Source organism: Nocardia amikacinitolerans NBRC 108937, from assembly GCF_001612615.1.
Classification (GTDB): domain Bacteria; phylum Actinomycetota; class Actinomycetes; order Mycobacteriales; family Mycobacteriaceae; genus Nocardia; species Nocardia amikacinitolerans.
Genome location: NZ_BDAU01000052.1, coordinates 1 through 56,770 on the forward strand (window position 1 = coordinate 1; position 56,770 = coordinate 56,770).

A 56,770-nucleotide genomic window follows, 5' to 3' on the forward strand; every position below is an offset into this window, starting at 1 on the left:
CCACCGAGAGCCACCATTTCTCTCCCGTCAGATCCGAAGCGCCACGGATATGCCGCCGGAGATTGCGGCGACCGGCCCGGTCAGGGGCAAGCGCACTCTGGCCGAGCAGGCGGCAAACGGTACCCCGGTGCTCGGGACCACGGCACAGCGGCCGACAGCCGGACCACATGCCGCGGTGCCGGTGCCGGTGCCGGTGCCGCAAGCAAACCGGAGCACCCGAATGTGGCGGTCGCGCCGGGGCGATCGACGCAGCCCGGCCGCCGCCATCGCCATGCACGCCATCGGCGGCCGCCTGATCATCGCCGGGCTTGCCGCCGTGACACGATCAGCCCACCGTCGCCGCTGCGCTCCGCCAGCACAACGCCGCGCGGAAACCTCCGGCCGACAACTCACCCGTATCAACGCCCCCAGCAGCATTGTGCAGGCCGCAACCACGCCGCCCCGATGCAACGCAGCCGATCGACCGAAGCCTCCCCGCAAGCCGAAAGCGCCCGAATGTGGCGGTCGCGCCGGGGCGATCGACGCAGCCCGGCTGCAGGCGCCGACGTGGCCGCCGTGATCACCGCCAGGCTTGCCACCGTGGCACGATCAGCCCGCCGTCGCCGCAGCGCCCCCAGCACAACGCCGCGCGGAAACCTCCGGCCGACAACTCACCCGCATCAACACCCCCAGCAGCATTGTGCAGGCCGCTTCCACACCGCCTCGATGCAACAACGCCGCCTCAATGCAACGCAGCCAGCTCGACCGACGCCGCTCCGCAAACCGAAGCACCCGAATGTGGCGGACCCACCGGGACGATCGACGCAGCCCGGCCACCAGCATCACAATGCACGCCGTCGGCGGCCGCCGTGATCACCGCCAGACTTGCCGCCGTCGCATGATCAGCCCGCCGTTACCGCAGCACCCCGCCAGCACAACGCCGCCAGAACCTCAGGCCGACGACTCCCCCCGCATCAACGCCCCCAGCGACTCGCGGTCGGTGACGTCCATCTTGATGCAGGCGCGGTAGAGGTGGCCCTCGACGGTGCGGACCGACACGGTGAGGCGGTCGGCGATCTGGCGGTTGGACAGGCCCGCGGCGACGAGGTTCGCGATTTCGCGTTCGCGGGCGGTGAGGGGTAGGGGTTGGGCTGCCTTGCGCAGGGCGGGGGTGGCGGCGCCGCCGCAGGCCGCGGCGAGGCGGTTGGCGGCGGCCGCGGATTCGAGGAGGCGGCGGCGGTCGCCCGCGCGCTCGTGCGCGGACGCGGCTTGGGCGGCGGCGTCGGCGGCCGAGAGCACCGCGCCGATGGCCTCGAATTCGCTTGCGGCGGCGTCGAGTCCGGGTCCGTCGTGGGCGGCGAGCGCCACCGCGTGTTTGGCTTGGATCTGCACGAGGCGGCCGTCCACCCGAGCCGCGAGGTCCGCGAGCCGACCGGCCACGGAATGGTCGCCGAAGCGGGCCGCGGTGTGCAGCGCCATCGCCTCGATCGCGTGCTGGTGCGAGCGGGCGGCCGAGTCGGCGGCGCCGATCGCCAAGCGGACGGCCGGAGTGACGGTGCCCTCGGCGCCCGCGACGCAAGCCTTGGCGATCTCCAGCTGCGGCTCGTAGACCGCGCTGTGCCGACCGCCGCGCCGCGCCGCCTCGGCCACCGACTCGGCGGCGTCCTGCGCGCGGCCCAAGGCCGAATACGCTTCCGCCAGACGGATTCTCGCGGGGAACAACCACGCCGCCGCGCCTTCGGTGGTCAACGCGGCGAGTGCCTGCTCCAAGTGCTCGATGCCGTCGATGAAACGCCCCTGCGCCACGTCGACGGTGCCTTGCAGGATCTTCGACAAGCCCCACGCCAGATACTGTCCCGGCGCGGAGTATCCGAAATACGGTGTGGCACAGCGCCTCGCGGCCTCGAACTCACCGCTGTAGATGAGCGCGAGCACCTCGCCGTGGGTGGATATGAACCGGTTGAGCCCGTCGATCTCGCGCTCCACCTCGTGCCCGCGCGCGGCGTACTGCCTGGCCGCCTCGGCCTTGCCCATCAGCGCCAGTGCCAGCCCGCCGCCGAAGGAAGCCCACCAGACCGCCCACGGCGGAGCGCCTTTCGTGGTCATCACCGCTTCCGCCTCGGCGAACGCGTCCTCGATGCGGTTCTCGTTCACCGCGCACGCCGAGGCGAGTCCGCCAAGCGTGGCGATGATCTTCGGATGACGCACCCTGGCCCGGATATCGGCGAGCACCTCGTCGGCGCGATCGGCATCGCCCATGGCCCACAACAGGTTCGACACCCGGGTGCTGCCCCAGCGGGCCAGTTGCACCTCGTTGAGCTGATCGGCGTCGAAGCTGGCCAGCGTGCGCTCGGCTTCGATCCGGTGCCCCTGCCACAGCAGCGCTCTGGCCAGCAGATCGGCCGACTCGACGCCGCCGCGCCGCTCCACCGCTGCCCTGGCGAACCGCTCGCCGAGCGGCAGGTTGGCCAAGTTGATGGCATCGGCGGCGGCCGCCTCGAAGAGTTCCAGATCGGCGGATTTGTCGCTGTCCAAGGCTAATTCGGCCAATCGGATGCGGTCGGCGGCGGAGTTGATGCGCCGCTCCTTGAGCGAGGAGTACAGCTTGCCGCGCAGCCGCCTGGCCGACGCGATACCCAACCTGCGCCGGATGACCTCACCGAACAGCGGATGGTTGTAGCGCACGATGAGCTGGTGCGAGTTCTCCACAACTCGGATCACACCGCGGCTTTCGGCGGCCTCCACCGCGTCCTCACCGGCCAGTTCCGCGAGCACGTCGAGATCGATCGGCTCGCAGAAGGTGAGCAGTTCCAGCACGCGCAGCACCTGCTCCGGCAGCTGCTCGACCCGATCCTCCAGCAGCGCGGCCAATTCCGAGGTCACGGCGGCGCGCCCACGCAGCTGCCAGACGCCGTTCACCTGGCGCAGGGTGCCCGCCTCCAGCGCTCCCTCCACCAAATGCCGCAGAAACAGGGCGTTTCCGCCGGAGGACTCCCACATCAGATTGGCGGTGAAACCCTCGAGCTGACCGCCGAGCATCGACTCGACGAGAGCCACGCTCTGCGGCTGGGTGAACGGGTTGAGGTCGACGCGAAGCAGGTGCCCGTCCTTCCACAGCGAGGTCACCGCGTCGGGTACCTGGACCCCGCTGCGCACGGTGGCGACGATGTGGGCGGCCTTGTCGATGGCCAACTGCAACAGCAAGGTTGCGGACAGTTGGTCCAGAAGATGAGCGTCGTCGACACCGATGATGGTGTGCCCGTCGGCGAGCAGCGCCTCACGCGCGGCGGACATGAACGTCACCGGATCGTGTGCCGTGTAGACACCGACCATGTGCGCGAACACGCCCAGCGGGATACTGCGGGCCGACTCCGTGCCCGCTACCCACCGAATATTTCCGCCGACCGCCGCGGTCGCCTGTCTCGCCAGCGTCGTCTTACCCACTCCGGCATCGCCGGTCAGGACAGCACCCACGTACGTCGAACCGGTGAGTGCGGACCGGATCGCTTCGAACTCGGTCTCGCGCTCGATCATCGGCCAGTTCCGAGCCATGCCTCAACTGTAGTTCTTCACAGTTCATGATCGAAGATGAAACTGCGAATGGCGGACGTGCTCAGCGCGTCGCGAAACGGAAAACGCTGTGGTTCAGCCGAGGACGTCGTGCCGAACGATCGTCTGGTCACGTCCGGGACCGACGCCGATGCAGGAGATCCGCGCGCCGGAGAGCTCCTCTAGCCGCCGCACGTACGCCTGCGCGTTGGCGGGCAGATCCTCGAAGGTTCGCGCCCCCGAGATGTCCTCCCACCAACCGGGCACTTCCTCGTAAATCGGCTTGGCGTGGTGGAACTCGGTCTGGGTGGTCGGCATCTGGTCGACGCGCTTACCATCGATTTCGTACGCGACGCAGATCGGTACCCGGTCCAAGCTGGACAGTACATCCAGCTTGGTGAGGAAGTAGTCGGTGATGCCGTTGACGCGGGTCGCGTACCGGGCGATCACTGCGTCGAACCAGCCGCAGCGCCGCGCGCGGCCGGTCGTGACGCCGACCTCACCACCCTGCTTGGCGAGGAATTCGCCGTACTGGTCGAACAGTTCGGTCGGGAAGGGGCCCGAACCGACGCGGGTCGTGTAGCACTTGAGGATGCCGAGCACCGTGTTGATTTTGTTCGGTCCGATGCCGGAACCGACGGCCGCGCCGCCCGAAGTCGGGTTGGACGACGTGACATACGGGTAGGTGCCGTGATCGACGTCGAGCAGGGTGCCCTGAGATCCCTCGAGTAGCACGGTTTCTCCGCGCTCGAGGGCCTCGTTCAGCTGCAACCGGGTATCGGCGATGCGGTGCTTGAAGCTTTCCGCCATGGAAAGCACTTCGTTCACCACCTGCTGCGGATCGAGCGCGCGGCGGTTGTAGATTTTCACCAGCACCTGGTTCTTGAACTCCAGGGCGGCCTCGACCTTCTGGGTGAGGATCTTCTCGTCGAGCACGTCCGCGACGCGCACGCCGACGCGCGCCACCTTGTCCTGGTAGCAGGGGCCGATGCCGCGGCCGGTGGTGCCGATCTTCTTGTTGCCGAGGAAGCGTTCGGTGACCTTATCGATGGCCACGTGGTACGGCATGATCAGGTGCGCGTCGGCCGAGAGCAGCAGGCCGGAGGTGTCGACGCCGCGGTCCTCCAGTCCGGCCAGTTCGGCGAGCAGCACACCGGGATCCACCACGACACCGTTGCCGATGACGTTGCGCACACCGGGAGTCAGGATGCCGGAGGGGATGAGGTGCAGCGCGAACTTGTCGCCGTTGGGCAGCACCACGGTATGGCCCGCGTTGTTGCCGCCTTGGTATCGGACCACCCATTGCAGTCTGCCGCCGAGCAGGTCGGTCGCTTTGCCCTTACCCTCGTCGCCCCACTGGGCGCCGATGAGGACGATTGCCGGCATGGTGGTGTCTCCTACGGTTCGACGCGCAACACACCCGTGTTGCAGCTACCTGCCGTACTGAGGCGGTGGCCGGAAGCACAGTTTACCGAATGGCCTAGGGCACCCCGGCGGGAAGGCACCCCGCGCCGGTCACAATGCCGACTCGGCCCGGGCGCGGCGGGTTGAACACGGCTATGGTTGCTGCGGGCGGACCGGGGCAGCGTGCCCGCCCGAAAGGTGCGAGGGAGCCGGTGGGGTGTGCCGGCAGGATTCGAGGAGGGTGTACGGCCGTTTGAGTACCCATGTTCTCCGCTGCGATGGCGCGCCGGTCCCGATCGCCCTCGCCGCACTACCCACTACTCAGACTGCCGCAATCCCGGACACCGCGGTGATCGATGAACTGCTTCCCGTGCTCGCCGCCGACAGCCTGCCGCGTCTGATCGTGCTCGGCGAGGACGCCGCGCTGGCCGCGGTGCTGACCCATCTGATGCGGACCGAGCGGCTGCACGTCGAGATCGGTTACGTGCCGATCGACAAGACCTACGGCTCGCGCGCCTACCAGACCGGCACCGGCAACGCCGCGGCCAAACGCGCGATCGAGGGCAAGGCGCGCGAGACTCCGCTGATCCGCGACGACACCGGAAAAGTGCTGGTCGGACGGGCAACCATCACAGGTCCCGAAGGCGGCAAGCTGGAGGGCGAGGCCTACGTGGACGACACCCAGCTGTTCTCCGGCAAGGTCACCGCGATGCACATCTCCCCCACCCTGCACATGCCCGGCGTCCGGGCGACCGTGCGGAAGGGTCTGCGTAAGCGCCGGTGGGTCGAGGGCAGGGCCGCGCAACTGGGGACTCCTGGCGCAGTGGTGACCCGCGACGGCATTCTCACCGAGCGCACTGTGCCGCGCTCGACCTTCTACCGGCACAACGAAACCTGGCTACTGGTGCGATGAATTACTCCTTCCCGCAGCGCCGAACGGGTCTCGGCGCGGTTCGGCCGAGTCCGGTCTTCCTGCTTGTCGTCGCGATCACCGTCGCGGGCGGCGTGCTGGCCTGGGCCTCCGACTACGGTTCGACGCGGGCCGAGGTCGGCGTCTTCGTGCTCGTTGTCGCGGGCTGGATCGTGACGCTGTGTCTGCACGAGTTCGCGCACGCGTACATGGCTTGGCGCGCAGGCGATCACGAAGTGGAGCTGCGCGGGTATCTCACGCTGAATCCGCTGAAGTACTCGCATCCGCTGCTGTCGATCGTGTTGCCGGTGGTGTTCATCGCGCTCGGCGGTTTCGGTCTGCCAGGCGGCGCGGTGTACGTGCACACGCACAGCGTCAGCCCGCGGATGCAGCGGCTGATCAGCGGCGCGGGTCCGGCGGTCAACGCGGCGTTCGCGGTGCTGCTGCTCGTCGTCGTGGAGGTGTTCGGCAGCCAGACCTCGCATCCCGCGTTCTGGTACGGGCTGGCGTTCCTCGCCTTCCTCCAGGTCACCGCGGCGGTGTTGAACCTGTTGCCGATTCCGGGGCTCGACGGGTACGGAATTCTCGAACCGTCGCTGAGTTACCAGACCCGGCGTTCACTTGACCAGCTCAAGCCGCTGGGCATGCTGCTGCTCTTCGCGCTGATCCTGACGCCCGCGGTCAACGGACCGTTCTTCGACGCCATCTACGCCATCTGCGAGGTGTTCGGCGTCGAGTCGTCCTGGATCGCGAGAGGCGCTGGGCTGGTGCGTTTCTGGCTCTGAGAACGATGGTCGCCCGGCCTTCGCCGAGACCGGGCGACCTGCTCCGCCCGACGCCGATATCGTCCCTACCCGCCCCGGCCACCACACCATATCGGCCGGTGAGACGCGTCGTCGTGCGAAGTGTCCGACCGTGACACCCCTCGTCGTCGCGGTCATGAAAGAAGGTTATGGAGCGGGGTGCGCAATGACGCGAGTAGTGCACTACCCGAAGATCATCGCGTCGGCGTCGCGATGGCGTCGGAAGGGTTCGCGGACCGCGTCGGTGACCGAAATCCGCTGAGTAGCCGGGTCAATCCTCCGGGCGCACATAGGGATTCGGCACCGTCGGCGGCAAAAGCGCGATCGCCGAGATGCGCTTCATGCCGCAGACCTGCATCAGATCGACCACGATCGAACGCACCTGCGCGAACACCACGTGCGCCGAGAGTCCCGCGCCCGCAACGAGTTCCGGACGCGCACCCTTGGCGACGGTACGCAGCACCCTGGCCGCCTCCGCCTGATCGGGCTGCTCACCCGGATCGGCGAGCATCATCTTGCGCACCACCTCGACGGCCTGGGCGAGCCGCTCCACCTCGTCGACGAGCCGCGGGTCCAGGATCTCGTCGTCGCGCACCAAAGTGAGCGAACGGCGCAGCAGCACTCTGGTATTGCGGACCGCGTTGTCGAGCGGGTCGGCGGTGGCGCGGATGCGCTCGAGGCGGGCGCGCGAGTTCCAGTACAGCGGGGAGATGCGGCTGATCTCCCGGCCGCCCTCCAAAGTGGAGCGCAGCGAATCGATCTGCGACTGCGTCGCGCGGGCGGCAGACAGCGCCTCGCGGATCTTCTCCTGATCCTGTTCGATCAGGCCGTCGGCGCACGCGGACAGCGATTTGCTCATCACCGCAAGGATTTCCCCCGCGTGCTCGCGGGCGCGGCGCACCGGATGCAGCGGGATCGCGGCCACGATCACCACGCCGACCAAGCCGCCGACCAGCGCGTCGATCATGCGGTCGAAGCTGCCGCCCGCCGAAGGGGGCATCAGGGTGGCGACCAGCACGGCCGAGCCAGCCGCCTGCATCGTGATGATGGAACCGCCGTCGAGGAACACCGCAAGCGCCATGGCAACGCCGACCACGAGCGCGATCTGCCAGACGCCGGTGCCCGCGTTGGAGATGAACAGGTCGCCGATGCCGATGCCGACCGCGACGCCGACGACCAGCTCGATGGCGCGCTTGAGCCGTGCGCCGAACGAGATGCCGATCGAGACGACCGCGGCCGTCGGCGCGAAGAACGGCTGCGGATGGCCGATGACGTTGTGCGCGACGAACCAGGCCAGCGCCGCACCCAGCGCGCACTGCACGATCGGCAGCGCCGAGAGCCGCAGGCGCGCCCACGCGCCGCGAAGTCGCTCCGCGCCGCCTGCCTTGGCGACGCGGATGCGCGCTTGGGGATCGATCAATGACGACTCAGTCGAGGCCGAGCTCGGCCGCGGCGCGCGGGTCGCAGTCCTCCAGCAGGTCCAGGCAGCGTGCGTATTCCTCGGTCTCGCCGATCGCCTTGGCGGCCCTGGCCAGCGCGCCGACGCTGCGCAGGAAGCCGCGGTTGGGCTCGTGGCTCCACGGCACCGGGCCGAAGCCCTTCCAGCCGTTGCGGCGCAGCAGGTCGAGACCGCGGTGGTAGCCGGTGCGGGCGAAGGCGTAGGCGGCGACGATGTCGTGGTTCACCACTTCGTCGGCCGTCGCCGCGCCGCCCCGTTCCAGCGCGGCCTCGGCGAGATGCGCCCAGGCGATCGACGCCGCCGGGTGCGCGGCCGCGACCTGCACCGGATCGGCGTTGTCGAGCAGCGCGTCCTCCGCCTCAGTGTTTTCGGGTAGCAGTACCGGTTGCGGGCCGAGCAGATCACCGAACGAGGTCATGCGGTCAATTGTGCACTCCGGCGGGGGCGGGGCGCCCGCGGGCCGGTCGCCGCGGCTGGGACGCTTCCGCGAGCGTTGCCGCCATGCGCGGGCTTTTGACGGCCTTCGTCCGGCTGCGCCTATTAGGCTTGCGTCGACTTCACAGATCCGCAGGAGCGAGGGGTAGTAGGTGTCCGACCCGAACGACGAGAAGAACCCGGCACGCGACGCCGGTTCCGCCGATCAGGCGGGAGCGCGGGACCCGCGCGACCAGCGTCCCGTCGTGCCGGAACACCCCCGGGGCACCGATCCTACCCAGCCCGTGCCCGCCGCCTCGCGGGACGCGGAATCGACCTCGGCCACCCCCGATTCGGCGGGCGACGCTCTAGACACAGCGAATGCGGGTCAGTCGCGGATCATCACCGGTGGAGGTTTCGGCGCGGCCTGGGATCAGGACGAGACTCCCGCCCCCCAAGCGAGCGGAACGATTTCCGGGACAGCGAACGCCGGCCGGCCCGGACCAGCGGACGCCGCGACGACCGAGATTCCGCAGAGCGCGAACGCCCTCGGCGGAGGAGCACAGGACGCGGCGGCTGCGTCACAAGGCGTGGCCCACGGTCGTCCTGGCACCGGCGGCGAACGGTCTGGCTTGCTCGACGCGGCGACCACCGAGATTCCGCGCCGCGACTCGGCCTCGTCCGAGCCGGGACGATCGACCGGTTCGGGAGCGTCAACAGCTGCCGGAGCTGGGGCTTCCGCCGGAGAGCAGGGTGTGCCCGCTTCCGCACCCGGCGCAACCAGCGCCGCTTCGGCAAGCACGCCCGCAGAAGCCAACGCACAACGCGGCGCTGCCACTGACGCGACCGAGGCCGCTACCGCGCGATCGAACGCTCCCGCAGCGGGCGGACCCGCTCAGCCCAGCGCAACAGGTGCTGCCGGGCGCGGCGCAGTCGGCGGAGCCGTGACGGCACAGTCGGGCCATGCTGGCGCGGGTACTCCTGCCAGTCGGCCGAATGCCGGCGCGCAGCGAGGTGAGTCCGGCGGCCGACCGAACGCGGCCCAAGGCCAACGCGATACCGCCGCTCAGCAGGCCGCCCCGGCTCAGGCCGGCGGCCAGCAGAGTCCGGGCGCGGTGGGCTCCGGCCAAGTCGCGGGCAGCGGTGCCTCGCCCGCGCAGCAGGGCGGGCCCGCCGGACAGCAGGGCCGTAGCGCGACCCGTCCGGACGACGCGGCAGCCGCCGGAGGCGGCCAGCCCGGGCAGGGCTCGCGTCCGCACGGTACTGCCGCCGCCGGTCAGCAAGGCGGCTTCGGCGGCCGGAGTGACGCAGTCGATCATCAGGGCGCGCCCGTCACCCAGCGCGGAGTTACCTCGGCGCAGCAAGGTGCCGCCAGCCAGCAGGGCGCACCGTCGTTGCAGGAAGGCGCGACTGCCGTGCAGCAGGGCGTGCCCGCCGGACAGCAAGGTCCGGGCGCAGGCGGCCTGGGTCAAGCGGCGGCTGCTGCCGCTGGTTCGGGCGCGGCCGGGTCCGGCGCGAGGTCGGAACCGCAGGGCGGCGCGCCGCAGGGCGCGGCAGGTCGAGGCGCGACCTCCGCGCAAGGCGGTGATGCTCAGCGAGAGACGATCGCTGGTCAAGGCGGGGTTTCCGCGCAAGGTGGGGCTCGGCAGGGAACCGCTGCCGGACAAGGCGCGCCCGCGCAGGGCGCTTCCATTCAGCAGTCGGCGGCGGCCGGACAGGGAGCGTCGGCGCAAAGCGCGGCCACTCAGCAGTCGGCGGCGACCGGACAGGGAGCGTCGGCGCAAAGCGCGGCCACTCAGCAGTCGGCGGCGACCGGACCGACGCAAGGCGCGACCACTCAGGGGACGGCGGCTGCCGGGCAAGGTGCGTCCGCGCAAGGCGCTTCCACTCAGCAGACGGCAGCCGGACAGGGCGCGTCGGCGCAAGGCTTTTCTCCCCAGCAGACGGCGGCAGCCGGAGAGGGCACGCGCGCACAAAGCGCTGCCCCTCGGCAGACGGCAGCAGCCGGACAAGGCGCGCCCGCTGAAGGCACCTCCCCCCAGCAGACGGCGGCAGCCCGACAGGGAGCGCTGGCGCAAGGTGCTACCACTCAGCAGACGGCCGCCGGACAGGCTGCGTGGGGACAAGGCGCTTCCGCCGAGCCGCCGGCGGCAGCCGGACAAGGCGCGCCCGCGCAGAGCGGTTCCACTCACCAGGCGGCGGCCGGACAGGGCGCGTCGGCGCAAGGCGCTTCCACCCAGCAGACGGCGGCAGCCCGACAGGGCGCGCCAGCGCAGGGTGCCACCACTCAGCAGACGGCGGCCGGACAGGGCGCGTCGGCGCAAGGGGCTTCCGCCGATCAGGCGACGGCAGCCGGAGAGGGCACGCGCGCGCAACGCGCTTCCACTCAGCAGACGGCAGCAGCCGGGCAAGGCGCGCCCGCGCAAGGCACCTCCGTCCAGACGGCGGCGGCCGGACAAGGCGCATCCGCGCAAGGCACCCCCACCCAGCAGACGGCGGCCGGACAAGGCGCGCCCGCGCAGGGTGCTCCCGCGCAACCCGGTGCGGCCGATGCCAAGACCACGGAGATTCCGCGGGATCGGGGGGCGGCGCAGGCCGCGGCGGATCAGCGGCAGGAGGTCGCGGGTGGGCAACCGTCGAGTGCCGACTACGAGACCATGGTCATGCGGCGGGTCGATCTCGTCGGGCAGGACGACGAGGATGAGCCGGAGTCGGGTGGAGCCGACGCCCAGACCGTGGTGATGCGGCGGGAGCCGCAGGTCGAGCAGGACGATATCGCCGGGGCGGATGCCGCGACCATGGCGATGCCGATCGTTCCGCACGCGGGCGACGACGACGCGAAGACGATGGCGCTGCCGATTCAGCGGCCCGCGGGCACCGATCGGGTGCAGGGACAGCGGCCACCGCTGTCCAAGCCGCCGACCACTCCGCGTCCAGCGCCGGGGCCGAAACAGGCTGGTCAGCAGGGTCCTTCGGGTCCGCTGGCGAGCGGGCCCGCGGCGGGCGACGACGTCGAGGACACTCGGCCGTCGCCGCAACGACCGACGGCTCAGCCGCGTCAGGCCGCGTCCGCGCCGTCACCCGCCGATATCAACGCGACTCGGCCCGCGCAGTCGCTGGCGGACGGCCCGGGTCAGCGCGGGCCGCAGCAGGGCGAGCCGCAGCAAGGTCAGCCGCAGGCGCAACCCCCATCGCAGGCGCCGAAGGCACCGGGACAGCCGCAGCCCGCGGCTCACCCGCAGGACCGTGCCCAATCTCCGGCCAAGGACTCGACTCAGCCGCAAGCACATCCGCAGCCTTCTTCCCACCCGCAGGCTCAGCTGGCGAAGGGCTTGGCACAGCCGCAGGCGCAGGGTAAGGCCCCGGGTCAGCCACAAGCCCAGCCGCAGGGCACAGGCCAACCGCAGGCCCATCCGCAGGGTCCGGGTCGGCCGCACGCCTCGGGCCACCCGCAGGCCCAGCCCTCGGGCACGGGCTCGGTTCAGCCACATGCACCGGGCAAGGCCCCGGCCCAGCCACAAGCACAACCGCAGGGCCCAGGCCAGCCACAGGCTCCGGGCCACCCGCAGGCGGCCACAGCCCAGCCACAAGCGCAACCGCAGGCCCACGGCCTCACCAAGGGCCCCGCCCAGCCACAAGCACCGGGCAGCCCCACGCATGCCCCGCTCAACAAGGGCCAGGCCCAACCACAGGCCAACGCCCCGGCCCAACCGCGCCCGATGGCCCAACCCCAGCGCGTCTCCCCGACCCCCACCCCGTCCACCGACGAAACCCCCGCACCCCGCTCCAAGCGCTTGCTGCTCGCGGCGGGCGCGGCAGTAGCGGTGCTGGTACTCGCGGTGGTCGGTCTGTTCGCGCTCACGGGCAGCGAAACCGAGGAGGACAAGGTCCGCAACGCCATCGGCGACTACACGAGCGCGCTGCGCGACGGCGATCTCGCGTCGCTGCGCGGCAGCACCTGCGGACCGCTGCACGACTTCTACAAGAACATCCCCGACGACCAGTTCGCCGGCGTGCATCAACTCTCCAAGGAGCGCAAGAACATCCCGGTGGTGGACAGCATCGACGCGATCAGGATCACCGACGACACCGCCATCGCTCAGGCCACGGTCTACACCGAGGCCGATCCGAGCAAGCGTTCCGCGCGTACCTTCGATTTGGAGCGAACCGACACGGGTTGGAAGGTCTGTGATCCGCCCGCGGGTACTCCGTAGGCGTCAAACCGGGTAAGCGGTGCCAGTGATCACACTTACCTGGTCAACGGACCGATACGGCCAGTAGCATGGCCCGGATCATGGGCAGGGAGCAGACGATGGTGGAGCCGCGAGCCGTGGACACGGTGGCGCTGGCGGGACGACGATTCCAGGTTCGCGACCACTACGAGGTCGGCCGGGAAAAGGTGCGTGAGTTCGCGCGCGCGGTGCAGAACTACCACGACGCGCACCACGCGGAACCGTACGCGCGCAAGATCGGCTACGACAGTATCGTCGCCCCGCCCACCTTCGCCTCCGTTGTCGGCACCGCGGGCACCAAGGCCCTGCTCGACGAGGTGCTCACCGACTACGAGCTGACCCAGATCCTGCAAACCGACCAGACTTTCGAGATCCACCGGCCGATCCTGGCCGGTGACACCATTCGCACCCAGATCCTGATCGAGTCGGTGCGGCAGTTCGGCGACAACGACTTCGTCACCGCGAGGTTCGAACTGGTGAACCAGGACGACGAGATCACCCAGATCGGCTCGACCACGATCGTGGCCCGCCGCGGCGCCGAGGTGGACCCGAACCTGGTCGAGGCGGTCGACAAGATCTTCATGCACTCGCGTCCCGAGCACCGGACGGGCGAGCCCTCCGACAACAGCGCGCTCATCCCGATCGAGTCCGAGGCGAACGAGCACCCACCGGTGGCTCCGCCGCGGCCCGTGCACACCGTTCAGGACTTCGATCGGCTGTCCGTCGGCGACCAGCTGCCCGCCGGGACCGCCACGCTGACCCGCGGCGACCTGGCCAACTACGCGGGCGTCGCGGGCGATCCGAACCCGATCCACTTCAGCGAGCGAGCCGCGGAGCTGGTCGGTCTGCCGACCGTCGTCGCGCACGGCATGCTGACCATGGGCTTGGCCGCCGAGTACCTGACCTCCTGGCTCGGCGATCCCACGGCCTTCGAGAAGTTCAGCGTCCGCTTCTCCGGTTTCGTTCCGGTGCGCCCCGACGCGGCGAGCACCATCGAGTTCACCGGCAAGATCAAGTCGCTCGATCCTGAGCGGCGCGCGGGCACCATCGTGCTCGGCGGCACCTCGGACGGCCGCAAGCTGTTCGGCCGCGCCGTCGCCGAGGTCCGCTTCTCCTGAGCTACTCCTCGATGGCGGCGTGCATCAGGTAGACGTTGTAGTCGCTCCAGGTCGTGATGTTGAAGTACAGGTCGGAGCCGGTCGACCACGGGTGGAGGAAACCGCCGTACAGCTCGGGATAGTCGAGCACGGTGACCGTCGGCGCCGCAGCGGACCACCCGCCCTGCGGTGAATCCGCTTCGCGCACAACGATGGCGGCGCGCGAGGTGTCGAGGTAACTCATCTGCCAGACGTCGCGGGACGCGTCGTAGCGTACGGAGAGTTCGCCTGCGGGCGCGTCGACGATCGGTGTCGCACCGCCCGATCCGCCGACCGGCGTCCACTGCCCGTCCCGCCAGTACTGGTAGGCGGTGGTGTTGAGGATCTGGTCCTTCGCGACCCTGGCCAGGCCGACGGCGCCGAGCCGGGTGTTGGGCGTGCCGAACACGTAGACGTGGGCGCCGTGCGGAACCATCGCGCTCACTTGGAAATTCGCCAGCCCGAAGATGTTGTCCCAGCGTGCGTGCGGGTCTTTGGTCCAGGTCTGGCCGTGATCGTCGGAGTAGGCGATGCCGCCGTAGTTGGTGTAGAAGGTGCCGGGCAGGCTGTGCCAGGTGCGAATCGACATGTAGCTCAGGTACTGCCGGTCGCCGAGCGCGAAACCGGAGGTCGGGATGGTGGTGATCTCGACGTTGTCGAGCTTGCGGCTGGACAGCACCTCGGCGGCGTGACAGCGGTCGTCGGTGACCATCCGGTCGTAGACCATGCCGTCGGAGAGTTCGCGATCGGTGCTGAAGGCGAGCACGTTGCTGCGCCAGTCGCCGCCCATGCCGCCGGGTGGATGGAAGCCGCGACCGACCGTGTCGCCGAACGCGACCGCGATCTCGCCCGGCGCGCTCTCCCACATGATGCCGAGATCGGTGCCGTCCACCTGCCAACGCTTGTCGGTGCGGTTCACCGAGTTGGCGCCGGTCTGCTTGGCCACCTCGCGCACGGCGGTGATGCGCGGCGCCGGACGCGCCGGCGACTGCGCCGCGGGTTCGACAGGCGGATCGACCCGCGGCGGTGGCGGCGGGACCGGACCTGGATCGGGGCCGGGACCCGGCACTCCGAAATGGAAAGGCTGGGGATTCAACAGGATTTCCGGAATGCCGAGCTGCGTGGCGAGGCCGGGCGGAGGCGGCGGGCCGTCGGTGAGATCGGGGCACGGGTTGACGCAGGGGTCTTCGGGCAGCGCCATGTCGGTGCGCACCGGCGCGGGATCGGGCTGGCGCGGCGGCAGCACGGTGATCACCGGATACGGGATCGGCACCTCGAGCGTCTTGGGGATCAGCGGCTCGTGCATGGGCCGTGGATCACTCGCGCACGGCCCACTACCCGGCACACCAACTGCGATACCAGGCGCCGCCAGAGCGAGCGACCGATCGCCGTACATCAACGCGCCGGCGCCCAACACCACGGCACCCACCGCGGCCACCAGCCGCCTGGCCATACACAACCCCTCGACGTCTCTGCAAGATCGGATCGACCCTACCGGCCGACCCCCACAGACCAGGCGGTATTTTCCGAAACCCCCTGCATGGACAGGAGTGTCGGACGAGGGTTGACGGACTCCGTCCGGCGGCGCAGCTTGAATACGTGAGGAATTCCGTGATACGCCGATGCGCCGCCGCGACCTTCGGCGCCATGTCCATGCTGGCGATGGCCGCACCCGCCATCGCCGAATCGCCGCCGTTCTCGGTGGTCTCCGGTCCGAGGGACGCCGATCCAGGGCCGACGTACCGCCCGGGTCCCAAGGGCAACAACGTCCCGCCCCCGAAGGACGACGACGAGCGCCCGCGCCGGTACTACGCCAACTGCGATCAGGTGCGCGCCGAGGGCGCTTGGCCGCTGTACCGCGGCGAACCCGGCTACGCGTCGTACCTCGACTTCGACGGCGACGGCATCGCCTGCAACTGAGGTCTCCGTCGCGGACGTGCGTGGGGACGAACCGGGTCCGGCCGCACCGCGATTCGGGGCCGTCGAACGTCAGTCGATGCCCCTACTGCAACGCCTGGAACGTCAGAATGGTGGCGCCGATGCGGATGACGTCGCCGTCGGCGAGCAACGCGCCGCTCTCGATCGCCTCCTCGTTGATGTACACGCCGTTGGCCGAATGCAGGTCCTTGATCAGGAGTCCGGCGCGGCTCGGCATGATGTGCGCGTGGTAGCGGCTGGCCTTCGGGTCGTCGAGCACCAGATCGTTGTCGGTCATCCGCCCGATCCGCATGCCGCCCAACGCGATCGGCTGCACCCGCCCGTCAGGCATGCGCAATTGACCGCTGCGCACCGAGCGCGGGAGTTCGGTGACGGTCTCGGTCATCGCGGCGGCCAAGCGTTCGGTGCGCTTGAACTCCATGGTGTTCAACGGTTCCTGGCGCAGCACCCGCTGCTCCAGCTCGACCAGCGCGGGCCCGGGATCGATGCCGAGTTCGTCGGCCAGCACCGTGCGCACCCTGCGGCAGGCGTCGAGCGCGTCGGCCTGACGTCCGGAGAGGTAGAGCGCGGTGATCAGCTGACCCCACAGCGGTTCCCGCAGCGGATGCTCGTTGGTGATCGAGACCAGCTCGCTGATCACCGAAGACGCTCGCCCGCAGGCGATCTCGGCGTCGATACGGGCGGAGACGGCGAGCAGCCGTTCCTCGTCCATCGCGGTGGCGAAGCCGTCGGCGAACTGGAGACCGGCCAGGTCGGACAGCGCCCGGCCGCTCCACTCGCGCAGCGCGTTACCGAACAACTGCGATGCGGCCGAATGATCGCCGACGCCTGCGGCTTTGGCCGCGGCATCCCTCGTCGCCTCGAAACGGCCTATGTCGCAAGCCTCTTCGGGAATTTCCAGGCGGTAGCCCGAGGACTCGGTGCGCAACACCTGCGCCGGGTCGACACCCGAATTCCGCAGCGCCTTGCGGATATTCGAGACGAACACCTGCAGACTCGCCGCGTAGGAATCCGGCGGATCCTCGTTCCACACCATGTCGGCCAGTGCGGCCGAGGCGACCGCGCGCCGCCGATTGACGGTCAACGCGGCAAGCAACGCTCGCGGCTTGGGCCCGCCGACCGCCACCGGCTCACCACCGACGAGCAGCCGGACGGGCCCGAGCACACGCACATCAAGACTCATGAGCTCGGGCCCCCGAAGAGAAAAGGGGTCAGGCGCTGATCGACCGCCCCGCAGACTTCAGATCATTGCACGCCTCGAGCACGCGCGCCGCCATCGAGGTCTCGGCCTTCTTCAGGTAGCTGCGCGGATCGTAGGTCTTCTTGTTGCCGACCTCGCCGTCGATCTTCAGCACACCGTCGTAGTTGGTGAACATGTGCGCGGCGACCGGACGGGTGAACGCGTACTGGGTGTCGGTGTCGACGTTCATCTTCACCACGCCGTAGCGCAGCGAGTCCTCGATCTCCGACTTCAGCGAGCCCGAGCCGCCGTGGAAGACGAAGTCGAACGGCTGCGCGTCCGAGCCGAGGCCCAGCTTGGCGGCCGCGACGCGCTGGCCCTCGGCGAGCACCTCGGGCTTGAGCACCACGTTGCCCGGCTTGTACACGCCGTGCACGTTGCCGAAGGTGGCCGCGAGCAGGTACTTGCCGTTCTCACCCGAACCGAGGGCGTCGATGGTCTTCTCGAAGTCCTCCGGCGAGGTGTAGAGCTTCTCGTTGATCTCGGCCTCGACGCCGTCCTCTTCGCCGCCGACGACGCCGATCTCGACCTCGAGGATGATGTTGGCCGCGGCGGTCGCCTTGAGCAGCTCCTTGGCGATCTCCAGGTTCTCGTCGATCGGGATCGCGGAGCCATCCCACATGTGCGACTGGAACAGCGGGAGGCCGCCCGCGTTGACCCGCTCCTGGGAGATGGCGATCAGCGGACGGACGAAGCTGTCCAGCTTGTCCTTGGGGCAGTGGTCGGTGTGCAGCGCGATCGTCACGTCGTACTTCGCGGCGACCACGTGCGCGAACTCGGCCAGCGCGACGGCGCCGGTCACCATGTCCTTGACGCCGAGGCCCGAGCCGAACTCCGAACCGCCGGTGGAGAACTGGATGATGCCATCGCTGCCCGCGTCGGCGAAGCCCTTGATGGCCGCGTTGATGGTCTCCGACGACGTGCAGTTGATGGCCGGGAAGGCAAAGGAGTGCGCTTTGGCCCGACCGAGCATCTCGGCGTAGACCTCCGGAGTCGCGATGGGCACTGTGAAGACCTCCGTGTTCGTGCGGCAAAGGACAATTGTGTCAGGCCACACCATAAGGCAGGGGAGTTTCTACGCCTTCCGCTGGTCGGCGGGCACTGCGCGCAGCACCGATCAGCGGGCCCCGGCCGCAGCACCGATCAGCTAGCACTGGCCGCAGCAGCGACGTCCGCGCACCACGGGCCCGCACGGAGCGAGTCTTACGAGCGACCGTTCGCGCCAGCGCGCCAACAAACAGAGTTAATCGGGGGTAATTTCTCGCTGGACGGTGGTTTCTCAGCCCGACCCGGTACTGTGGGCCGGGTAATTGCGCTGGCAGCTTCCGACGCGGTGGCAAGCAATCCATGGCCAGCCGCACCCCGGGACAGGAGGCCGCGTGATTCTGCAGGCAGCGACCGAATCGGTGTCGACCAACCTCGCACTGACCCAGTTGCTGGATCCGATGTACCTGCTCCAGGAGACGTGGCTGAAGAACGCGGTACTGCCCGCGATCCTCGTGATCGTCTTCATCGAGACCGGTCTGCTGTTCCCGCTTCTCCCTGGCGACTCCCTGCTGTTCACCGGCGGCCTGCTGGCGGCGCAGGATCCGCCGGTGGTGTCCATCTGGGTGCTGGTGCCCGCCGTCACGTTCATCGCCTTCGCCGGTGACCAGTGCGGCTATTGGATCGGACGCGCCATCGGCCCGGCGATCTTCCGCAAGGAAGACACCCGATTCTTCAAGAAGTCCTACGTGACCGAGACGCACGAGTTCTTCGAGAAGCACGGTCCGAAGACCATCATTCTGGCCAGGTTCGTGCCGATCGTGCGTACCTTCATGCCGGTGCTTGCGGGCGTGTCCAAGATGGATTACCGCAAGTACGTCGCGTTCGACATCATCGGCGCCATTCTGTGGGGTGGCGGTGTCACGATCCTCGGCTACTTCCTCGGCGGCGTCGCCTTCATCCGCGACCACGTCGAGGCGATCTTCCTGCTCATCGTGTTCGTCTCGATCCTGCCCGGGATCGCGGCGGTGGCGAAGAAGGTGCTCAACCGCGGCGCCGAGCAGCCCGAGGTCGTCGAGCCCGAGCTGACCGCTTCGACGAACGAGACCACCCGCTGAGGCCGGTGTCCAGCGCGTCGTCGCCCCTCGCGATGGGCAGTTTCGATCCGCTGATCTCGGCGGGCCCCGCGCTCGTCTGGACGGTGGTGCTTACTTTCGTCTTCCTGGAATGCGCCCTGATCGTCGGGCTGTTCCTGCCCGGTGACTCGATGCTGATCACGGCAGGCATCGTGATGGCCTCGCACGCCACCGGCGAAGCGCAGGTGTGGGCGCTCTCGGTGGGCGCCATGATCGCCGCGATCACCGGCAATCAGGTCGGGTACGTCATCGGGCAACGCACCGGCCACCGCTTGGTGGCGCGCAAGGACGGCCGATACATCAACACCCGAAACTTGCAGCGGGTCTCCGAACTGCTCCAGCGGCACGGGTTCCTCGCGGTGTTGGTGGCCCGGTGGATCCCGTGGGTGCGGACGCTGTGCCCGATGGTCGCGGGCGCCGCGCAGATGGACCACCGCAAGTACACGATCGCCAGCACCATCGGGGCCATCATCTGGGCGCCGGTGCTGCTGCTCATCGGCTTCTACGCGGGCAACTTCCTGGAGCGCGTGCCGTGGCTGATGCCCGCCGTGATCTGCACGCTGGTGCTCGGTCTCGTCATCGGCACCGTCCTCGGCATCCGGCACTACCGCATGGAGATGGCGAAGCCCGCGGAGGAGTTCGACGTGGATGTGGACGCGCCGACCGTGGTGCTGCCGCGGGTCGAGTACTGAGGCGGATGCCGGGTCGCGGGTCCGATGCTTCGGCGCGGACGTTGGGGCTCGCGGCCGAGGTTCAGAGTCCGGCCGCGGTGACCTGGTAGGCCGCCTCCATCAACATCCATCCGGACAACTGCACCGACAGGTCGCGTTCGGGAACCTTCGACGAGGTCACCGAGCCGCCCGAGGTGAAGTAACCCGCCCCGGTCGTGCCGCCGGGCAGTTGAGCCGGTCTGCTCCAATCGGCCCCGAACAGCGGCTCGCCCTCGACCTCGAGGCGATTCGCCCAGGCCGCCGTTGCCGACGCCCGGACGATCGCGGCCGCCGCCCGCCGATCCGCGACTTGCTGGCGGTCGTCGCCGGGCAGCATGACCGCGACGTACGCGAGGTAGCGGGCGAGGATCCCGTTGAACAGTCCGCCGTCGCCGCCACCACCGCCCTTGATGACGCCGCCCGCGGTCATGTGGTCCTCCACCGCGACCAGCAGCCGGTGCACCCGGTCCAGGTGACGTTCCTCGCCGGTGTGCATCGCCAGCTCGGCCTCGACACCGAGCACGACGCCCTGGCAGTAGGTGAACGTCGGGCGTTCGATCACCCCGGACGGCAGGTGGATGCCGTCGAGAATCAGGCCGGTGCCCGGATCACGCAGGGTCGCGTCCAGCCAGTCCGCCATCTCCTGCGCGCGGGTGTGCCGACCGAGGCGGCTGAGCGCGATCGCCGCGGGACCGTTGGCGGGCGCGTTGTAATAGTCCGAACGGACGCGCCACGGGATACCGCCGCCCACCTCCGGATTCCACGCTTCGTACAGCTTCTTCTCCAGCGCGACCAGCGCGCCGCGCGCCTCGGTGATGCCCTGCGTTCGCTCCGCCCGCTCCAACGCGATGGCGAGCCAGGCCATGTCGTCGTAGTAGTTATTGGTCCAACCGGTGATGTTGCGGATGCGATGGGAGCGCACGAGTTCGCCGATTCGCCTGCGCCGCACCGGCATCGGCGACCGGTTCGCCGCGTCGACGGCGCAGTCGATCAAATGCGCCTGCCACCAGTAGTGCCAGGACACGAAAGCACGCTCACGCTTGGTGGCGGGCCAGCCGACGACGCCGAGTTCCGTTCCGGGACAAGCCCATAACGCTCGCAGGTGCCGAGAGACGATCGCGGACTCCGCCATATCCGCCCGCTCCGACCAGAGCGCGGGCGTCGGTGCAGCATCCTGCCCAGTCCGTGGGCTCCGCGAGGTCATACCTCAATGGTGCCAGTTGGAAGCCGTTTCTCGCCGCCGAATTGTTACCCAGCCGACGCCTGATCGTGCACCGCGGAACCGTTCACCACGCGGTCGCGAGATCGGCGTGCTCGCGAATCCACGCGTGCATGGCGATGCCCGCGGCCACGCCCGCGTTGATGCTTCGGGTGGAACCGAATTGGGCGATCGAGACCGTCATCGCCGCCGCGTCTTTCGCGTGCGCGGTGACGCCGGGTCCTTCCTGGCCGAACAGCAGCAGACAGTTCCTCGGCAGCCGCGCGGTCTCCAGCGGCACCGAGCCGGGGACGTTGTCCACCGCGACCACGGTGAGGCCGGCGCGCTCGGCGAAGGCGAGCAGCTCGGCGATGTCGGTGTGGTGCTCGATGCGCTGGTAGCGGTCCGTGACCATCGCGCCGCGGCGATTCCACCGCCGCCTGCCGACGATGTGCACCGCGGCCGCGGCGAACGCGTTGGCGGTGCGGACCACCGTGCCGATGTTCGCGTCGTGCCCGAAGTTCTCGATCGCGACGTGGAAGGGGTGCCTGCGCGCGTCGATGTCGGCGACGATCGCGTCGCGCGACCAGTAGCGGTAGGCGTCGACCACATTGCGGCGGTCGCCGTGCGCGAGGAGTTCCGGGTCGAGTCGCGGGTCGTCGGGCGGCGGGGTGCCGTGCTCCTGCTCCCACGGCCCCACCCCGTGCGGATGCTCCCCCCACTCGGTAGGCCCTGGCACATGCTGATCCGACTCGCTCACCCCGACATGCTAGGTCGTAGCCCGTATACCCCCACCCACCCGACCGAACGTCACCTTCCGCAGGCCACACCCGGTCACGGCCACCTTCGGCCCAATCGAACCGATAGCCGACCGAACATCACCGTCAGCAGGCCACAACCGGTCGCGGACACCTTCGGCGGGACACCCCCGGTCGTGGTCACCGTTGGTCAGCCGAACCGGTTAGCCGACCGAGCGTCACCTTCAGCAGGCCACGGCCGGTCACGGCCACCTTCAATCCGCCCGAACCGGCAGCCGACCGAAAGCCACCTTCAGCAGCCCACTCCCGGTCACGGCCACCCTCGGCGGGACACCCCCGGTCGTGGTCACTGTTGGTCAGCCGAACCGGTTAGCCGACCGAACGTCACCTTCAGCAGGCCACACCCGGTCACGGCCACCTTCGGTCCGACCGAACCGGTAGCCGATCGACGGTCACCTGCAGTACGCCACACCCGGTGTCACCTTCGCGCGGCCGGACTGTTCGCCGACCGGAGGTCACCTTCAGTGGGTCACGGCCGGTTGGGGTCACCCTCGGTCGGTCAGTACGACGACGAGGAGTTCGCGGCGACGATCGAGATGACGATGATCGCGATGACTCCGACCAGGGAGGCGAGCATGATGAGGGTTCCGACGATGCCGCAGACGTAGCCCGCCTTGACGTTGCCGCGCCCGCCGAGCGCGCCGCCCGACGCGTCGATCTCGTCGAGCGCCCGCTTGCCCATCACCCAGGCGAACGGCGCGCACAGCTGGCACAGCACCAAGCCGAGAATCCCGAGGACCAGGATGGTGGTGGATTGCGGGTGGTCCGGCGGCGGACCGTACGGGTTACCGTAGGGCTGCTGCGGATAGCCGTACGGCGGTGGGTAACTCATGCGGGTGATGCTAGTTCCACAACGCGCCGGGCGGACCCGATGGTGTAGCTGGCCACACCCTCGATTCGGCGGTCAGCTCCATCGAGAACGCCGCGGTCGGCGAGAAGCATGGAGCCCATGACCGAGACGCAAGCCGAACCCACCCTCGTGCTCGACAAGCCGACCGCGCCGCCGGCCCCATCGGTGCTTTCGGCCGTCCTTCGCGCGCCGATCCAGGCCAGGACCTGGAAGGAGCTCGCCTACCTGATCACGGCGTTCGTGCTCGGGTGCGTCGCGGTCTGCTATCTGTTCTTCGGCTTCGGCGGCGGGCTCTACGCCTCGGTCTTCCTGATCGGCATCCCGCTGCTCGCGCTCGTGCTGCTCGGCGGCCGCGTCTGGGGACGGATCTACCGCGCGCTGTGCCACCACCTGCTCAGCACCCCGGTCGACGCGCCGCCCGCGTTCACACCGCAGCGCGGGCTGTTCGGCTTCCTGAAGAGCGCGTTCACCGACCGGGCCAGTTGGCGGGCGGCACTCTTCCTGCTCGCGCAGTTCGTGCTCGGTGTGGTGATCGGCTATCTGACGCTGGTCACCGTGGCGGTGGTGGTGTTCACCGCGATCTCGCCGATTCCGTGGATGCTGTTCGATCCGGTCAACATCGACGAGAACGGGGTCGAGCGCCACTCGCTGATGCAGTTCGGTTCGTTCTACGTCGACACCTGGCCGCGCGTGCTCGGGGTTTCCGCGGTGGGCATCATCGGCTGCTTCGCGCTGCCCTGGTTGGTGCGCGGCGTCTGCCACCTGCACCGGCTGCTCACCCTGTGGCTGCTCGCGGCCACCGTGCGGGATCGTCAGCTGGTCGAGCTGCGGGCCAGCAGGCGCGCCGCCGTCGAGGACGCGGCCGCCACCTTGCGCCGCGTCGGACGCGATCTGCACGACGGCACCCAAGCTCGGCTCGTCACCATCGCCATGGCGCTCGGTCGGGCCGAGGAACGCATCGCGGCGGGCGGCGACGCCACCGACCTGATCGCCGACGCGCACGCCAGCTCCAAGGAGGCGCTGACCGAACTGCGCGAGCTGGTCCGCGGCATCCATCCGCCCGCGCTCGAGCTCGGCCTCGCGCCCGCGCTGGAGACACTCACCGCACGCAGCGCGGTGCCGGTGGAGCTGCGGGTGCACCTGCCGCAGCGGCCGAGCCCGGCCATCGAGGCGATCGCCTACTTCTCCGTCGCCGAGCTGCTCACCAATGTGGTCAAGCACGCGCACGCCGACCGCGCGTGGGTCTCGGTGCTGCCGGACAGCGTCCGCACCATCGCGGTCACCGTGCGGGACAACGGAATCGGCGGTGTGCTACCACCCGCCGAAGGTGAGCGGGCGGTGGGCAGCGGGCTCGCGGGTCTCGCGGCGCGGGCGCGCGCGGTGGACGGCACCCTCACCGTGCACAGCCCCACCGGGGGGCCGACCGTGGTGACCATCCTGCTGCCCAAGGGAGATCCGCAGTGAGCACGCCGTTGCGAATCGTCATCGCCGAGGACAGCGCCATCCTGCGTGACGGACTGGCGGGGCTGCTCGTCGAGCGCGGCCACGAGGTGGTCGCGATGGTCGGCGATGCGAGCACGCTGAGCGACGTTGTCGGCGAACACAATCCCGATGTAGCCGTGGTGGACGTGCGGATGCCGCCCACCTTCACCGACGAGGGGCTGCTCGCCGCCATCGAACTGCGCAGGAAGTACCCGATGACGGGCGTGCTCGTGTTCTCGCAGTGGATCGAAACCCGTTATGCCACCGAGCTTCTCGCCGGTGGTGCGAGCGGCGTCGGCTATCTGCTCAAGGACAGGGTCGCCGACGTGCGCGACTTCGTCGACGCGCTGTACCGGGTCGCGACGGGCGGTACGGCGCTCGATCCCGAGGTGGTGAGTCAGCTGATGGGCGCGTCCCGCCAACAGGATTCGCTTGCCCGCCTCACCCCGCGCGAGCGCGAGGTGCTCGAGCTGATGGCACAGGGCTTGTCCAACAACGCGATCGCCGACGCGCTCACCGTCACCGAGCGTGCGGTCGAGAAGCACATCGGCAATATCTTCGCGAAACTCGATCTGCCGCCGTCGGATACGCATCATCGGCGGGTGCTGGCGGTGTTGCGGTTGAAGGGTTGAGACCCATCCCCGCGTCCATTCCAGGCCAGATCATCAGAGGCCAGACATCGCGCAGACCAGGTCTGGCACCTGCCTTGCGGAGTACGCCGACGAGCACTTTGCCAGCCGCGTCGGCTTGGCTTCGGGGCTAGCGCGCAATCGTGCAGGCCGCCGCGATTTCCTTCGTATCCCAGTAGAACGGGCGGATTTCGGTGATCCGGCCGTCTTCCACGCGGAGCGTCTGCAAGATCGGGAAGCGCAGCTCGCGTCCGGTCGCCCGGGCCCGCGCCCGCACCTCGGTGTGTACGACGGCCGTCTCTCCCGTCGCCAAGAACTGCTGGTCGACCAGCTCGAACACCTCCCACACCGCCGCCATCGTCGCGAAAAATCGCTCCAGCCCCGCGTGGCCCCGCCAGATGCCGCCGTACGGCATGCCCTCGGCCTGGTAGAGGACGACGTCCTCGGCGAAGAACGGGGCGAGGGTGGTGAACGAGGCGCGGCCTGGGCCGCCTGCGGCGAAGTAGGCCGCCTCCGCGGCATACATTCCGGTGAGGACGTCTGTGGTCGTTGCTTCTGAGGTCGTTGCGCTCGGCATGGAGACAGCGTGACGCCGGAGGCTGGGTGGGCGCTGGCGGAGATCGGACAGAGCGTTGGAGGTGCGGTTGCTGACCGTGGGTACCGAGTTCCGGAGAAGATCCGGCCCGATATTCGCAAGGTACCGAGTCGGAGGTCGGTGGCCGCTTATGCTTGAAAATGCGAGGTCAGTCGGGGTGTAGGCCGACCGACCAAGCCGGACGAAGTCCCCCCGGGCGCTGCCGGAGCGAAGGCGGAGGCACGTGCCGAAGGCGCCGCCGGGCTGAGTCCGTGCGAAACCGGAACGGACCAAGCGAAGGCGTGTCGCGCCCCGGCGGCGCCGCCGAGCGAAGTCCGCTCACAGCCGCGGATGGAGCGAAGCGGAGGTACGCCCGCGAGGCGCCGCCGAACGAAGTCCGTCCAGAGTCGCGCACGGCCGGAACGGAGGTCGAGGTACGCATGGACCACGCACGGATTCTGCGGGCGATACTCGGCGTCACCGCCGTGTACCTGGTGGTGCTGTGCTTCTGGCTCGGTTGGCTCGTGCACCGCACGCCGCCCGGCACGGTCCCGTTCCAGGTCGTCGCCCTCGTCGGACTCTTCGGTTCCTGCGTCGGCATCGGCATGCTGCTCGCCGCCCGCCCCTCCCGCGCCGACCGCAAACTCTGGCGCCACGGCCTCGAAGGCTGGGCCACCATCGAAGGCGTGCACCCCCTCGAGCGCACCGACCACTACAGCGAACTCACCGAACTCGACCTCGAACTGACCGTCCCCGGTTCCGAGACCTACCACGGCTCAGTCGTTTTCGACGTCATGCCCGCCGACAAACCGAAACTCGCCCTCGGCGAGACGATTTCGATCCGAGTAGATCCCGCGAACCGAGACCGCATCATCCTGGTGCTGTAGAAGCCCACCCGACCCCTGCCGCGTCGAGCCGGGCGGTTCCATCGAAATCGGTGGGTCGACGTCGGGAGGGCAGGCGGTTAGCGGCGGGTGTGGGCGTGGGGGTCGGCGAGGAGGTATTGGGCCGCGGCGTAAGTGGCGAGGATTATGCCCTCGGTGGTGTGGCGGGAGCGGGGGGTGTGGGCGAAGAGGCGGCGGAGGACGATGAGGCCGTCGGAGAGGGTGAAGAGGAGGGCGCCGAGGCCGAGGCGGCTGCGTGGGTCGGCGTCCGGGATGTTCAGGCCCGCAACGTTTTTCGCGCCGGGGGCGAGACCGGGGTCGGAGGCGAGGACGGCGGCCGTCCCGAGGGTGACGCCGTAGGCGGTGAGCGGGGTGGCGACGGTGGGCGCCTTGGCGCGCAGCAGACCGGCGGCGCCGAGCCAGGCGGCCACCCGGGGCAGGGCGATGGCGGCGGCGGGTCGGGCCCCGCGCCGCCACCACAGCGTCGAGTAACCGGCCTGCATGACAGCGAAGGAGGACGCGCCCGCGATGAGGCGGCGGTCGTCGTCGGGGTCGATGAGCAGGATGTCGCCGACGGTCGCCGCGCCGAGCGAGCCGAGCAGGATGGTGCGCTCGGTGGGGTCGATGTCGACGCCGCTGGTCGCCACGTCGGCGGCGAGCAGCGGCATCATCAGCGGCTTGGCGACCCACTGGAGCCTGTCGCGTCCGGTGAGCGCGCCGTAGACGGTCACGGCCGCGGCGGCGAGGAATCCGGCGCGGAACGGCCGCGCCGAGCCCGGGAACGATCCCTTCCGCGCCCGGGCTCCCTTGGCACTCATGTCAGAAGCTCGCCTCGGTCGGCGCGGGCGGCAACGTCACGACCTGGCCCGCGTAGCTGAGGCCGGCGCCGAAGCCGAGCAGCAGCGCCAGCTGGCCGCCCTTGGCCTTGCCCGTCACCAGCATTTCCTCCATGGCAAGCGGGATGGAGGCGGCGGAGGTGTTGCCGGTGTTCTCGATGTCGTTGGCCATCGGGATCTCGTCGGCCAGGCCGAGGTTCTTCTTCATCAGGTCGTTGATGCGGGCGTTGGCCTGGTGCGGGATGAAGACCTCGATGTCCTCCTTGGCCACGCCGGAGGCCTCCAGCGCGTCGGACAGCGCTCGCGGCAGGGTGACGGCGGCCCAGCGGAACACCCGCGGGCCCTCCATGCGCAGCGACATCCGGCCGACCGGCTCGACCTCGGGATCGGTGCCCTGCATGGCCTGGGCCTTGTTCATGAATTCCAGGAAGTCGACGTCCTGGGCGATCGCTTCGGCGTTCTCGCCGTCGCTGCCCCACACCGTCGGGGAGATGCCGTTCTCCTCGCTCGGGCCGACGACGACCGCGCCCGCGCCGTCGCCGAAGATCATGGCGGTGCCGCGGTCGGTCGGGTCGAGTCCGACGGTCATCGTCTCCGCGCCGATCACCAGCACGTAGTCGGCCGAGCCCGCGCGGATCAGGTCGGCGGCGACGCCGAGGCCGTAGCCGAAGCCGCCGCAGCCGGAGGTGAGGTCGAAGGCCGGGATGCCGTTGATGCCCAGGTCGGCGGCCACGGTGGGCGCGCCGTGCGGGGTGAGCTTCAGCCAGCTGGACGTGCACAGGATGAGCGCGCCGATCTTGGACCGGTCGATGCCGGTGTTGACCAGCGCGCGTTCGCCCGCGGCCGCCGCGATCGACCGCAGCGTCTCGTCACCGCTGATCCAGCGCCGGTTGCGGATACCCGTGCGCTCGTAGATCCACTGGTCGGTCGAATCGAGAACCTCGCACACCTCGTCATTGCTGACAATGCGCTGCGGTCGGTAGGCACCGATTCCGAGCATCGCAACATTTTCGCGACTCTTGTTTACTGCAATGCTCACCACAGGTGACTCACACGTCCTCTAACTGTCGGACAACCAAACCGTCGTCCAGGCTAACCCAGGGCAAGATCCTTCAGCCCGAGGATGGAGCGATACTCCAGCCCCTCGGCGGCGATCACCTGGTCGGCGCCCGTCTCCCGGTCGACGACGGTGGCGACGCCCACCACGGTCGCGCCCGCCTCGCGCAGCGCGCGCACCGCGGTGAGCGGGGAGTTTCCCGTGGTCGTGGTGTCCTCGACCACAAGCACCCGCTTGCCGACGATGTCGGGTCCCTCGATCTGGCGCTGCATGCCGTGGCTCTTGGCGGCCTTGCGCACGACGAACGCGTCGATGGGACGGCCGGGCGCGTGCAGCACCGCGAGCGCGACCGGGTCGGCGCCCATGGTGAGGCCGCCAACGGCGTCGAAATCCCAGTCCGCGACGAGCTCGCGTAGCAGTTTGCCGATCAGCGGTCCGGCGCGATGGTGCAGCGTCGCCCGCCGCAGGTCGACGTAGTAGTCGGCCTCCTTGCCGGAGGAAAGCGTCACCTTGCCGTGCACGACGGCGAGCTCGCGCACCAGCGCGGCCAGCTTCTCGCGGTCGGTCGCGGCTTCGCGGTCGGCGCCGAGCACGGAATCAGTGGTTGTCGCCTCGTCGATCATGTCTAAGTCCTTCCGCGTGAATTGAACAGGCCCCGATTCATTCGGACCTGCAGGGTTCGCGGGATGAGTCCGGCCACCGCGGTGATCGCTTTGTACTGCGCTCCGGGCACGCTGATCACCCGGTCCTTGTCCAGATCACTCAGCGAACCGGCGACGACCTGCTCGACGGAAAGCCACAACGGTCTCGGCAGCGAGGACATCTCGATACCGGCTCGCTCATGGAATTCGGTGTGGACGAATCCGGGGCACAACGCCTGGATCCGAACACCGGTTCCGGCGAGACCGCCCGCCAACCCTTCCGTGAAGGATACGACGTAGGACTTGGAGGCCGAGTAGGTCGATCCCCGACCCGGCACCAGACCCGCGACGCTGGCCACGTTGACGATCGAACCTTTCGCCGCGGCGATCATCGACGGCAGCGCCGCGTGGGTGAGCTGGAGCACGGAGGTGACGTTGACGTCCAGCTGCGCCTGCAACTGCTCGTAGGGCAGTGTCCAGAACTCACCGGAATGCGCGAAACCCGCGTTGTTGACCAGGAATTCGATGCCCTCGGCGGCGCGGGCGGCCACCTTCTCCCGATCGGCGGCCTGCGCGAGATCGGCGACGAACACCTCGGAGCGGGTGTCGAATTTGCGCTCGAGTTCGGCCGCTAGTTCCCGTAGCCGCTCCTCGTCCCTGGCGACCAGCACCATGTCGTAGCCGAGCGAGGCAAGCCGCAGCGCGAAGCCGTGGCCGATGCCGGAGGTCGGTCCGGTGATCAGCGCTACGGGGCGGGTGGCGCCGGGCAGGCGCGCGGGAACAGAACTGTCGGTCATCGCGGTGTCGATCCCATCGAGCTGGTCACTGCGGCACGGGGCCCTGATACGGACGGAATCCGGGGTGGAACGGGCCGCCGGGGCGGTCCTGCTCGTCGGCACGGGAGGCGGGCGGCTCGTCGTCCCAGTCGTCGCCGCGGCGCGATTCCGGGCGCCAGTCGTCGTCGGCCTCGTCGTCGGACCAGTGGTCCTCGCGCGTCCTCGCCCTCGCGTCGGGGACGACGGCCAGCGAGGGGCGGCGCGACTGCTCGCCCGCGGGCTCCCGCTCGTCCGGTTCGTAGTCCTCGTCGTAGCGGGGCTCGTCGTCGTCGAAGTCGCGGTCGTCGTCCGCGCCGGGCGGCAGCACGCGGGAGGCGCCGCGCACCGGCTCCGAACGCGCCTCCTCGGCACGGTCGCGGGTGCGCGGGTGCGGACGGCCCGGGTCGTGCTCGGACTTGTTCGTTCCGCGCGGGTCGCTGACCGGAGGCAGCACGTGCAGCAGACCGGACAGGCGCAGCACCGCGTCGATGGCGGACTCCCAATCCTTCGCCGCCGTACCGACATTCAGCATCCCGAGGGTCCAGTTGCCCTCGCTCCAGAGCATCTGCACGGTGTCGGGAAGCGTCTCGATGAACGCGACCATCCGCTGATCCACCGCGTGCCTGGCGATCTCCGGATTCGTCGCGAAGACGACCCGGTCGCCGATGGCGCCGAGCAGCTCCAGGTCCGCATCCTTCGGCGGGGACGCGGTCTTGAGCCGCATGTCGACGTCGATGTCCGAACCGATCTGGCGGCGCACCGCGACCAGCGTCGCGGCGTCCTCCAGGTCGAACAGAACGAACTTCTCGCCCTTGCGGATACCGGAGACCACGTCGACCGCCGACAGATAGCCGAGTTTGGCCAGCGCGCCGCGCCGCCACGTCGACGGAAGTGCCGGTTCCACCGACACGTAGGTGTACCCCTGGGCCTTGGCCCAGACCTGGCGCGCGTGACCGGTCCGCTGTCGCTGGACCCGATCGAAATACAGCAGCACGATCGCACCCACGAGTGCGATCGCCGCCAACCCGAACCACATAGCCGTCATCGCGGTCTACCCTAATAGGCCCGGCCGGTGGAAGGCCGCCTTTGGTACCGCGACGAGCCGCCCGTCTTGCGCCGCCCGACCTCCGCCACCGCGCCGCGGCGAGCGGAGGTGTGATCGCGGCTCATCTTCCGCCGCCGGGCAGCGCGGTGCTGATGATGATCCTGGCGCGGATCGATCCGTCCTGACCCTTGTCACCCTGCACCACGACCATGTCGCCGACGGGCAGGTCGGCGGGCTTGGCGCCGGAGAGCGAGATCACCTGGGTGAGTTCGTCGGTCGAGACGTTCACCGTGTTGCCGGAGACGGTGTCGATGGTGAGCTGGCCGCCGTTGTTGGCGCTGATGGTGCCCATGGTCGCGCCCAAGTCGTCGATTCCGGGCAGGCCGGGCAGACCGGTCGGGGACGGGTCACGCGGGGACGGGTTCTCCGTCGGGAACGCGCGACCGGTCGGGAACGGTGCGGTCGTGGTGCCGCCCGCCGTCGTGGTCGACGAGTCACGGCCGCCGAGCACCAGTCCGGCGACCACCCCGGCCACCGCGACGAGCGCGACGACGCCGAGCGCGAGCGCGATCCACAGACCCGTATTGCGTTTGGGCGGTGGCTGATCCATCGGCGGGCCGCCCGGCGGCGCACCCGCGGGCGGGACGCCGACGGGCTGGCCCGGCTGCCACTGGGTGCCGTAGGGGCTTTCGTAAGCGCCCCACTGCTGCTCCATCGGCGGGAGCTGTTTGGTGGCGTTCGCGGGCGGCGGACCCCACTCGAACTGCTCGGTCGACGGGTACCTCGTGGTATCTCCGGACGGGTCGTAGCCGGACGCACCCGGCGAACCGAGGTGCTCGGTCGGCGCATCCTCCGGCCGCTGCCCCCAGGGATCCTTCGGGTTCGTCATGCCATCCAGAGTAGGCGTACCTCCGCATTCGCTCCGGCCATGCGCAAGGCGTTTTCGACGGACTTCGTCCGACAGCGCCCGTGCTGCCCGTCTACCGTCACGTCCAGGTGAGCCGAGCTATTCCGCGAGCCACGCCGAACACGCGAACACCCCGCCCCGTGCGGGGCCGGGGCATCCGATTGCACTCACCTGCCGACGATCAACCCGTCGCCGTTGCCGCTGACGCCGACCTTCACGGTGTCGCCGTCGGTGACCTCGCCGGCGAGCAGTTCCTTGGCGAGGGTGTCGCCGATGGACTGCTGGATCAGGCGGCGGAGGGGGCGGGCGCCGTAGACCGGGTCGTAGCCGCGGACGGCGAGCCAGAACCTGGCCGAGTCGCTGACGTCCAGCTTGAGCCTGCGCTGGGACAGCCGCTTCTGCAGCTGGTCGAGCTGGATGTCGACGATCTGCTCGAGCTGCTCCTCGTCGAGCGAGTGGAACATGACCACGTCGTCGAGCCGGTTGAGGAACTCGGGCTTGAACGCCGAGCGGACCGCGTTCATGACGAAGTCCTTGTCGCCGCCAGCGCCCAGGTTCGAGGTGAGGATGAGGATGGTGTTGCGGAAGTCCACCGTGCGGCCCTGGCCGTCGGTGAGCCGTCCCTCGTCGAGCACGGCGAGCAGGATGTCGAACACATCCGGGTGCGCCTTCTCGATCTCGTCGAACAGCACCACGGTGTACGGCCTGCGCCGCACCGCCTCGGTGAGCTGGCCGCCCTGGTCGTAGCCGACGTAGCCGGGCGGCGCGCCCACCAGACGAGCCACCGAGTGCTTCTCGCTGTACTCGCTCATGTCGATCCGCACCATGGCGCGTTCGTCGTCGAAGAGGAAGTCCGCCAACGCCTTTGCCAGCTCGGTCTTGCCGACGCCGGTGGGGCCGACGAACATGAACGAGCCGGTCGGCCGGTTCGGGTCGGCGACGCCGGCGCGCGCCCTGCGCACCGCGTCGGAGACGGCCTGCACGGCCTCCTGCTGTCCGACGACGCGACGCCCGAGCTCGTCCTCCATGCGGAGCAGCTTCTGGGTCTCGCCCTCCATCAGCCTGCCCACCGGGATGCCGGTCCACGCGGACACCACCTCGGCGATGTCGTCGGGGCCGACCTCCTCCTTGAGCATCACCTCGCCGTCGGGCGCGGCGCCGTTGACCTTCTCGGCCTGCGCCAGCTCCTTCTCCAGCGTCGGGATCCGGCCGTAGCGCAGCTCCGCCGCCTTGCCGAGATCGCCGTCGCGTTCGGCGCGCTCCGACTCGCCGCGCAGACTCTCCAGCTGTTCCTTGAGCGAACGGACCTGATCGATGGCCTTCTTCTCGTTCTGCCACCGGGTGGTCAGCTGGTTGAGCTTTTCCCGGTCGTCGGCCAGTTCCTGGCGCAGCTTCTCCAGGCGCTGCTTGGAGGCCTCGTCGGTCTCCTTGGTCAGCGCGACCTCTTCGATCTCCAACCGCCGCACCGCGCGCTCGACTTCATCGATCTCCACCGGACGCGAGTCGATCTCCATGCGCAGCCGCGAGGCCGACTCGTCCACCAGGTCGATCGCCTTGTCCGGCAGGAACCGCGAGGTGATGTAGCGGTCGGAGAGGGTGGCCGCGGCGACCAGCGCGGAGTCGGTGATGCGCACGCCGTGGTGCACCTCGTAGCGCTCCTTGATGCCGCGCAGGATGCCGACGGTGTCCTCGACCGAGGGCTCGCCGACCAGCACCTGCTGGAAGCGGCGCTCCAGTGCGGCGTCCTTCTCGATGTGCTTGCGGTACTCGTCCAGCGTGGTCGCGCCGACCAGCCGGAGTTCGCCGCGGGCCAGCATCGGCTTGATCATGTTGCCCGCGTCCATCGCCGATTCGCCGGTCGCACCGGCGCCGACGATGGTGTGCAGCTCGTCGATGAAGGTGATGATCTGCCCCGCGCTGTTCTTGATCTCCTCGAGCACGGCCTTGAGCCGCTCCTCGAATTCGCCGCGGTACTTCGCGCCCGCCACCATCGCGCCGAGGTCCAATGCGACAACGGACTTTCCGCGCAGCGACTCGGGGACGTCACCCGCCACGATGCGCTGGGCGAGGCCCTCGACGATGGCGGTCTTGCCGACGCCGGGCTCGCCGATCAGCACCGGGTTGTTCTTGGTGCGGCGGCTCAGCACCTGGACGACGCGCCGGATCTCGGTGTCGCGCCCGATGACCGGGTCGAGCTTGCCGGAGCGGGCGGCCGCGGTGAGGTCGGTGGAGTACTTCTCCAGCGCCTGGTAGCTGCCCTCGGGATCGGGGTTGGTCACCCTGGCGCTGCCGCGCACGGTGGTGAACGCCTCGCGCAGCGCGTCGGCCGTCGCACCGTGCTTGGTGAGCAGCTTGGTGACGTCCGAATCGCCCCCGGCGAGACCGACGAGGACGTGCTCGGTGGAGACGTACTCGTCGCCGAGTTCGGTGGCCAGCCGCTGGGCCGCGGTGATGGCGCCGAGCGCCTCGCGCCCGAGGTTCGGCGTCGTGGTCGCGCCGGTCGCCCTCGGCAGCCGGTCGACGATGTCCTGCGCCTCGCGCCGAACCGTCGCGGGGTCGACGCCGACGGCCTTCAGCAGTGGGGCGGCGATGCCGTCGGTCTGATCGAGCAACGCCACCAGCAAGTGCGCCGGACGAATCTCCGGGTTGCCCGCGGCCGACGCCGCCTGGAGGGCAGCGGTCAGCGCCGCCTGGGTCTTGGTGGTGGGATTGAACGAGTCCACAAGTCACCTTCCTCGAGTCGATTCCGCAGCATCGAGTGCCCTTCCCGCACGCGATCACGCGCGGGCTCGTGCTGTTCCAATCGGTCCAACGTGCGAGAGGTTGAGTCTGTTCCGCTCAAGTTTAAAAATTTTCCGGCCCGCCACCCGGCCGATTCCGCGGCTCAACGCTACGCCGCGCCATCGCCGAATGCGATGAATCACGGCGTCGGTGGTGTAGGGATGCATACGAGCACCACAAACGGTTAGTTGATGCATCACCCTTCAGCCGAACCGAGGAGCGGAACCGATGCGCGCGATCGTGATACGGAAGTTCGGAGAACCCGTCGAGCCTGCCGAGATGCCGGAACCCGAGCCGGGCGCGCAAGCGGTCAAGGTGCAGCTCGACGCCGCGGGCGTCAACCCCTTCGACCTGAAGATGGCCAAGGGCATCCTGGAAGGCAGGATGCCGCACGACTTTCCGGCGATCCTCGGCGTGGACGGTGCGGGCAGCATCGCGGCGGTAGGCCCCGGCGTCACCAAGTTCGAGATCGGCGATCGGGTGGTCGGCAAGTTCCTCGTCCCGCCCGCCGGGCACGGCAGCTTCGCCGAGTTCTCGGTGCTCCCGGAGGACGCGACGCTGGTGCCCATCCCGGAATCGGTCACCACGATGGCGGCCGCCGCGCTGCCGACCGCGGGCGTCACGGCGCAGGACCTGGTCGACGCGGCCCAGATACGGCCCGGCCAGAAGGTGCTGATCGTCGGCGCCACCGGCGGTGTCGGATCGTTCCTCGTGCAGCTGGCCAATATGGCGGGCGCGCACGTCATCGCGACGGCGCGCGGCGACGCGGCCGACCAGATGGCCAGGCTTGGCGCGGCGGAGACGGTGGACTACACCCGCGCGTCCGTCGCCGATTCGGTGCGGTCGACCGAACCCGGCGGCATCGACGTGCTCTTCGATCTGGTCAGCCCGCCCGAGGCGCTCGCGCCGCTGACCGAACTCGTGCGCGCGGGCGGCGCCGTCTACACCACCGTCTTCTCGGCCGACGAGGCCGCGCTGCGTGAGCGCGGGCTACGCGGCGGGAACTTCGAGTCCAAGGGCCGGGCGCCGGAACTGACCCGGCTGCTCGATCGCGTCGCGGCGGGCGACGTGGTGGTGCCAATCGACGCGACCGTCCCGCTGGAGGAAGCGCCCGCCGTGCTCGGCGCGACGGGCGCGCGCGGCAAGACCGTCCTGGCCATCTGAGCCGCGAAATGAGCGCTCGCCTGGTCGAATTCGGCCTCTTCCTGATCCCCGACGCCGACGACTACCGCCAGCTCACCGAGCTGGCGGCCTACGCCGAATCCGCCGGGCTCGACCTCATCGGCATCCAAGACCACCCTTACCAGCGCCGCTTCCTCGACACCTGGACCCTGATCACCGCGCTCGCCGTGCACACCGAACGGATCACCTTCTTCCCCGACGTCGCGAACCTGCCGCTGCGCAACCCCGCGGTGCTCGCCAAATCCGTTGCCTCCCTGGACATCATGACCGGCGGACGGATTCAGCTCGGGCTCGGAGCCGGCGCGTTCTGGGACGCCATCGCGGCCATGGGCGGTGAGCGGCTGAGCAAGGGCGAGGCGGTGCGGGCGCTGGCCGAGGCGATCCACGTCATCCGCGCGATGTGGAGCGACGAGCGCGCGGTCCGGGTGCCCGGTGCGTTCCACCGACTCACGGGTGCGCACCCCGGCCCGCGTCCACGGCACGATCCCGGCATCTGGCTCGGCGCGATGGGACCGCGCATGCTGACCTTGACCGGCACGCTCGCCGACGGCTGGCTGCCCTCGGCCGCCTGGGCGCCGCCCGAGTTCCTCACCGAGGCGGGCAAGCGGATCGACGACGCGGCGGTGGGCGCGGGCCGGAACCCACACGCGATCCGCCGTGTCTACAACGTCTCGGGCACCATCACCGACAACGGCGTCGACCACGGCTTCCTGGAGGGTCCGGCGAGCCGGTGGGTGGACGATCTGACCGCGCTGCACGCCGAGCAACGCATCGACGGCTTCGTCTTCTGGCCCACCGAGGGCGACCCGACCGAACAGATCCGCCGCTACGCGGAGCAGGTAGCCCCCGCCGTTCGCGCAGCCGTTGCGGGGACCTAGGCCTACTACCTCGTCACATCCGGTCGTCGCACTCGCCAAGCTTGGTTATTCTGGTCGGTGGCCCAACGATGGGGCCGAGCGCAGCGAGGCAGCAGCGGGCGCGTGAGCGCCGCGAGAGCAGGCCGGGCCGACATCCCGAGCTGCCGACTTAGCCGAGGGATAACTCGGAGCGGTCGAGAGCAAGCTGCGCATACCCACACGACCATGGACTTTTCGGGGATACTTGTACCCCGAAGGACCGCCGGTTACGGCCAGTCCCTGCGCAGCAGTCGATAGCGGATGCGCAGCTACAAGCGGGAAGGAAGGGAATCTCGTCGTGGATGCGCGTTCGGCAGCGCTGGTCCGCGCCAATTTCCGTTCGGTGAGCGAGTCACCGGGCGGACCCGAGCGGTTGATCAGTGCGTTCTATGGTCATCTGTTCGCCGAGAACCCGCGTTTGCGCGAGCTGTTCCCGCCCGCGATGGACATGCAACCGAAGCGGCTGGCCACGGCCATCCAGTTCGTGCTCGACCACCTGGAGGATTGGGACCGCGCGCAGAAGTTTCTCGAGCAGCTGGCGCGCGACCATCGGAAATACGGCGTCGAGGCCGCACACTACGACCAGGCGGGCCGCGCGCTGCTCGCCGCGTTCCGCGTGTACAACGGCGCGATGTGGAACCGTCAGCTCGAAGAGGGCTGGCGCGACATCACCATCCTGATCTCGGCGTCGATGGCCATCGGCGCCAACTCCGACAAGTCCCAGCCGTACTGGGAGGCGACGGTGGTCGGCCACCGCAGGGTGCTCGAAGACCTGGCCATCGTGCGTTTGCAGTCGGATTCGCCCGTGCCCTACCAGGCCGGGCAGTACGTGCCCGTCGCCGTGCCGCAGCGGCCGAAGATGTGGCGCTACTTCTCACCGGCGATCCCGTCGAATCCCTACGGCGAGATCGAATTTCACGTGCGCAAGATCCGCGGCGGCTGGGTGAGCCCGGCCATCGTCAACGAGACGCAGGTGGGCGATCGCTGGCTGATCGGCGGCCCGCTCGGCGGCCTGCACGTCGACCGCGACGCCGGGCGCGACGTGCTGCTGATCGGCGCGGGCACCGGCATCGCCCCGCTGCGCGCCCAGCTCATCGAGATGAGCCAGCGCGGTATCAACCCGCGCGTGCACTTCTTCATCGGCGGCCGCTACCCGTGCGATCTCTACGACGTGGAGAACATGTGGCAGCTCTCGCAGAGCAATCCGTGGCTCACCATCGTCCCGGTCTGCGAGCAGAAGACCAACCCGTGGTGGTACCCGCACCCCGCCGCCGACGCGCCCTACGGCATGCACCGCACGCTGGTCGGCAATCTGGGCGCGGTGGTGGCCAGCTTCGGCGCATGGGCCGACCGTCAGATCCAGATCGCGGGCTCGGCGCGGATGATCGCCGACACCCGCAGGGCGCTCATCGCGGTCGGGACGCCGGAGCACGTCATCAGCTGCGATCCCGTCTGATCCACCGCGGCCCGCGCCGCACAACTACAAAAGGAGTTCTCATGACGGAGCCGGGCGCGCTCGGCAACGGAGTCGCGCAAGCGGAGTGGACCTCGACCGTCGTCGGCCACCACCGCTTACGCCACGACGTGGCGGTGATCCGCCTGATCGGCGAGTTCGTGCCGTTCGTCGCGGGCCAATCCGTCGAGGTCAGGGTTCCGCAGCAGCCCGGAGTTCGCCGCAGGCTCTCCCCCGCGCTACCGCCCTCGCTGGACGGCAAGCTGGAGTTCCACGTGCGCACCGTGCCCGGCGGCTGGCTCAGCGGCTCGCTGGTCGCCGACACCCAGCCGGGCGACGAGTGGCGCATCGCCGCGCCACAGGGCGCCTTCACCGTCGACCCGGAGGGCGACGAGGTGGTGATGATCGCGGGCGGCACCGGCTTGGCGCCGATGCGTTCGCAGATCCTGGAGCTGGCGCGGGTGCCGGAGCCGCCGCGCACCTACCTGTTCGTCGGCGGCACTTCCCCGCGCGACCTGTACGCCGCCGACATGCTCTACCTGCTCGCCGAGGAGTTGGACTGGCTCACCGTCGTGCCGGTGGTGGAGAGCCTGGAGGACCCGAACTGGGAAGACGAGTGGTACGAGCAGACGCGCGTCGACATCGGCTTCCCCGCGGACGAACTGCTCGAGGGCACCCTCGCCGACGTGATCGCCTCACACGGCGCCTTCGATCACCACCAGGTGCTCGTCTGCGGTTCCCCCGCGATGACGCGGGCCACGCTGGATCGGCTGGTCGAGACCGGCACGCCCGCCGAACGCATTCAGTACGAAGGGCTTTGACAGCCATCGTTCCGGCGAAGGCCGGGATCCAGTCGCAGACCCGCGGATAGTCGTCACCCGCTTGGATCCCGACCTTCGCCGGAACGACGACTCAGAACAGCGGATCGTGCCGGATGTTCTTGGTCTGGGTGCCCGCCGCCATCAGGCGGAACTTGGTGGTCTGCACCATCGAGGGCGAGCCGACGATCTGCACGTCGCGATCGGCCCACGGCCCGTAGCTGGCGACGACCTTGCCGATCTGGCCGGTCATGCGCGGCTCGAGGCCGGGCCAAATTCGCTCGACCTCCCCGGCTTCGTAATGCCACCAGGGGTTTTCGTCGCTCTCGCTGACCGGCGTGACGGTCAGCCAGCGGTTGGCCATGGCCAGTTTGCTCAGCGTCTCCAGATCGTAGAGATCGCACGGGTGATGCCCGCCGACGAACAGGTGCACCTTCGGGTTGGTTCGCCGCAGCGCCATCTGCATGAGCTGGGCGCGCAGCGGCGCGATACCGGTGCCGCAGCCCACCATGAGCATTTTGCGTTTGGTGTTGCGCGGCACGCCGAGTCCGCCGAGCGGCGAGCCGATCAGCCACTGATCACCCACCTGCGTCTGGCCGACGATGGCCGGGCTGACCCAGCCGCCGAGCACGCCGCGCACGTGGAACTCGATCTCGCCGTTGGCATTCGCGGGGACGGCGGGTGAGAGGTACCGCCACATCCGCGGACGCGACGGGATCTGCACGCTCATGTATTGGCCCGCGGCGTATTGCATCGGCTGGTCGAGCTGTAATCGCACGATGGCCAGATTGCGTAGGACGAGCCGGTTCTCCAGCACTCGGCCGGACCAGACGGCGGGTGTCACCTCCTTCTCGGCGGCGCCCATCATGGTTTCGCCGATGACCGTCAGGCCCTCGTCCCAGGCCCTTTCGACCTCGTCGGTCCACATCTCGGTGCCAGCGAAGCGCCGCATCGCGGTCTTCAGCGAAGTGGCCACCGCGACGTAGTGTTCGGCTTGCACACCGTATTTGCGGTGATCGCGGCCGAGTTGGGCAAGGAACGGCAACAGCTTGTTCGGTTCCTCGAGCCGGTCGAGCGCGTAACCGATGGCTTTGACCAGACGGTCACGCTGCGAATCCATTGCGGCGGGGAAGAAATCGCGGACCTGCGGATAGTCCGAGAACAGGATCGCGTAGAACGACCTGGCTAGTCTTTCCGGCCCCCCTTCCTCCGCAGCAACCGCCTTGAACGTCGTTCTGATCAAAGCGACAGTCCGCGAATCCATTTGTGTCACAACCCCATTTCGCACTAGAACACAATGCGCGCCGGCGAGTGAGGTGCTGCGGGACACTCGACAGCAGCCGATGCCAAGGAGTGTAAGCGAGGTTAGCCAGCAACGGAATGCCACCGTCGAACATCACGCGTGTAATTCCACCAAAACAAGAATCGGAAGAGTAAAACTCGCAAATAACAGACCGAAAGACTGCGCTAGAGCGGCTAATTCGGTCATATCTCCACCGAATTCGCGCGCCCCGCTTTGCAAGACTCGTCCAGTTGACCCGGGCCGAGCGACCCTGTGGCAACCCTTTGTGCGCCATCGAAGTTCGCGCGAGAGCAACTTCCGCGCATCCCGGCGGGCACGAAAGAAGAGAACCGCTCGGTTCGATACATCGTACGAATTCGACCGCGAAAAGACTTGCGCGCCAGCAAACTCGGGCACTTTTCAGCAAACTTGCACTGATAATCGCGCAGAGCGTCCTGCGCATTTCGCACACAGGGCGAACTACTGATCAATTGACCAGAAATAGCGAAGGGCCCCGCTCCGACCGGAAAGAGTCGGCAGCGGGGCCCGAGAACCCTTCGCCTCAGCGCTTGTTGCGTGGCTTCCACACCACAAGCGCCGTACTGCGCTGCGGCGGAGAGAGATCCGGACGGTAGCCCGCCCGCAGCCGCTCCAGCTCCGCACGCGTCTGGGCGAGTTGCTCGCGCAATTCCTCGACCTGATTGGTCAATTCGATGATGCGTTTGATGCCCGCCAGGTTCACGCCCTCGTCTTGGGACAGCCGCTGCACTTCGCGCAGCAGCTCGACGTCCCGCGCCGAGTAACGTCGCCCGCCACCCGAAGTGCGTTGCGGCGTCACAAGTCCAAGGCGGTCATAGGTACGCAGGGTCTGCGCGTGCATGCCCGCCAGCTGTGCCGCGACCGAGATCATGAAGAACTCGGTTCGCGACCCACCGGACGCTTTCTTCGGATCAGTGGACATCACGCACCTGCCCATCCCGCACGAGGATCGAATCCGCTGGACTTCTCCGCCTCCTGGTAGCGCTTCAGCGCGTCGACGGCATCGCTGTCCAGTTTCTGCGGCACCGCGACCTTGACGGTGACCAGCAGGTCACCGGCGCCGCCGCCGCGCTTGGGAACGCCGCGGCCGCGCACCCGCAGGATCCGGCCGTCGGCGGTGCCCGGCGGCACCTTGACGCCGACGCGCCCTTCCAACGTGGGCACGGAAACCGTTGTGCCGAGCACCAACTCAGCGTAACTGACCGGCAGCACCAGAGTCAGGTCGTCGCCGTTGCGGCCGAAGACCTTGTCCTGGCTGACGTGCACGGTGACATACAGGTCGCCCGAAGGCGCACCGCGCAGTCCCGCCTCACCCTGTCCGGTCAACCGGATCCGCTGGCCGTCGCTGACGCCGGGCGGAATCCGCACCGTGATGGTGCGGGTGCGGTTCTGGATGCCGTTGCCGTGGCAGTCGGCGCACGGGTCGTCGATGATCGAGCCGGAACCCCGGCACTCGTCGCACGGCTCGCTGAAGCCGAACGCACCCTGGTTGCGGCTGACCACACCGGTGCCGTTGCAGATGGGGCAGACCCGGGGACTTGTCCCCGGCTTCGCGCCGCTGCCGTGACACGTGGTGCACGGCGACGGACTCGTCATCCGCAGCGGAACGGTGACGCCCTGCGCGGCCTCACGGAAACCGAGGGTCGTCTCGGTCTCCACGTCGGCGCCGCGCCGCGGGCGGCTCGCGGTGCGCGAACCGCCCCGGTTGAACAAGCCACCGAGCAGGTCGCCGAGTCCGCCGTCGCCCGTGGTCGCGCCGCCGAAGATGTCGCCGATGTTGAAGTCCTGCGAGAAACCGCCCCCGCCACCGGGTGTGAACCCGCCGCGCGGATAACCGCCGCCCGCGAAGAGCTTTCGCGTGTCGTCGTACTCTTTGCGCTTGGCCGGATCCGACAGCACGGCGTGCGCCTCGCTGACGGCCTTGAAGCGCTCCTCGGCCTTGGTGTCACCCGGATTGGCGTCCGGATGCAGGTCGCGGGCGAGCTTGCGGTAGGCCTTCTTGACCTCGTCCTGCGAAGCGCTGGAGGAGATACCCAGCTCCTTGTAGAAGTCCTTTTCGATCCACTCCCGTTGGCTCACCGAGTATCTCCTCCTTTCGCAGTGTTAATTGTCGTCCGCATTGGCATCTACATCCGATGCCTCGTTCGCGGCCAGATCGGCCACGCCATCGGTTACCCCGACGAGCGCGTGCCGAAGCACCCGATCGCCGAACCGATAGCCCTTGCGCATCACGACACCGAGCACCGGATCCGCGCCGGAACCCTCGTGCTGCACGGCCTCGTGCAGAGTCGGGTCGAAGGGCTCGCCCTCCGCGCCGAACTCCTCGAGGCCTTGCTTGCGCAGCGCGTCGACCAGCTTGTCCGCCACCGACTTCAGCGGTCCGGACTCCAGGTCGCCGTGGGCCCGAGCGCGATCCAGATCGTCGAGCACGCCCAGCAGTTCGGTGACGACGGCCGCCTTGGCGCCGTCGATGGCGGCCTTGCGGTCGCGCTCGACGCGGCGCCGGTAGTTGGCGTATTCCGCGGTCAGCCGCTGCAGGTCGGCGGTGCGCTCGGCCAGCTCGACACTGATCGTGTCGGCCAGCGTCTCGGCTGCCTCGGGAGTCCCGACGCCGTTGCCTTCCGCACCGTTCCCGCCCTCGGGGCCGGGCCCGGCCGCGGTGTCCGCGACCGGCTCCCGAACCTCACCGGTGGCCGGGTCGACCTTGCGCTTGTCGACGAAGGTGATCGGCTCCTGTGCCGAATCGCCCTGGTTGTCCTCGGTCACTTCTTCTCCGTGTCGACCGGCTCGTCGACGACCTCGGCATCAACGACCTGGTCGTCGTTCGCGGAGCTGGACGCGCCGTTGCCGGACGCGGCCTGCTCGGCGGCGGAGGCCTCGTAGATGGCCTGGCCGAGCGCCTGCGACTCGGTGGCGAGCTTCTCCACCGCGGACTTCACGGCCGCGATGTCGGTGCCCTTCAGCGCCTCGTTGGCCTCGGCGATGGCCGCCTCGACCTTGGACTTGACGTCCGCGGGCACCTTGTCCTCGTTCTCCTTGATGAACTTCTCGGTCTGGTGCACCAGCGACTCGGCCTGGTTGCGGGTCTCCGCCTCCTCGCGACGCGCCTTGTCCTCGGCCGCGTGCGCCTCGGCGTCCTTCACCATCCGGTCGATCTCCTCCTTGGACAGGCCGGAGCCGTCCTGGATCTTGATCGTGTTCTCCTTGCCGGTGCCCTTGTCCTTCGCGGTGACGTGCACGATGCCGTTGGCGTCGATGTCGAAGGTGACCTCGATCTGCGGCACACCGCGCGGGGCCGGGGGGATGCCGGTCAGCTCGAAGGAGCCGAGCAGCTTGTTGTGCGAGGCGATCTCGCGCTCACCCTGGAACACCTGGATCTGCACCGACGGCTGGTTGTCGTCGGCGGTGGTGAAGGTCTCCGAGCGCTTGGTCGGGATGGTGGTGTTGCGCTCGATGAGCTTGGTCATCACACCGCCCTTGGTCTCGATGCCCAGCGACAGCGGGGTCACATCGAGCAGCAGGACGTCCTTGACCTCACCCTTGAGCACACCGGCCTGCAGGGCGGCGCCGACGGCGACGACCTCGTCCGGGTTCACGCCCTTGTTGGGCTCCTTGCCGCCGGTCAGCTCGCGGACCAGGTCCGAGACGGCGGGCATACGGGTCGAACCGCCGACGAGGACCACGTGGTCGATGTCGGCGACGTTGATGCCCGCGTCCTTGATCACGGACTGGAACGGCGCGCGGGTGCGGTCGAGCAGGTCCGAGGTGATCTTCTGGAACTCGGCGCGGGTCAGCTGCTCGTCGAGGAACAGCGGGTTCTTGTCCGCGTCGACGGTGATGTAGGGCAGGTTGATCGAGGTCGACTGCGACGACGACAGCTCGATCTTGGCCTTCTCGGCGGCCTCGCGCAGCCGCTGCATGGCCATCTTGTCCTTGGTCAGGTCGATGCCCGAGCTGCCCTTGAACTTGTCGACCAGCCACTTGACGACGCGCTCGTCCCAGTCGTCGCCACCGAGGTGGTTGTCACCGGAGGTGGCGCGGACCTCGACGACGCCCTCGCCGATCTCGAGCAGCGAGACGTCGAAGGTGCCGCCACCGAGGTCGAAGACCAGGATGGTCTGTTCCTTGTCGCCCTTGTCCAGGCCGTACGCCAGCGCGGCCGCGGTGGGCTCGTTGACGATGCGCAGCACGTTCAGACCGGCGATCTGACCGGCTTCCTTGGTCGCCTGGCGCTGCGAGTCCTCGAAGTAGGCGGGCACGGTGATGACCGCGTCGGTGATCTCCTCACCGAGGTAGGCCTCCGCGTCGCGCTTGAGCTTCATCAGCACGCGGGCGCTGATCTCCTGCGCGGTGTACTTCTTCTCATCGATGCCGACGGACCAGTCCGTGCCGATGTGGCGCTTGACGGAGCGGATGGTGCGGTCGACGTTGGTGACGGCCTGGTTCTTCGCAGGCTGACCGACCAGCACCTCGCCGTTCTTCGCGAAAGCGACGATCGACGGGGTGGTGCGCGATCCTTCCGAGTTGGCGACGACCACCGGCTCGCCGCCTTCGAGAACGGCGACGACCGAGTTCGTGGTCCCGAGGTCGATTCCGACCGCACGAGCCATGTTGTTTCCTCCTGATTGACGTTCTTGCTTGTGTCGGTGCCGGGCGAGTCCGGCCCGCCCTACGGCGTGTCTTGCGACCGCCGCGAGACCTCGCCCCTAGCACCTCACGGAGCACGGTCCCAGCAACGCTGAGCGTGGTCGGCTCAATCCTGCACCCGATCCACACCGGGCGTCAACTCAAACTTGAGTCCGACGCGCTCAACGTCGTCGACAAGCTCAACCTCCGACCTGCGCGACCTATTCCCGAATCTTTAAATTGACCTACGGGTACAAAACTGGCTAGGCTCGATCGCGTGGGCAGGCCGAAACAGTTCGATCCGGACGCCGCCGTCGCGCGGGCGACCGAGGTTTTCTGGCGCAAGGGCTATGCCGACACGACCCCGCAGGACCTCGTCGACGCGCTCGGAATCGGAAAAGGCAGCCTCTACAACACCTTCGGCAGCAAGCACGCGCTGTTCGAGCGGGCGCTCGAGCACTACCGGGACAACCAGTCCGCGACCGTCACGGGACTGCTCGAGCAATCCGGACCGGTCAAGGAGCGGCTGCGCGACGCGTTACGGCTGGTCGCGGAGGCCAATCTCACCGATCCGGATCGCCGCGGCTGCCTCGCGGTGAACACGGCGGCGGCACTCGGTGGCGTGGACGCGGAGGCCACCGCGCTGGTCGGGCGGATGTTCGACCGCACAGAGGCGGCGTTCCAGGCCGCCATCGAGGAAGGGCAGCGCGCCGGGGAGATCGACCGGGGACGGGATCCGCGGGCGACGGCGAGCATGCTGCTGAGCACGTTGGTCGGGATGCAGGTGTTGTCCAAGACGGCCGACGGGCCGGACCGTTCGATGCGCACGATCGACGCGGTGATCGACTCGCTCTGAGCTCCCCGCTTTCCGGCAGCTTTCGCATACCCCAGTTTTGTACCTCTAGTTAAAGAATGGAAGGCAACATGGATCTCCAGCTCAACGGCAAGACCGCGGTCGTCACCGGCGCCAGTCGGGGCATCGGGCTCGCGACGGTGCGTCGGCTGACCGCCGAGGGCGTGCGCGTCGTCGGCGCGGCGCGCAAACCCACCGCCAAACTCGAGGCGGCGGGTGCGGTGCCCGTGGCGGTCGACCTCGCCGCGGCCGAGGGTGCGGACGAACTCGTCGCGCGCGCGACGGCCGAACTCGGCGGCATCGACCTGCTTGTCAACAATGTCGGCGGCGGCGACACGGTGGACATCGGCGGATTCGCGACGATCGACGACGCGCACTGGCGGGAGATGTTCGACCTCAACCTCTTTGCCGCTGTTCGGGTGACCAGGGCGGCACTGCCGTTCTTGACCGACGGCGGCGGCGCGATCGTGAACGTGTCGTCGATCGGCGCGCGCCGCCCGGCCGGACCGCCGCTGGCCTACCACGTCGCCAAGGCCGCGCTCACCGCGTTCGGCAAGGGGCTGTCCGAAGAGCTTGGACCGCAAGGGGTTCGGGTCGCTACCGTGTCCCCTGGTCCGGTGCGGACCGATATCTGGGAGGCGCCGGACGGTTTCGGCGGAAAACTGGCGGCGGCTGTCGCGCTGGAGCAATCCGAATTCTTGAATCACGTGCCCGCGCGGATGGGGATGGTGACGGGGCGGATCACGGAGCCGGACGAGGTCGCGGCGCTGATCACGTTCCTGCTTTCGGATGTGGCCGGCAGCATCACGGGGTCGGATCATCTGATCGACGGGGGGATCGTCAAATCGGTCTGAAAGGCATGCTGGCACACCATGAGGCGGACGACGGTGAATCTATCCGACGAGCTCGATGAGCGGCTGCGCCATGAGGCGCGGCGGCGCGGCGTCACGATCGCCGAGCTGACTCGGGAAGCCATCGTGCAGTACCTGTCCGCGCCGACCGAAGGCCGTCGGCAGTTCGGCGCCGCGGCGGCGGGGCGCAGTCGACGTTCGGATGTGTCGAGCCGGATCGATGAGATCCTGAGCCAGGAGTGGGGCCGACAATTGCGTTGATCGGCAGGTCGTCCTCGCGACGGTCGTCATCCTCGCCGTCGCGTAGCTCGTCTCCGGTCGTGAGGACGAGCGGCGGCGCGATCCGTTCATGCCGCCGTGGCGCGAAACCGGTTTGCGGTCCAGCCGAGTCGAAGCATGGACGGGACACCGCCGCGACAGGTTGACATGGAGCGCACTCCAACTCATAGCGTTCTGTGCCGGAACGTTTTTCGAGCACAGGAGGTAGCACCATGATCGACGGCCGCATCCGGCATCTCGGCGAACTCGCGGTCTCCGCGCAGGGCCTGGGGTGCATGGGAATGAGCCACGCGTACGGCGCGGCGGACGACGATCAGTCGATCGCCACGCTGCACCGCGCCCTCGACCTCGGCGTGACTCTCCTCGACACCGCGGACTTCTACGGCTCCGGCCACAACGAGGAGCTGATCGGCCGGGCCATCGCCGGGCGCCGCGACGAGGTCGTGCTCGCCACGAAGTTCGGCTTCGCCAACCGCCTCGGCGAACCCACCTCGATCCGCGGCGACGCCGCCTACGTGCGGCAGGCGTGCGACGCGTCGCTGCGCAGGCTCGGCGTCGACCACATCGACCTCTACTACCAGCATCGCGTCGATCCGCAGGTGCCGATCGAGGAGACCGTCGGCGCCATGGCCGAGTTGGTTCGGGCCGGAAAGGTCCGCCACCTAGGACTTTCCGAGGCGAGCGCGTCGACCATCCGGCGGGCGCACGCGGTGCATCCGATCGCCGCGCTGCAGAGCGAGTGGTCGCTGTGGACCCGCGATCTGGAGGCCGAGATCGTCCCCGTCTGCCGCGAACTCGGGATCGGTATCGTCCCGTTCTCCCCGCTCGGCCGCGGCTTCCTGACCGGCAGATACAACTCGGTCGCCGAACTGGCGGAGAACGACATGCGCCGCGGTCAGCCGCGTTTCGCCGACGGCAACCTGGAACAGAACCTGGCGATCGTCGCGAAACTCGACGAACTCGCTACGACGAAGGGCGTCACCGCGGGCCAACTCGCCCTGGCCTGGGTGCAGCACCGGGGCGACGACGTGGTCCCGATCCCCGGCACCCGACGTCAGCGCTACCTCGAGGAGAACCTCGCCGCCCTCACCGTCGAGTTGTCTCCCGAAGACCTCACCGCCATCGAATCCGCCGCTCCGCCCTCGCAAATCGCCGGCCGCCGCTACGACCCGACCAGTCTCACCTTCGTCAACGGCTGAGGCGCGAGGAGTTCGGGGCCTCGTGGTGCTGTCGTCACGGCGCCGCGTGAACCGGGGCGTCCCGCAGTCAGCGGTCGTCGTGCCGCAGCGACCGCGACGACGCATCCGGGGACGGCACAACCGGCGACGCAACGTACGTCGGCTGGCGAAATACCTGCGGTGGAGCCGATACCGGGGGTTGTATCGGCGGCGACGACAACGCGGCCGGACGGTGGTCTGGGCCGCGGTGGGGCCGGATGGACTTCGAGGCTTAGTGGCTTCACACCGACCGGAGCCGGGCTATCTCGGCGTGATTGGCCCAGGGGTCCAGGGTGATCGCGGCTGCCCAGGCGTGTGCGGCGGGTGCGCGGCGGTCGAACAACTCGATCCAGGTTTCAATGGCTTCGCGAGTGTCGTGCACGCGGGTTGGGGTCTGGCGGAGTTCGCCCAGGTGTAGGTAGCTCAGTGCCGTGTAGGCCCGGGCGCGCGCATCGAAAATCGTTGCGGTGCAGAGGTCGGAGCCCTCGGCATCCGACCCGGGCTCCGCCGTACCGGCTTCGGCGACGAGTCCACCGCTCGTCCGGTGCGCCAGTCCGAATGCCCACAGCAGCTCGCCGAACCGGCGCAGCAACCATTCGGCGGACTCGAGGATCGGCGACCGTGCGGCATCGGGATCGAGGACGACCGCGGTGTGCGCCATGTCGTGGGTGGCGGGGTCGCTGGCGCGGGCGAAACCCCAGAAGTGGACCGTGCCGGAACCGGACGCGGCCGGGTCGGTGCGGCATTCGGTCAGCATGGCCCCGAGCATCGCGTCGATCACGGCGCGCGGTGGATATCGCAGGACGGGGCCGGTCGCGGTCGGCATGGATGGCTGTTTTGGCTTGGGCCGCCGACGATTTCGTCGAGTAGGCATGTTGTTCCTTCGGTAGGTCACCGGGGCGGTCAAGGGAATTCACCGGGTGGGCGGGACGTGTTCGCGTTCCGCGCGCACTACCTCCCCGTCCGGGACCGGTCCCGGACGCGCTGGTGCGCCGACCCGCGCCCATGTGCTCGGCGGGCACACCGTCTCCAGATCGAAGTTCTCGCAGATCCGCGCGGGCCGGTCGTCGACGTGGGCCAGGTCGTGGACAACGATCGCGACGATCCCCGCCGCCGCCGCGAGCCCGAGCACGAACCCGACCGGATCGGCGCAATCGTCGGGCGGCCGCACCGTATACACGTACCGATAGCCCATGGCCCGCGCATGCCTCCGCACGGCGACCTCGTGCCGAGCGGCGGCCTGTCCCGACACCCCGCCCCGCACGAACCCCAACGCCGTCGGCCTGGCATCCGAACCAGGTTGTGCCCCCGCAGAATTCAATCCGGTGATCAGTTCATTTCGCTGTCGCTGCGTCATAGGGTCATGCTGCGCAGCGCACGCGACCAGGGCGGTACGAAACACTCGACTCCCAGCGATCGCCCTATCACGCCAGCATGATTCCCGACTCGACTACCCAGGAATTCTTGTAGTGGGATAACGCCACGCACACCGTGGGAGCACGGACGGACAACTCCGGCAACGGAGCTTCGGGCCACATCCACGAAGAAGTCGTCTCCAGCCTGGATTGCATCGGCACTCGGCGGCCCCAGTCTCGTTCGCAATGCCGTCCCCCATATCCGTTCCACGGGTGCGGGTTCCGTCGCCGGGAGCCGTTCACGCTGGCAGCGCGTTTCTTTCCGCGTGGCACGTCTTGTGCATAAGCTACGCAGCGTGCTCCACGCGGCAGGTCGACGACCTCGAGGATCGGCGATACGACTCCGAACCCTGTTGCGACGGGCGCACAACGATTCTCGCCGTGAGTATCCATCGATCGCACCGTGCGGAAGCAGGGGAGGACGCAGGATGGTGAGCGCCAAGGAGGGCGCGGGCAGGACGACGACACTGCCGCGCCGCCAGCTGGGCCGCGCGCTGCGCGACGCGCGCCAGGCCAATGGGTACACCCTCGAACAGGTCGCCGAAGTGCTCGAGATCAGCCGGTCCTCGCTGGGGCGGCTGGAACTCGGGCAGAACGAGCGGGTGAAGGTTCGGGACGTCGAGTACATCTGTGAGTACTACGGGGTGCCGGAGGAGCGGACGGAGTATCTGAAAATTCTTGCGGCACAGGGCAATGCTCGTGTCTGGTGGGAGGATTTCAGGGATGTTATCCGGCCCGGATTCAATACTTACCTGCATTTGGAGGCGGCAGCGGCGGGATTCGACTTCTTCCAGTCACTCGTCATACCGGGGTTGTTGCAGACTGCCGGCTACGCGCGGCGCGCTGTGGCCTCTCCGGGTCCTTGCACGCCCGAGGAGATGGACCGTCGGGTCGCTCTACGCATGAGGCGATCCACAATTCTTACTCGGCGGCACAAACCATTACGAGCCGAATTTCTTCTGCACGAGTCGGTGCTGCGCACCGTGGTCGACTCTGAACGCACGATGGCCGCACAGCTGCGCCATCTCGCCGATATGGGGACACGCGACAACGTATCCGTGCGGGTCGTCCCATTCTCCGCTGGATTCCCTGCCGGTTTGGCGATACCGCCATACATCATCATCGATTTCCCACAGCATGAGCCATCGGTTGTCTATACCGAAGGCGCGATCGGGAACGCGATTTTCGAAAGAGGCGACGAAGTAGCGCGCTTTCAGGAGATTCACGGCGCCCTCCAAGGTGCGGCACTCGAGGAACGACCATCGAGAGATCTGATCCGTACCATGGCAAGGAGTTACGAACGGTGAACGAACTGTCCGGCGCAATCTGGTTCAAGTCGAAGCACAGTGGAGATGGCGAGGCGTGCGTCGAGGTGGCATGGCTCGATGCCGGTCGGGTCGGTGTTCGTGATTCGAAGGACCCGACCGGTCCGGCTCTGGTCTTCACCGCGGAGGAGTGGGGTGCCTTCACTATGGCCGTCGTGGACGGTCGGTCCACCCGGCCCGCCTGATCATTCGGGCGCCGAGCGGCCCGCAGACGGCGACCCCGACATCGGCCTACCAAGTCACAGCCCAGGGTCGTCATGCTCATGAGCGCTGGTCACGTGACAATCGGCGTAACAGGTCGGGCAGTCCGGCATCTGCTACCGTTTGACCAAACCTGAGTCCGGGGCGAGAGGGTGGGGATGAGCCGTCGAATCACGTTGATGTTGCTCGGGGTCGTGCTCGCGTCCGGCGCGGTCGGGTGTGTGGACAACACGAGCGGGTCGCCAACGACTACCAGCACGGCGGCAGCGGCTCTCTTCAATCCGTGCACGGGCATTTCCGATGATGTCGTGCGAGCGGCGGGCGCCGATCCAGCCACCGAAGAGTCAGGCATCGCCGGAGTGCACCAGCCAGGCTGGGAAATCTGCGGGTGGACAGCGAAAACGTACTTCATAACTGTCTTCTCGACCGGCCGCACCGTTGAAGAGTTCGAGCGAAAGCCCGGGAATGTCGAATTCCAGGACGTTACTGTCGCAGGTCGTCAAGGTCGGCAATTCAAAGTCGAGGGCGCCTCGAAGGACGACCTGTGCGACGTCCTCTTCCCTGCCACTCAGGGCGTCGTGCAACTGCGGGTCCAAAACATGGCCAGAATGGATGGCGTCGAAGACCCGTGCACTGTGCTGTACCGCGTCGGCGAGTCGATGGTGCCCACGTTTCCGCGTTGATCAGGGAGGGGATCGTATGAGTGACAATGCATTGAAGTGGAGCCAGCTTGCCAGCCAAGCCCGAGCGGGAGAGCTGTACCTTGACGACCAGAATGCCGCGTATCTGTGCGCAAAGGCATGTGACCAGCGACTAACCGATCTACGGGATCTGCTCAGATTGACCGCTAATGCGCAGAACGTCTCCGGATTCGGAGACTTCAACATGGGCAACGACCTCGTCCAGAAGTTCCTGAAACAGGCCACCGGCGAAGATCATTCGATCGACAAGGTCATCGACGAGCACATCGAGACCGTGCAGAACATGCGCGAGGTCATGGCCATCTCCTTCAAACGCATCACCGGCCAAGACGTCGAGAACGCCGCCCCGATCACCAACGCCACCGAGCAGGTCGGCTGATGGGCAACCCTGCCGCCAGCCTGCAAATCTTCGACCCGGGACAGCTGGGCTCGGCCATGCTCCGCAGTCTCACCAACTGGATATCCGGTGAGGAGCTGCAGCCCGAGGTCGACCCGTACTCGGTGCAGGACAAGTACAACCGCCAGCGCACCGACGTGCGCGACCGGGCAGGCGACGTCGGCTTCCAGGGCGCATACCGGCCGAAGGAGGTACGGGGCACCGACGAGTTCGACCGCGACGATCTCGCCACACTGCGCCGTAGGGTCGATCAGATCAGCATCGAGACCGTCAGCAGCCTGTCCACCACCTGGAACACCATCGCCCAACGGCATCAGACCTCGCTGGACACCTTCTCCCAGGCGATGGCCAAGGCCACCGACGACAGCGTGTGGAAGGGGTCGGCGCGCGACGCGGCGCTCGGCGCGGTCAACGGCTACACGGCGGAGGCCGCTCAGGTCACCAACGCGGCGAAGCTGACCGGCAACAAGCTCTCGGAATTGCAGACCGGGCTGGAGCCGACCAAGCAACTGGTGCCGCATCCGCCGGAGCACCGCAGCGGCATCGACAATGCCCGGGCCTGGATCGCCGGTCGCGGCTGGCGCAACGACGATGTCGCCGAATACAACGCAAGGACCGAGGCATTGCGTGTCCTGAAGACCGTGTACGCCCCGGTGGTGCTGGAGACCGACACCAACGTGCCGCAGATTCCACGCCCGGCGCAGACCACCAAGCCGGGTGACCCCAAGGTCGGCCCCGGCCCAGGTGACGGCGGTGGCGGCAATGGTGGCGGTGGCGGCGGAACCGGCACCGGTAACAACGGCGACCAGAAACCAACGGGCACCGAGAATCCCGAACAGGATTCGCCCGTCGAGGAGAACCCGGACGAGTCGACCAACCCGTCGGGCACCGACAACCCCACCTCGACGCCGCAGTCCACCGACACGACGCCCGCGTCCACCACGCCCGCCTCGACTCAGACGCCGACCACACCCGGCTCCGGCACACCGAGCAGCCCGGGCCCCGGCCCCGGTGGCCCAGGACCGGGGCCCGGCAACCCGAACGCGGCGACGCCGGGTCCTGGCCGCTCGATCCCCGGCACACCCGCCACGGGCGCTCCGGGTGCTCCGGCCGCCGCGAGGTCCAGCGCACCGGGCGCCGGGCGCGCGGGCATGCCCGGCATGGGTGGCATGGGAGGCGCGCGCCCCGGTGGCAAGGACGACGAATCCAGCAAGGGCATCCCGGACTACCTCATCAATCAGGAGAACGGCGAAGCCCTCACCGGACTCGACTCGATCGGCAAGACCGTGCCGCCGGTGATCGGCGAATAACCGGACGGACAGGGACATTTCGATGCTCGAGGTACGGAGCTGGCGGTTCACCGCGCTCGAATTCCGGACGCTGTGGGAATCCACCGGCCGTGACGTGCTGCCCTACCCGCTGCGACACCGGCACACCACCGAATTCGCGGAAGACACCATGCGGCTGCGGCAGGCGGCGGCCCGCTCGCTGCACTCGCAGCTCGACGACGGGCTGGTGCGCGCGGTGGAAGTGTTGCTTGCCCCGCAAGCACGGGTGGAACTCGCCGGGTTCGCGGGCCCGCGCCGGGAACGCAAGCTGCGCGCCCACGCCGGAGTCCATCACGAGCACGGTGCGATCGCCGTCCAAGAGCCAGGCCAGGACCACGACCACGGCGGCGATGTGACGCTACGGCTGCTGCCCGCCGGTGACGTCGCACGCGCCGTAGTCGACGCACTCCCCGACCGCGGACCAGGACGCGGCCGACAGCTCCAGGTCAGCGCGACCGAACTCGAGCAGCCACGCCCGCACGTCCGCGACGCCTGGAAACCCACTCCGCGCGAAGAATTCGAGAAATTCTTCACCAACGCCATGACCCTCGTCGCCCACGTCGGGGTCTACGCGATGGGCAGCCCTGACAACCGGCACCTGCACGGCCGCAAGGATTTCCAGATCAACGATGTCGAAAATGACGGCCGCTACGTCACTTTCGGCTCCGACCTGCTCACCGTCAAACCCAGCACCGCCGACCGCATCACCGCAACCCTGCGACAGATGATCGCCCGCACCGTCGACGAAGTACGCGACGGGGTCCACCTCCCGTTCTGAGCGGCGGCGCGACTGCCCACCCCTCGACGCGTCGCCGTGGTGACCTGCACGGTGTGTGGTCGCTGGACGCGTCCCAACGGGCCGGTATCGCTCCGGGGTGGGTGGAGCGGTGATAGGTTCGGCGCGGGGTGGTTCGAGAGGAGTTTCGGATGCGGGCCGCTGTCGTGACGAATACGAAGTTCCAGGTCGAGGAGTTGCCGACGCCCCGGCCGGGGCGCGGGCAGGTTCTGCTCAACGTGGTGCGGTGTGGGATCTGCGGGTCCGATCTGCATGCTCGCACGCACGCCGACGAGATGGCGGACTTGGCGAGCGCGACCGGGTACGACGGGTTCATGCGGTCCGAGCAGAGTGTGGTGCTCGGGCACGAATTCAGCGGAGAGGTAGTCGAATACGGTCCCGACTGCCGGAAGCGGTGGAAGCCGGGGACGAAAGTGGTCGCGCTGCCGATCATTCGGCACGACGGACAACCGCATCTCACCGGATTGACTACGGCCGCGCCCGGCGGCTATGCCGAGCAGGTGGTCGTGCAGGAGTCGATGACCATGCCGGTGCCGAACGGGCTTTCGGCGGAGTTGGCCGCGCTCACCGAACCGATGGCGGTGGCCTGGCACGCGGTGCGCAAGGGTCGGGTCGGCAAGGGGCAGACGGCTTTCGTAATCGGGTGCGGGCCGATCGGTCTCGCGGTGATCAGCATGCTCAAAGCGGCGGGCGTTCGCACGGTGATCGCGAGCGATTTCTCGCCGCGCCGCCGCGAGCTCGCCACCGCGTGCGGTGCGGATGTCGTGGTGGATCCGGCCGCCGAATCCCCTTGGGAGGCGGCGCCGAAGAAGGGGATCGGTAGCGTCACGGATCTGCTCGGTCTCGGTTTCGACACCATGCAGCGCCTGCGGCGGGTTCCGAATCTGCCGTGGTGGTACGTCTTTCGGCTGGCGCACACGTTCGACGCCGGACCCGCCGGGCCGGTGATCTTCGAATGCGTCGGTGTTCCTGGCATCATCGACCAGATTCTCACCGCCGCTCCGCCGCTTTCTCGGGTCGTCGTGGTCGGCGTGTGCATGGAAGCCGATCGCTTCCACCCGGCGATGGCGATCAACAAGGAGATCGAGCTGCGCTTCGTGCTCGGCTACGACCCTGGCGAGTTCCGCGACACCCTGCACATGATCGCCGACGGCAAGGTCGACCCGGCGCCGCTCATCACCGGCACCGTCGGCCTGGAAGGCATCGACAACGCCTTCACCGCGCTCGGCAACCCGGAGCGGCACGCCAAGATCCTGATCGATCCGACCAGCTCGGCGGTCACTCCCTGAGTGAGCGTCCGAGAACTCTCGGACTCGGTGCTCAAAGCGTCGATAAGCGGTTGGTATTCCTGGTGTAGGCATCATCGAACAGGTCCCAGCCGTCGCGGCGTCCGGCTGTGCGTGTCTCGGCCATCCAGCCCGCCTCGACGGCCGCGTCTACGAACGCCCGGACCACGCCGGGCATGTTCAGGTTCAGAAAACGATCACCGACCCAGATCTCACCGGCAGTGGATACCCCGTCGTCTGGGATATGCCGCTCCCCGTCGGGGCGGAAGATCAGTGACAGGCCTGTCACCGACCCGATTCGCCGCAGCCGAAGTACTTCCTCGCACCCGTCTACATGCCGGTGGTAGGTCTTCCACAGATACTGCTGCTCACCCACCGTAAGCACCCGGCGGCGAAGCTGTTTCGTCATCACGCGATGCTAAATGCGGGTTCATGGCTCCCGCTATCGGTTTATCGAGCGGGATCAAGTCGGGAGATCCTCGGCCATTTTGTCGTCCAAGGTGACGCGGACCAAGGCGGCGGCGAGATCGGCGGCGCGGTCGCGGGGGGCCAAGTCGGCGAGTTTCTCCGGGGCGGTGGGGAGGCCGACGCGGCGGGCGCCGCGGAGGGCGCGGTCGTCGAAATGGGGGCGTGCCCATGGCCAGGTGTCCTGGACTTCGCGCAAGAAGATGTCGCTGCCGGTGGGGCCGATGCCGTCGAATTCCTGGAGGAGGTCGGCGGCGCGGTCGGCGTCACCGTCGGCCGCGGAGGCCAGTTCGCGCAGGTCGCCGTGGTACTGGTCGATGACGCGGTGGGCGTTCGCGCCGAGGCGGGTCGCGGTGCTCTCGTCGTAGCGCTTGTAGTGGGCGCGACCGAGGGCGTCGACCAATTCCTGCCAGTCGGCGTCGGCCACCTTCTGCGGCGTGCCGTAGCCGCTGTCGATCAACTCCTTGGCGGCGGCCACCGCGACATCCGCGGAAATCCGGGTGCTCAGCAGTTCAGCCAGCATCAGCAGTTGGAACAGCGGCGCGGGTTTGTCGGCGAGCTTGATGCCCGCCTCGGCGGCGTATCCGGTGCCCGCCCGGTCCAGCAGGGTCCGGACGACTTCACGATCGCTCATCACGGCCTCCTCGTTCGGGATACCGGTGGCCTACCCGGGACTGCCGTGTCCATGCGCGGGGAGAGGAGACGACCGAATGTCACCCCCACCCCGGTGAACGCGGTCGCGGTCACCGGGGGTCGGGTGAGCGCGGGTCAGCGGCGACCCATGCGCATCTCCGGGGCCGGGGGCAGCATGCTCAGCGTGCCCTCGGCACTGCGGGCGGCGGTGAGGCAGGCGAGGGTGGTGAGCTGGTCGGCCATGGGGTGGCGGGCGCGTTCGCGCCATTTGCGGACCGCGGCGACGGCCTGTGCGCGCTGCGCCTCCGGGCCCGCG

Annotated in this window: 54 protein-coding genes (1 of these 54 cut by a window edge); 26 read left to right on the top strand and 28 right to left on the bottom strand. The window is 68.6% G+C overall.

Features of this window, described 5'->3' with window-relative positions; translation table 11 throughout:
- On the top strand, positions 1-559 hold a 559-nt coding region (locus tag NAM01S_RS36245; RefSeq protein ID WP_218018482.1), incomplete at its 5' end, for a hypothetical protein.
- Positions 560-930: 371 nt separating this feature from the next.
- Here NAM01S_RS36245 and NAM01S_RS30090 read toward each other — a convergent pair.
- Both NAM01S_RS30090 and NAM01S_RS30095 read right to left on the bottom strand, forming a co-directional pair.
- Positions 931-3,531 (bottom strand): helix-turn-helix transcriptional regulator, encoded by a 2,601-nt coding sequence (locus tag NAM01S_RS30090; RefSeq protein WP_067791719.1) that lies wholly within the window; start codon positions 3,529-3,531, stop codon positions 931-933.
- A 93-nt stretch (positions 3,532-3,624) separates the two neighbouring features.
- Positions 3,625-4,914, bottom strand: coding sequence for an adenylosuccinate synthase (locus tag NAM01S_RS30095; protein WP_067791720.1), 1,290 nt, complete (start codon positions 4,912-4,914; stop codon positions 3,625-3,627).
- A 271-nt stretch (positions 4,915-5,185) separates the two neighbouring features.
- Between NAM01S_RS30095 and NAM01S_RS30100 the strand changes: the two genes are divergently transcribed.
- Positions 5,186-5,845, top strand: a complete 660-nt coding sequence (locus NAM01S_RS30100) for a hypothetical protein (RefSeq protein WP_067791722.1) — start codon at positions 5,186-5,188, stop codon at positions 5,843-5,845.
- A complete protein-coding gene (locus NAM01S_RS30105; RefSeq protein ID WP_067791725.1) occupies positions 5,842-6,627 on the top strand; it encodes a site-2 protease family protein in 786 nt (261 codons plus the stop codon). The genes NAM01S_RS30100 and NAM01S_RS30105 overlap by 4 nt, the downstream gene beginning before the upstream one ends.
- A 289-nt stretch (positions 6,628-6,916) precedes the next feature.
- Here the strand turns inward: NAM01S_RS30105 and NAM01S_RS30110 are convergent, their stop codons facing one another.
- Both NAM01S_RS30110 and NAM01S_RS30115 read right to left on the bottom strand, forming a co-directional pair.
- Entirely contained in the window at positions 6,917-8,065 is a 1,149-nt protein-coding gene (locus tag NAM01S_RS30110) for an FUSC family protein (protein WP_084483425.1), read from the bottom strand.
- A gap of 7 nt (positions 8,066-8,072) precedes the next feature.
- A complete protein-coding gene (locus NAM01S_RS30115; RefSeq protein ID WP_067791727.1) occupies positions 8,073-8,522 on the bottom strand; it encodes a DUF3151 domain-containing protein in 450 nt (149 codons plus the stop codon).
- Positions 8,523-9,633: 1,111 nt separating this feature from the next.
- Between NAM01S_RS30115 and NAM01S_RS35455 the strand changes: the two genes are divergently transcribed.
- Positions 9,634-12,732: an Rv0361 family membrane protein gene (locus tag NAM01S_RS35455; protein ID WP_157107975.1), complete on the top strand. Its 3,099-nt coding sequence runs from the start codon at positions 9,634-9,636 to the stop codon at positions 12,730-12,732.
- Positions 12,733-12,830: 98 nt separating this feature from the next.
- Positions 12,831-13,868 carry a fused (3R)-hydroxyacyl-ACP dehydratase subunits HadA/HadB gene (locus NAM01S_RS30130; RefSeq protein ID WP_253799139.1) on the top strand — a complete coding sequence of 346 codons (1,038 nt, stop codon included), beginning with the start codon at positions 12,831-12,833 and terminating at the stop codon, positions 13,866-13,868.
- Between the two features lies 1 nt (position 13,869).
- Here the strand turns inward: NAM01S_RS30130 and NAM01S_RS30135 are convergent, their stop codons facing one another.
- Positions 13,870-15,339 carry a glycoside hydrolase family 183 protein gene (locus NAM01S_RS30135; RefSeq protein WP_067791733.1) on the bottom strand — a complete coding sequence of 490 codons (1,470 nt, stop codon included), beginning with the start codon at positions 15,337-15,339 and terminating at the stop codon, positions 13,870-13,872.
- Positions 15,340-15,497: 158 nt separating this feature from the next.
- Between NAM01S_RS30135 and NAM01S_RS30140 the strand changes: the two genes are divergently transcribed.
- Positions 15,498-15,806: an excalibur calcium-binding domain-containing protein gene (locus NAM01S_RS30140; RefSeq protein WP_245910284.1), complete on the top strand. Its 309-nt coding sequence runs from the start codon at positions 15,498-15,500 to the stop codon at positions 15,804-15,806.
- 82 nt (positions 15,807-15,888) lie between these two features.
- On the opposite strand, the gene NAM01S_RS30145 is transcribed toward NAM01S_RS30140, so the two are convergent.
- On the bottom strand, positions 15,889-17,007 hold the full coding sequence (locus NAM01S_RS30145; RefSeq protein ID WP_067791737.1) for a BTAD domain-containing putative transcriptional regulator: 1,119 nt from the start codon (positions 17,005-17,007) through the stop codon (positions 15,889-15,891).
- Positions 17,008-17,035: 28 nt separating this feature from the next.
- Positions 17,036-18,070: a class II fructose-bisphosphate aldolase gene (fbaA, locus tag NAM01S_RS30150; protein WP_067791738.1), complete on the bottom strand. Its 1,035-nt coding sequence runs from the start codon at positions 18,068-18,070 to the stop codon at positions 17,036-17,038.
- Between the two features lie 439 nt (positions 18,071-18,509).
- Here fbaA and NAM01S_RS30155 point away from each other — a divergent pair, with 439 nt between their 5' ends.
- Positions 18,510-19,166, top strand: coding sequence for a DedA family protein (locus tag NAM01S_RS30155; RefSeq protein WP_301318154.1), 657 nt, complete (start codon positions 18,510-18,512; stop codon positions 19,164-19,166).
- A gap of 32 nt (positions 19,167-19,198) precedes the next feature.
- Entirely contained in the window at positions 19,199-19,876 is a 678-nt protein-coding gene (locus tag NAM01S_RS30160) for a DedA family protein (RefSeq protein ID WP_067791811.1), read from the top strand.
- Between the two features lie 61 nt (positions 19,877-19,937).
- On the opposite strand, the gene NAM01S_RS30165 is transcribed toward NAM01S_RS30160, so the two are convergent.
- The 3 genes from NAM01S_RS30165 to NAM01S_RS30175 all read right to left on the bottom strand — a co-directional run bounded on the left by NAM01S_RS30165 (position 19,938) and on the right by NAM01S_RS30175 (position 22,742).
- Positions 19,938-21,026, bottom strand: coding sequence for a glycoside hydrolase family 76 protein (locus NAM01S_RS30165; protein WP_084483428.1), 1,089 nt, complete (start codon positions 21,024-21,026; stop codon positions 19,938-19,940).
- A gap of 154 nt (positions 21,027-21,180) precedes the next feature.
- Positions 21,181-21,852 carry a TrmH family RNA methyltransferase gene (locus NAM01S_RS30170; protein WP_067791742.1) on the bottom strand — a complete coding sequence of 224 codons (672 nt, stop codon included), beginning with the start codon at positions 21,850-21,852 and terminating at the stop codon, positions 21,181-21,183.
- A 557-nt stretch (positions 21,853-22,409) separates the two neighbouring features.
- Positions 22,410-22,742, bottom strand: coding sequence for a hypothetical protein (locus NAM01S_RS30175; RefSeq protein WP_067791744.1), 333 nt, complete (start codon positions 22,740-22,742; stop codon positions 22,410-22,412).
- A 117-nt stretch (positions 22,743-22,859) separates the two neighbouring features.
- Here NAM01S_RS30175 and NAM01S_RS30180 point away from each other — a divergent pair, with 117 nt between their 5' ends.
- Complete coding sequence (locus NAM01S_RS30180; protein ID WP_067791745.1) at positions 22,860-24,224, top strand: sensor histidine kinase; 1,365 nt, start codon at positions 22,860-22,862, stop codon at positions 24,222-24,224.
- Entirely contained in the window at positions 24,221-24,874 is a 654-nt protein-coding gene (locus NAM01S_RS30185; protein WP_218018483.1) for a LuxR C-terminal-related transcriptional regulator, read from the top strand. The genes NAM01S_RS30180 and NAM01S_RS30185 overlap by 4 nt, the downstream gene beginning before the upstream one ends.
- Positions 24,875-25,001: 127 nt before the next feature.
- Here the strand turns inward: NAM01S_RS30185 and NAM01S_RS30190 are convergent, their stop codons facing one another.
- Positions 25,002-25,448, bottom strand: a complete 447-nt coding sequence (locus NAM01S_RS30190; protein ID WP_067791748.1) for a nuclear transport factor 2 family protein — start codon at positions 25,446-25,448, stop codon at positions 25,002-25,004.
- Between the two features lie 437 nt (positions 25,449-25,885).
- On the opposite strand from NAM01S_RS30190, the gene NAM01S_RS30195 reads away from it, so the two are divergent.
- Entirely contained in the window at positions 25,886-26,332 is a 447-nt protein-coding gene (locus tag NAM01S_RS30195; RefSeq protein ID WP_067791815.1) for a hypothetical protein, read from the top strand.
- Between the two features lie 77 nt (positions 26,333-26,409).
- Here the strand turns inward: NAM01S_RS30195 and NAM01S_RS30200 are convergent, their stop codons facing one another.
- The 7 genes from NAM01S_RS30200 to clpB form a co-directional block, all read right to left on the bottom strand.
- Complete coding sequence (locus NAM01S_RS30200; RefSeq protein ID WP_084483429.1) at positions 26,410-27,147, bottom strand: lysoplasmalogenase family protein; 738 nt, start codon at positions 27,145-27,147, stop codon at positions 26,410-26,412.
- A 1-nt stretch (position 27,148) separates the two neighbouring features.
- Positions 27,149-28,207, bottom strand: coding sequence for a beta-ketoacyl-ACP synthase 3 (locus tag NAM01S_RS30205; RefSeq protein WP_067791749.1), 1,059 nt, complete (start codon positions 28,205-28,207; stop codon positions 27,149-27,151).
- Positions 28,208-28,257: 50 nt separating this feature from the next.
- Positions 28,258-28,845 carry an orotate phosphoribosyltransferase gene (gene pyrE, locus NAM01S_RS30210; protein ID WP_067791751.1) on the bottom strand — a complete coding sequence of 196 codons (588 nt, stop codon included), beginning with the start codon at positions 28,843-28,845 and terminating at the stop codon, positions 28,258-28,260.
- Positions 28,846-28,847: 2 nt separating this feature from the next.
- Positions 28,848-29,660, bottom strand: a complete 813-nt coding sequence (locus tag NAM01S_RS30215) for an SDR family NAD(P)-dependent oxidoreductase (RefSeq protein ID WP_067791753.1) — start codon at positions 29,658-29,660, stop codon at positions 28,848-28,850.
- Between the two features lie 25 nt (positions 29,661-29,685).
- A complete protein-coding gene (locus NAM01S_RS30220; RefSeq protein WP_067791755.1) occupies positions 29,686-30,714 on the bottom strand; it encodes a TtfA family protein in 1,029 nt (342 codons plus the stop codon).
- A gap of 130 nt (positions 30,715-30,844) precedes the next feature.
- The gene (locus NAM01S_RS30225; RefSeq protein WP_067791757.1) at positions 30,845-31,612 is read right to left on the bottom strand and encodes a DUF5666 domain-containing protein; all 768 of its coding nucleotides are present in this window, start codon (positions 31,610-31,612) and stop codon (positions 30,845-30,847) included.
- A gap of 185 nt (positions 31,613-31,797) precedes the next feature.
- A complete protein-coding gene (gene clpB / locus NAM01S_RS30230; protein ID WP_067791759.1) occupies positions 31,798-34,353 on the bottom strand; it encodes an ATP-dependent chaperone ClpB in 2,556 nt (851 codons plus the stop codon).
- Positions 34,354-34,639: 286 nt separating this feature from the next.
- Between clpB and NAM01S_RS30235 the strand changes: the two genes are divergently transcribed.
- The 4 genes from NAM01S_RS30235 to NAM01S_RS30250 all read left to right on the top strand — a co-directional run bounded on the left by NAM01S_RS30235 (position 34,640) and on the right by NAM01S_RS30250 (position 38,763).
- The gene (locus tag NAM01S_RS30235) at positions 34,640-35,575 is read left to right on the top strand and encodes an NADP-dependent oxidoreductase (protein ID WP_067791761.1); all 936 of its coding nucleotides are present in this window, start codon (positions 34,640-34,642) and stop codon (positions 35,573-35,575) included.
- A gap of 8 nt (positions 35,576-35,583) precedes the next feature.
- Positions 35,584-36,471: an LLM class flavin-dependent oxidoreductase gene (locus NAM01S_RS30240; RefSeq protein WP_067791763.1), complete on the top strand. Its 888-nt coding sequence runs from the start codon at positions 35,584-35,586 to the stop codon at positions 36,469-36,471.
- A 316-nt stretch (positions 36,472-36,787) separates the two neighbouring features.
- A complete protein-coding gene (locus NAM01S_RS30245; RefSeq protein WP_067791765.1) occupies positions 36,788-37,945 on the top strand; it encodes an FAD-binding oxidoreductase in 1,158 nt (385 codons plus the stop codon).
- Positions 37,946-37,986: 41 nt separating this feature from the next.
- On the top strand, positions 37,987-38,763 hold the full coding sequence (locus tag NAM01S_RS30250; protein WP_067791767.1) for an FAD-binding oxidoreductase: 777 nt from the start codon (positions 37,987-37,989) through the stop codon (positions 38,761-38,763).
- A gap of 91 nt (positions 38,764-38,854) precedes the next feature.
- Here the strand turns inward: NAM01S_RS30250 and NAM01S_RS30255 are convergent, their stop codons facing one another.
- The 5 genes from NAM01S_RS30255 to dnaK form a co-directional block, all read right to left on the bottom strand.
- Positions 38,855-40,024: an FAD-binding oxidoreductase gene (locus tag NAM01S_RS30255; protein ID WP_067791769.1), complete on the bottom strand. Its 1,170-nt coding sequence runs from the start codon at positions 40,022-40,024 to the stop codon at positions 38,855-38,857.
- 580 nt (positions 40,025-40,604) lie between these two features.
- Complete coding sequence (locus NAM01S_RS30260) at positions 40,605-41,003, bottom strand: heat shock protein transcriptional repressor HspR (protein ID WP_067791770.1); 399 nt, start codon at positions 41,001-41,003, stop codon at positions 40,605-40,607.
- A complete protein-coding gene (dnaJ, locus tag NAM01S_RS30265; protein ID WP_067791772.1) occupies positions 41,003-42,160 on the bottom strand; it encodes a molecular chaperone DnaJ in 1,158 nt (385 codons plus the stop codon). Before dnaJ ends, NAM01S_RS30260 begins: the two co-directional genes overlap by 1 nt.
- A 24-nt stretch (positions 42,161-42,184) precedes the next feature.
- The gene (grpE, locus tag NAM01S_RS30270) at positions 42,185-42,847 is read right to left on the bottom strand and encodes a nucleotide exchange factor GrpE (protein ID WP_067791774.1); all 663 of its coding nucleotides are present in this window, start codon (positions 42,845-42,847) and stop codon (positions 42,185-42,187) included.
- A complete protein-coding gene (dnaK, locus tag NAM01S_RS30275; protein ID WP_067791776.1) occupies positions 42,844-44,691 on the bottom strand; it encodes a molecular chaperone DnaK in 1,848 nt (615 codons plus the stop codon). The genes grpE and dnaK overlap by 4 nt, the downstream gene beginning before the upstream one ends.
- 293 nt (positions 44,692-44,984) lie before the next feature.
- Between dnaK and NAM01S_RS30280 the strand changes: the two genes are divergently transcribed.
- The 4 genes from NAM01S_RS30280 (at position 44,985) to NAM01S_RS30295 (ending at position 47,889) form a co-directional block, all read left to right on the top strand.
- The gene (locus NAM01S_RS30280; RefSeq protein ID WP_067791778.1) at positions 44,985-45,563 is read left to right on the top strand and encodes a TetR/AcrR family transcriptional regulator; all 579 of its coding nucleotides are present in this window, start codon (positions 44,985-44,987) and stop codon (positions 45,561-45,563) included.
- Between the two features lie 56 nt (positions 45,564-45,619).
- Positions 45,620-46,414, top strand: a complete 795-nt coding sequence (locus tag NAM01S_RS30285; protein ID WP_253799137.1) for an oxidoreductase — start codon at positions 45,620-45,622, stop codon at positions 46,412-46,414.
- Positions 46,415-46,432: 18 nt separating this feature from the next.
- Positions 46,433-46,672 carry a ribbon-helix-helix domain-containing protein gene (locus tag NAM01S_RS30290; RefSeq protein WP_067791780.1) on the top strand — a complete coding sequence of 80 codons (240 nt, stop codon included), beginning with the start codon at positions 46,433-46,435 and terminating at the stop codon, positions 46,670-46,672.
- A 245-nt stretch (positions 46,673-46,917) separates the two neighbouring features.
- Entirely contained in the window at positions 46,918-47,889 is a 972-nt protein-coding gene (locus NAM01S_RS30295) for an aldo/keto reductase (RefSeq protein ID WP_218018484.1), read from the top strand.
- A gap of 259 nt (positions 47,890-48,148) precedes the next feature.
- On the opposite strand, the gene NAM01S_RS30300 is transcribed toward NAM01S_RS30295, so the two are convergent.
- Together NAM01S_RS30300 and NAM01S_RS30305 are read right to left on the bottom strand one after the other, a co-directional pair.
- Positions 48,149-48,733 carry a hypothetical protein gene (locus NAM01S_RS30300; RefSeq protein ID WP_067791784.1) on the bottom strand — a complete coding sequence of 195 codons (585 nt, stop codon included), beginning with the start codon at positions 48,731-48,733 and terminating at the stop codon, positions 48,149-48,151.
- Positions 48,734-48,820: 87 nt separating this feature from the next.
- Positions 48,821-49,264 carry a hypothetical protein gene (locus NAM01S_RS30305; RefSeq protein WP_157107976.1) on the bottom strand — a complete coding sequence of 148 codons (444 nt, stop codon included), beginning with the start codon at positions 49,262-49,264 and terminating at the stop codon, positions 48,821-48,823.
- Between the two features lie 486 nt (positions 49,265-49,750).
- Here NAM01S_RS30305 and NAM01S_RS30310 point away from each other — a divergent pair, with 486 nt between their 5' ends.
- From NAM01S_RS30310 to NAM01S_RS30340, 7 genes are all read left to right on the top strand, one after another.
- Positions 49,751-50,629: a helix-turn-helix domain-containing protein gene (locus NAM01S_RS30310; protein WP_067791788.1), complete on the top strand. Its 879-nt coding sequence runs from the start codon at positions 49,751-49,753 to the stop codon at positions 50,627-50,629.
- Positions 50,626-50,832 carry a DUF397 domain-containing protein gene (locus NAM01S_RS30315; RefSeq protein ID WP_067791790.1) on the top strand — a complete coding sequence of 69 codons (207 nt, stop codon included), beginning with the start codon at positions 50,626-50,628 and terminating at the stop codon, positions 50,830-50,832. Before NAM01S_RS30310 ends, NAM01S_RS30315 begins: the two co-directional genes overlap by 4 nt.
- A gap of 195 nt (positions 50,833-51,027) precedes the next feature.
- Complete coding sequence (locus tag NAM01S_RS30320) at positions 51,028-51,531, top strand: DUF3558 domain-containing protein (RefSeq protein WP_169810923.1); 504 nt, start codon at positions 51,028-51,030, stop codon at positions 51,529-51,531.
- A gap of 16 nt (positions 51,532-51,547) precedes the next feature.
- Positions 51,548-51,928, top strand: coding sequence for a hypothetical protein (locus NAM01S_RS35460; protein WP_157107977.1), 381 nt, complete (start codon positions 51,548-51,550; stop codon positions 51,926-51,928).
- On the top strand, positions 51,928-53,256 hold the full coding sequence (locus NAM01S_RS30330; RefSeq protein WP_067791794.1) for a hypothetical protein: 1,329 nt from the start codon (positions 51,928-51,930) through the stop codon (positions 53,254-53,256). Before NAM01S_RS35460 ends, NAM01S_RS30330 begins: the two co-directional genes overlap by 1 nt.
- A 22-nt stretch (positions 53,257-53,278) precedes the next feature.
- Positions 53,279-54,052: an ESX secretion-associated protein EspG gene (locus NAM01S_RS30335; RefSeq protein WP_067791795.1), complete on the top strand. Its 774-nt coding sequence runs from the start codon at positions 53,279-53,281 to the stop codon at positions 54,050-54,052.
- 149 nt (positions 54,053-54,201) lie between these two features.
- On the top strand, positions 54,202-55,359 hold the full coding sequence (locus tag NAM01S_RS30340; RefSeq protein WP_067791797.1) for a zinc-binding dehydrogenase: 1,158 nt from the start codon (positions 54,202-54,204) through the stop codon (positions 55,357-55,359).
- A 31-nt stretch (positions 55,360-55,390) separates the two neighbouring features.
- On the opposite strand, the gene NAM01S_RS30345 is transcribed toward NAM01S_RS30340, so the two are convergent.
- The 3 genes from NAM01S_RS30345 to NAM01S_RS30355 form a co-directional block, all read right to left on the bottom strand.
- Complete coding sequence (locus NAM01S_RS30345) at positions 55,391-55,765, bottom strand: hypothetical protein (protein ID WP_157107978.1); 375 nt, start codon at positions 55,763-55,765, stop codon at positions 55,391-55,393.
- A gap of 54 nt (positions 55,766-55,819) precedes the next feature.
- Positions 55,820-56,455: an HhH-GDP family DNA glycosylase gene (locus NAM01S_RS30350; RefSeq protein WP_067791801.1), complete on the bottom strand. Its 636-nt coding sequence runs from the start codon at positions 56,453-56,455 to the stop codon at positions 55,820-55,822.
- 134 nt (positions 56,456-56,589) lie between these two features.
- A protein-coding gene (locus NAM01S_RS30355) for a dynamin family protein (protein WP_245910283.1) crosses the window boundary here: on the bottom strand, positions 56,590-56,770 show its end. It continues 1,388 nt past the right edge of the window; only the last 181 of its 1,569 coding nucleotides appear in the window; its start codon lies off the right edge, out of view; its stop codon occupies positions 56,590-56,592.

Coding starts and splice junctions, on each gene's coding strand:
- NAM01S_RS30285 (WP_253799137.1), top strand. CDS start 45,620: ATGGAAGGCAACATGGATCTCCAGCTCAACGGCAAGACCGCGGTCGTC.
- NAM01S_RS30190 (WP_067791748.1), bottom strand. CDS start 25,448: ATGCCGAGCGCAACGACCTCAGAAGCAACGACCACAGACGTCCTCACC.
- NAM01S_RS30225 (WP_067791757.1), bottom strand. CDS start 31,612: ATGACGAACCCGAAGGATCCCTGGGGGCAGCGGCCGGAGGATGCGCCG.
- NAM01S_RS30300 (WP_067791784.1), bottom strand. CDS start 48,733: ATGCCGACCGCGACCGGCCCCGTCCTGCGATATCCACCGCGCGCCGTG.
- dnaK (WP_067791776.1), bottom strand. CDS start 44,691: ATGGCTCGTGCGGTCGGAATCGACCTCGGGACCACGAACTCGGTCGTC.
- NAM01S_RS30290 (WP_067791780.1), top strand. CDS start 46,433: ATGAGGCGGACGACGGTGAATCTATCCGACGAGCTCGATGAGCGGCTG.
- NAM01S_RS30145 (WP_067791737.1), bottom strand. CDS start 17,007: ATGAGTCTTGATGTGCGTGTGCTCGGGCCCGTCCGGCTGCTCGTCGGT.
- NAM01S_RS30200 (WP_084483429.1), bottom strand. CDS start 27,147: ATGAGTGCCAAGGGAGCCCGGGCGCGGAAGGGATCGTTCCCGGGCTCG.
- NAM01S_RS30175 (WP_067791744.1), bottom strand. CDS start 22,742: ATGAGTTACCCACCGCCGTACGGCTATCCGCAGCAGCCCTACGGTAAC.
- NAM01S_RS30350 (WP_067791801.1), bottom strand. CDS start 56,455: ATGAGCGATCGTGAAGTCGTCCGGACCCTGCTGGACCGGGCGGGCACC.
- NAM01S_RS30130 (WP_253799139.1), top strand. CDS start 12,831: ATGGTGGAGCCGCGAGCCGTGGACACGGTGGCGCTGGCGGGACGACGA.
- NAM01S_RS30340 (WP_067791797.1), top strand. CDS start 54,202: ATGCGGGCCGCTGTCGTGACGAATACGAAGTTCCAGGTCGAGGAGTTG.
- NAM01S_RS30235 (WP_067791761.1), top strand. CDS start 34,640: ATGCGCGCGATCGTGATACGGAAGTTCGGAGAACCCGTCGAGCCTGCC.
- NAM01S_RS30260 (WP_067791770.1), bottom strand. CDS start 41,003: ATGTCCACTGATCCGAAGAAAGCGTCCGGTGGGTCGCGAACCGAGTTC.
- NAM01S_RS30310 (WP_067791788.1), top strand. CDS start 49,751: ATGGTGAGCGCCAAGGAGGGCGCGGGCAGGACGACGACACTGCCGCGC.
- NAM01S_RS30240 (WP_067791763.1), top strand. CDS start 35,584: ATGAGCGCTCGCCTGGTCGAATTCGGCCTCTTCCTGATCCCCGACGCC.
- NAM01S_RS30180 (WP_067791745.1), top strand. CDS start 22,860: ATGACCGAGACGCAAGCCGAACCCACCCTCGTGCTCGACAAGCCGACC.
- NAM01S_RS30305 (WP_157107976.1), bottom strand. CDS start 49,264: ATGACGCAGCGACAGCGAAATGAACTGATCACCGGATTGAATTCTGCG.
- NAM01S_RS30335 (WP_067791795.1), top strand. CDS start 53,279: ATGCTCGAGGTACGGAGCTGGCGGTTCACCGCGCTCGAATTCCGGACG.
- NAM01S_RS30155 (WP_301318154.1), top strand. CDS start 18,510: ATGTACCTGCTCCAGGAGACGTGGCTGAAGAACGCGGTACTGCCCGCG.
- NAM01S_RS30320 (WP_169810923.1), top strand. CDS start 51,028: ATGTTGCTCGGGGTCGTGCTCGCGTCCGGCGCGGTCGGGTGTGTGGAC.
- NAM01S_RS30160 (WP_067791811.1), top strand. CDS start 19,199: ATGGGCAGTTTCGATCCGCTGATCTCGGCGGGCCCCGCGCTCGTCTGG.
- NAM01S_RS30105 (WP_067791725.1), top strand. CDS start 5,842: ATGAATTACTCCTTCCCGCAGCGCCGAACGGGTCTCGGCGCGGTTCGG.
- NAM01S_RS35460 (WP_157107977.1), top strand. CDS start 51,548: ATGAGTGACAATGCATTGAAGTGGAGCCAGCTTGCCAGCCAAGCCCGA.
- NAM01S_RS30115 (WP_067791727.1), bottom strand. CDS start 8,522: ATGACCTCGTTCGGTGATCTGCTCGGCCCGCAACCGGTACTGCTACCC.
- NAM01S_RS30165 (WP_084483428.1), bottom strand. CDS start 21,026: ATGGCGGAGTCCGCGATCGTCTCTCGGCACCTGCGAGCGTTATGGGCT.
- NAM01S_RS30250 (WP_067791767.1), top strand. CDS start 37,987: ATGACGGAGCCGGGCGCGCTCGGCAACGGAGTCGCGCAAGCGGAGTGG.
- NAM01S_RS30090 (WP_067791719.1), bottom strand. CDS start 3,531: ATGGCTCGGAACTGGCCGATGATCGAGCGCGAGACCGAGTTCGAAGCG.
- NAM01S_RS30195 (WP_067791815.1), top strand. CDS start 25,886: ATGGACCACGCACGGATTCTGCGGGCGATACTCGGCGTCACCGCCGTG.
- NAM01S_RS30255 (WP_067791769.1), bottom strand. CDS start 40,024: ATGGATTCGCGGACTGTCGCTTTGATCAGAACGACGTTCAAGGCGGTT.
- NAM01S_RS30345 (WP_157107978.1), bottom strand. CDS start 55,765: ATGACGAAACAGCTTCGCCGCCGGGTGCTTACGGTGGGTGAGCAGCAG.
- NAM01S_RS30215 (WP_067791753.1), bottom strand. CDS start 29,660: ATGACCGACAGTTCTGTTCCCGCGCGCCTGCCCGGCGCCACCCGCCCC.
- NAM01S_RS30095 (WP_067791720.1), bottom strand. CDS start 4,914: ATGCCGGCAATCGTCCTCATCGGCGCCCAGTGGGGCGACGAGGGTAAG.
- NAM01S_RS30220 (WP_067791755.1), bottom strand. CDS start 30,714: ATGTGGTTCGGGTTGGCGGCGATCGCACTCGTGGGTGCGATCGTGCTG.
- NAM01S_RS30330 (WP_067791794.1), top strand. CDS start 51,928: ATGGGCAACCCTGCCGCCAGCCTGCAAATCTTCGACCCGGGACAGCTG.
- NAM01S_RS30135 (WP_067791733.1), bottom strand. CDS start 15,339: ATGGCCAGGCGGCTGGTGGCCGCGGTGGGTGCCGTGGTGTTGGGCGCC.
- pyrE (WP_067791751.1), bottom strand. CDS start 28,845: ATGATCGACGAGGCGACAACCACTGATTCCGTGCTCGGCGCCGACCGC.